This window comes from Pseudonocardia sp. P1, from assembly GCF_000178675.2.
In the GTDB taxonomy this organism is placed as follows: Bacteria; Actinomycetota; Actinomycetes; order Mycobacteriales; family Pseudonocardiaceae; genus Pseudonocardia.
The window spans coordinates 57,672-115,342 of the sequence record NZ_ADUJ02000002.1; the positions used below are offsets into that span (position 1 = coordinate 57,672).

Consider the following 57,671-nt stretch of genomic DNA (forward strand, 5'->3'; position numbering starts at 1 on the left):
GTCGGTCACCCGCATCGAGAGACCAAAGTCGATCAGTGCGGCGCTGCCGTCCTCACGCACGATGATGTTGTTCGGGCTGACATCGCGGTGGTAGAGCAGCTGCTCGTGGGCATCGGCGAGCCCGCGCAGCACGTCAACGGCAATGCGCCGTACGTGCTCCTCGTCGGTGAGACGCCCGTTCTGCGCGGCATCGTGCAGACTCTGTCCGGGTACGTACTCCTGCACCAGGACCCCGGGCTCGGGCCGCGACAGGACGTCGTAGACGCGGGCACAGTAGCGGCTGGCCAGCGCATCGGCGTTCATGTACTCGGCGCGGACGTGCTCGAACTGCGAACGGTGCGGGTGCAGGTGCTTGAGGGTGCGCTGAACCTCCAGTCGCTCGTCCCATGCGAGCCAGGTGATCGCCCAGGCGCCCTCCCCCAGCCGATGCAGCAGCCGGTAGCGCCCGGCGAGCAGCCCGTTCGGTTCCATTCGCTCGTCGTCGACCGAGACGGGCGGATCCAGCTCATTGTTCGGCTGCGGTTCGGGCTGGGGCGGAGCGGGGCTGGTCAGCGCCGCAGCCGAGGTCGCCGTCGGGCGGACGGTGATGTCCGGGTCGAGGCAACGGGTCAGAACGTCGCCGAACACCGGGTGAGCAGCAGCGCGGGAGCGGGCGAGATCGTGGTCGGGCTCGTCGCCGGCATCGCTGTGCAGCCACTGCACCAGACACAGCGCGAGGGCGTAGATGTCGTCACCGGGCTGGAAGAACTCCGGGGTTACTCCCGGGGCTTGGAACGTCGAGGACGGGTGGTCCTCACCCAGCACCGGAGCAATCGTGTGCGAGGACGGCAGGTGCGCCCGGCTGAAGTCACGGAAGCGGACGCGGCTCTGCGGCGGCGGGGTCACCTCGATGCTGCGCAGCTGCAGCGCGCGGTGGGTGATGTTCTGCGCGTGGACGTCGGCGAGGGCACGGAAGGCGTCATGGACGACAGCACCGCCGACCTCGACATCGACGGACCCGTTCGCGTCGTGCGCGAGCTTGCCGAGGCTGGTGCCGTCCATCGCGACGACGATCGGGGTGACCAGATAGCCCTCCCACTCGAACCACCCCTGGACCCGCCAGGTCCGCTCCTTGACCGCCAGGGCCTGAAGCGCGTCGTGCTCGCGGGTGGCCAGTAGCCGGGCCGCATCCGGGTCCTCAGCTCCGGTGAGCGGAACGCAGTACAAACCGACGTTCTCTCCCGCCGGGTTCTGAGTCGGAAAAACTCGCGCGTTGCCCTGCGTCATGGGGCGTCCGAGGACGCGGTACTGCATGATCTTTCGCGGTAGCTGGCCCTCGGCACGCTGCCCGAGTCCGAGCAGATAGCTCATCAGCTTCGGACGAAGCGCAGCGAGCGTGTCCGGGAAGGCGGCGTCGCGCTCCACGAGCTGCTCGGCGGCATCAGCGAGGCGCAGCACGACACCGGTGCCCAGCTCCTCGGCACCGCGCAGGACGAGGGCGTCGTGGGAGAGCACAACGTGTCCGGAAACCGGCCGCGCACCCCGCGGCAGCGCCCCGAGAGCAGTAGCCCATCCGCTGACTTTGGACTTGAGGCGGCCGGCCAGAACGCGGGAGGCGTGGGCAACCTGGTTGGCAGGGTTGTGTCTGCGGTCGCCGTCTACGAACCAGGCGACCTCGCCGACACGGACGTCGCGTCCCCAGGCCTTCTCCTCACACACGAAGATCGCGTGGTCCCCGACGACGACGAGATCGAGATCGACGGTGCTCATCGAGTCCGGGATCTGCCTGCCGGCGATCACGTCCCAACTCTGCGGGAGCTCGTCGGCGAGGCGGCGGGCGGTCTTTTCCTCTCCAGGGCCGTGCCAGTCGCCCAAGATGTGCAGACGGGCCATCAGCGGGGCCCGGAAACTAGGAAGAGTGCACAGAGCATGTGGCCGCCGTCCCCCTCATCGTGCCGCCGACTGATCGTCCAATCGACGCGATCGACATTAGTCGGGCGCTACGCAGGGTTTGCGCGTGGCTCCCGCACGTCACCTTGCAGGATGAAATCACTGTCGCTGATCTGCGATGACGCGCATCTGTGCGTGTCGACATGCCGGGTCGCTCATGGTTCAGATCACCCACCGAGGTGAGAGCCGCGGCCTCATGTGCTGACCGGGCTGCCAGCTCCCAGCTGAGCCGGGTGAGACCTCGCGAACGGCTCCGCGAAGCCCGCCGGAGTTCGAGAAGTAGACGACCGAGCCCCTTATGCGACCGGCTTCGCGAGCGAAGCTGTTCACCGTTCCTCCTGCAGAGCCATCAGGTCGACGTGCGAGTGACCTGTTGCTCGTAGCTGACCGGTCCCCTACGGATGGATCGATTACGCCGGGTGCGGCGCGACAGGATCCCAGTCGGTCTCATCAAAATTGATGACACATGCCGCCCGTGCGTCTTTGAGCTGGCGGCGAAACGTCAAGACACGACGCCGCCAGCACCGGCCGTAACCGACGCTCATCCCCTATGTGGCTCCACGCGGCAACGCCCTGGCTCGGTTGGTGGCCACCAACTCCGGCGGCTACTCAACCGCCGGCAGGGTGTCGTTCGGCCCAGCCGACGGCTGCCGCGACTACCATCACCGGAGGTCTGATAGCCGATCGAGGAGGCAGCGATGACCACCCAGCCGGGACCGACGCCCTCCCCCAGGCCTGCATCGACCGTCGACGAGATCTTCGCCAACGCAAAGGCGGTGAGCAACGTCGACGAGCTCGCCCAGGACGGCATCTTTGAAGACGACGCCGAGCTCGACGACTTCCTCGCCGACCTTCGCCGGATGCGACGCTCTAGTGTCGCCTGACGTGCGACGGATCATCCTCGCCACCGACGTCGCCCCATAGACCACAAAGCGGCGTCTACCTGCACCCTTCTCCAGTGGACTCGCCGCAGCCGAACACGGCATCACCTTCGTCACCTTCGTCACCTACGGTGAACTCACCCGGTGGTCGATCATGATCCAGTGGGGAGCCGTCCGCCGGATCAACCTCGATACCTGGCTCACCGCGCGACCCACGCTCCCCTACACCGACGACGTCGCCCGGATCTGGGGCGAGATCACCGCCTACGCCGCTCGCCGCGGCCGTCCTCGTCCTCACAACGGCAGCTGGATCGCCGCCGCCTGCCTGGCTTATGACCTCCCGCTCGCAACCTCGAACGTCAAGGACTTCAGCGACTTCGCCGAGCACGAAGGTCTTGTGCTCGTCGCCGGGTGATGTCGATGGGCACGTCCCGGGTGCACCCGGGCTGATTGCGCGCCGCTGAACGGCGTCGGGCTGTCTGCTGCTGTGGGCCGTGCGCCGCAGCGTCGGTGTTCTCCGTTGCGACCGTGCCTGTGATCACGTCGCTCATTTGCACGTGGCGACGACCGGTACCCGGTGGGAACACGCGAAGTCGCGGTACGTCGTGTCGTGTCGTGCCGTGTCAATGCAACTTCGCCCGACGTGTCTCGGCATCTGCATGCCGTAGCGGATCCGCGGTCGATCGTGCGTTCAGCTTCGGCGCGTCGGGAGACTCTGCCGGAAGGCTTCAGTGGTCTCGGACCCGATGTCATGCCGTCCATGACTGGGCAGGCGACGATGCGGATCGACGGCGGGCCCGGCGAGATGGACCTGGACATCCGGTCGGCAGGCGTGCCGTGGTGCGCAGGGATCTCCAGCACCGGCACCGAGCGGCCGGTCGCGTGGGATGCCGCAACTGGAGGCAGGCGACCACGTGACGATCACCGTGCACCTGACGACGCAGCAGCCTGGGAAGGCGGCAACGATCGTCCTGCGGTACTGCCGATCTCGGTGACCGCAGGAGTTCCGGACGGTCGCTACCGGGAGCGAAGAGTGTCGGTCCCGGTTGTGCCGGAACCACCGGCGCCGGTGGCCTGGGTGTTCGGGAACTAGGCCGGGCGCGTGGCGCTACCGGCCGTGCGCGGGACCGCTCTGCTCAGATCAGCACTGGTCGGCGGGGATGTAGCCCTGAGCGCAGCCGTACTCGTACTGCGTTTCCCCCGAGGTGGGCAGGCGCCCAGCGCTCTCGCCGGCGTTGGCTTCCCGCTCCTGACGGTTAATCTCGGCGTCCTGCTCTGGTGAGCAGCCGTAGCCGATGCACTCCTCGGCGGTGCCGGCCTGCTGGGCGTACTCCCGGTGTGCCTGTTCCTTGGCCGCGTTGATCTCCGGACAGCTCTTGTTGGTGATCACGTTCGGGTTGTTCGGGTCATCCGACCTGGCATCGGCGTACGGCTCGCAGGTGTAGGCGACCTCCTGCCTCGCAGCGGGCTGTGGCAACGGCAGCTCTGGGATGACTCTGTCAGGTAGCGGGGGCGCGGGCACCAGGACTCGTACCGGCCTGGGGGCGGCGGTGGTGATGTCGATCGGTGCAGCGGCCTGCGCGACCGGGGCGGCGGGCAGCTCGGTGAAGGTGAGCGCGGCGACGGTGCCGAGGGCGGCGACCAGGGTGGTCGGTACGAGCGCGCGGAGCGCGTTCCGGCCGAGACGTCGTGTTCCGTGCTGGTCGGTTGTGCGCATCCGTGCTGGTCTCCCCGGTGACCAGGGCCGCCCCGCGCGGCCCGTACGCCGTAGTCATCGTGGCACGCGGGGCAGCGTTAGCGGCCGAATGGGCTACTTTGCGAAGTAATCACGCATGGCGGAGACGCATCGCGGGCAGATCACCTCCCGGCCGAGCTCGCAGTGGCCGATGCGGCCGTCGACACGTTCGCCGCAGTCGGCGCCGTACTGCTCGCGAGCGACCCGGCTGGTCGGGTCGCCGCTGCGCTCGGTGGGGGATGTCGGCACGCGTGCAGCGGTCGCGGTGTCAGCGAGGCGACCGAAGACGTAGCCGCGCTGTCGTCGCGGACGCCATCGAGGTCGAGGTCGCGGTCGCGGTCGCGGTCGCGGCTATTCCAGGGCACTCGCTGGGGCACGACCACAACAGGGGCGAGCATGCCGACGTGCCGGGCCCACGTCAGGTCGAGCCTGGTCGGCGACTCGATCTCAGAGACGACGCAGTCGCTGCGGCTCACGGCCCGACCGTGGGGACCGAAGGCGAAGAGGGGGCACACCCGCATCCATTCCCTGTTGCGGGCCGAACCTGACCTCGATTCCCGGCACAGTCGGTGACACGCCATCCCGACCCCCGAAGGACACACCATGTACGCACCCGCCCAGCACGACGAGATCACCGGCCTCGTCCACTACATCGACGAGCAGCTCACCGCCCTCCGCTCCGCCGCGTTCGGACTTACCGAGCAGCAGGCGCGGGAGACGCCGTGTCGCAGCGCGCTGTCGATCGGGGGCCTGATCAAGCATGCGACGTATTGCATGCGCGGAGCGCTGAAGCGCCTGCAGACCGAGGTGACCGAGCAGCCATTGGACGCCGCCGCGGTCGCCGCGTTCACCGACAGCTTCGTCGTGCGCGACGACGAGACGACGGCCGAGACGCTCAAGGACTTCGACGACATGTGGGCCAGGCTGCGTGCCACGGTTCTCACGACCGATCCCGCGGCCGAGACGGTGGCGCCGCCTGCCCCGTGGCACGGGATCGTCGATGCCCGCCCAATCCACGCCCGCTACTACCTAGTGCACCTGATCGAGGAGTTCGGGCGGCACGCGGGCCACGCCGACATCATCCGCGAGCAGATCGACGGCGTCGCCGTGCCGACGCTCGTCCTGACCCTGGCCAGAGCGCCCGGCAACGCCTTCTTCCAGCCGTACCGACCGGCCCCGGGATCGCTACTGGCGTGATCGGGCAAGTGAAGAGTGCTACTGGCAGTTCCTCCGTGCTGCCACGGCGATCTCCGGGAATTCCGACAGGATGCGGTCCAGCTCGTCGAAGCTCGGAAGCTCGGCGTCCCGCACGGACTGCGCGGCCGCGGGCGAGAGGACGCCGGTGGACCGGATCTCACGCTGAGCGATCTGCGCCACCGCGACTAGGCTCTCGGACTCCCCGGCGAGGACGTCGAGGGCCGCCGCCGTCCGCGCCGAGTACTCGGTTCCGGACTCGATCGGCGGCGGCGGCGCGGCCCGCAGTTTCTCGGCCCGGTCCCGTGCCCCTGCCGACAACGGCTGCTCCACGGTGACGATCCGGTCGAGGAGTTGTGCGGTCGAGAGCCCGGTGCCGTATCGGTCGTACGGCAGGACGAAGAAGTCGCAGCCCATCGACCTCGCCCACTCGGTGGGGAGCGTCGCCGTCCGCACCGGCGGGCACACCGTGTCCGAGTCCCAGCACGCCAGCACGGCCTCCGCCACCTTCTCGTGGTACCCGAACTTCGGGTGGATGCTCTGGTTCTTGTCGCTCGGGATCGCCCGGTTGATCCACCGCTGCGCGCCGTCATCGACACACAGGTCGTGCCGGCCGAACGTGGTCGACAGATACCCCGACGTGTCGATCACCGAGATCCCCGCCTTGCGCGCCTCTTCGATGATGACGGTGTTGAGCGTCGTCGCGACGTTGTCGTTGACCCACCGCATCGTCGGCTCGTCGACGTCGTTGGCGAGCCCGAGCGAGCACGTCCCGTCCGGATCCTGCGGGAACGGGCGCGGGAACAGCGTCGCTGCGATCTTGCCGCCGTCCTTGAGCCGGGAGGGGTCCTTCAGATCCCAGAAGAGGTAGGAGAGCTGCGCGCGCAGACCGGGGATCCGCTGCTCGATCGTGGCGCTCCATTCGCGCCTGCACTGCGGCACGAGCCCGCGGTACGGGAGCGGGGTCGCGCGCCGTTGCAGGCCTTCGATCATGCAGCTCGTGACGAGATCGGAGAAGCCCAGGTCGTTGCCGCCGATCCCGACAGTGATCAAGTCCGCCGGGCCACCGGTCACGAAGGCGTCGAACTGGGCGGGCTCGCCCTTGAAGCCGGTCCCCATCGCGGCGGTGCGCGCCCCGGAGCACGCGCGGAACGAGACTCCCCAGTCGGAGTCCCGCTGGTCGAGAGCACCCCACACCCGCACCGGATAGGCGTGACTCGATCGGTGGCAGCCGTTGCCGAAGCCGCCGGAGTGGGTCCCCGTGTCGCCCAGCCAGCCGTACTGCTGTGCCGCCCGATCGGCCAGGTCCTCAGGGCTGATCGACGGCCGGTTCAGGTCCGGATTCTCGGCCGTGAACCTGCTCATGTCCTCGGGGCTGACGTAGGGCGCGCCCTCACCGGAGCTGAACGAGTCACCGAGCGCGACGTAGTGCAATGGCCCCGGGTTCGCGTCGGCCCCGAGCTCCGGGACCCCGGACGCCCCGGGGACCGGCGTCGCGCCGGCGGGACCGTCGCAGGCGCTCAGCGCACCGATCAGCAAGAGCGACGATACGACTCGGATGCAGCGTTGCAACGCGACTCCAGCTCCGGGGTGGGGCGATAGACGATCATCCTTTCGCGGTGAACAGCTGGCGTGTTACGCCCACAGATCAGGTCGCACAGCTGCTCCCGGCAGATGCTGGTCAGGCTGTGGAGACGAGGGGAATAGAACCCCTACCCTCCGTTGTGCAAACGCGGGCCCCTAGAACAGAACAGCGCCGTAGGCGGACTCGAACGCCTTCTGCGAGTGCAGCATCGGCAAGCGCTGCCGGTGCAGCCAGTCCTCGTGCCGCGCCGTCCACGCCAGGCCGTCCGAGAACACCGGACCGTGGCGCGGCAAGGGGTTCAGCAGCTGATGCGGCGCGGTCACCAGCTCGCGGCGCGCCGCCTCCCGGGACCGGGTCACATGCGCCGACGCGGCGCACCCCGAGCAGAGCCTCGATCTACAGAGCGCTCCGACTCAGTGGAGGCCACTGACACGGGGCCGGGCCGCCGCCTCAGGGGACCGTCCCCGTCCGGGCGGTCGAGAGGGCGCGGGTCGTCGGTGACGGCGATCCGGGCGGCCAGCACCATGCGAGCTACAGCGGAGGACGGGTCAGGTTCCGTTGTAGAGCTGCTGGGCCCGCGACCGCGATAGGCCCAGCTCGGTGGCGATCTGGCCGTAGCTCAACCCGTGCTCGTCCTTCATCGCCCGCACCGACTCCCGGATCAGCCCCGCTAGCTCGGCCACGAACCCGGAGTTTTCGGCCAGCACCTCGCCGATCAACCGGTGCCGCGCCGCTGGGTCCTCCACTGCGCGCACGGCGTCGATCACACGCTCGGCCATCTCGGCGTGCAGCTGGCTGACCTGCTCGGCTCGCGCACCCATACGCGTCTGTATATCCCCCCTTGACGCCGTACACCCCTCCCTATGCATCTGTTGGGGTGGAACCCACCTCTGAAGCGGAGTCGTTCTCGTGGTGCCTCGGACAGCCGGGTTGCGGCGCCTACCGCTTCGCGGGATTCCGGGGCCAGCCTCGCTCCTGCACCCGTCCAGCACGCTGGGCCGGTCTGGTCCTGGTCGAGTCCCGCCGTCCGGTCGAGCTGTGGGTCGAGTACGCCTGCGAGCTGCGCGTCGGCCATCTCCAGGCGCCACATGAGCTCCTCGAGCGCGACCGGGCCGACCTGCAGCGGCGGCGTGAACGGTCCGAGTCGGGTGCCACCGGCCGACAGAACTGTCGGCCGGGACCGCTGGCTACGGGTGCGGAGGGGCGTCGCCGTCTGCGACGCGCCCTGCGCCTCTGGGCTCCGTCGGCACCGGCGGATGCTCGGGCTCGGACGGTGATCGACTCGGCCTCGTGACGACCGCTGCTCGTGCGGCGTGTGTTCCGGGGCGGGGCGGAGGAGGACGGTCGTGTCTCGGTTGGTGGTGACGCCGGCGCCGTCGAGGTCGGCGCCGCCGGCGCCGCTGCCGCTGTAGGGGCTGGTCGGATCCGAGCACTCGACCTCGAGCCGTCGCTGCTGGACGCCTCTCAGTGCCGGTGCTGCTGTTGAGCTGCTCGAGGTAGTCGCGCGGGGCGTGCTCGTGGCCGCGGTGAGGTCCGGGCAGCTCTCTATTGGTGTCGTGCAGGTTCGCCTGGTCCTCGAACTTCGGGGCCGCGCACCGCTGACACAGCACACACCATCCGACCACCGGCCGCCTCGGACCTGGCGTCTGCGACGGGGTGACAGGGAGACTCCGGGCACACTCGAGCTGAAGGTGACGGCGCCGGGATCAGCTCCAGTCACCGCGATGCAGTGCTCGCGCGCCGCCAGCCAATCCCTCGGCGTGAACACGCTCAGCGGGACAGCGGCCCGTTCGGCGCAGCGAAACTCTGTAGCGCATTCGACGCATGTGCCGTCGTGATCCGCCTGCCTGACGAGGTCGATCACCGATCCGCAGGGTGGCGGTGGCCCACACCGGGCACCAGACTGTCGGTGGTAAGTGATGCACTCGCGCTGTTCACGTGAAGCTTCTGAGGAGGGCGGCATGAACGCGAGGCTGGTCAGGCACGAACGCAGTGACCTCGTGGAGCGTCGCCGCGAGATCGTCGAACGCATGGAGCCGGACGAGGCCACCGTCCGCAGCCGAGGCGACAACGGTTCGCTGACACCGGAGGAGCGAGATCTGCTCGTCGAGTTGGAGGGCATCGACTTCCTGCTGGGGGACGGTGCGTGACTTTCGACGTCGAGGCTGAAGCGCTGGCGTTCGCGCAGGAGATCCAGGATGTGCTCGATGGCGTCTTGCCCGTGCCTGCGACCGTGGATCTCGACGACCGCATCGTCACTGCGCACACGGTGGACGATGTGCGATTCCGGGTGGAGACCGCTGCGAAGAACGGCCAGGTCGTGCTGGCGAAGAACAGTCGGCCCATCGCACACATGCGGATCGTGTTCCTGTGCACCGCGGATGCCTACAACGCCTACCTCGCGGTCGAGCGCTGCGACATCGGCTTGTTCTCGGGTGTCGACAGCAGGTTGCCCATCGTGCGGCTCGACTTCCGCCGCGACATGCACACCGCGCCGTCGTGCCACTGGAACGTCCACGCCGAGAGCGGGCCGGCGACTCGCGTCCTGACTCTCGGCAACCCGGACCACTCCGGGGTGTTCTCCAAGCTGCACTTTCCTGTGGGTGGGCCCCGGATGCGTCCGTGTCTCGAAGACTTCCTGCAGTTCGTGCTGCAGGAGTTCGGGGTCGATCGCCATCCGGACGCGATGTCCGTGATCGCAGAGGGACGGGAGCGCTGGCGACGCCGACAGATCGGAACGTCGGTGCGGGACGCACCCGACGAGGCGGCCCGCGTACTCCGCGAGCTCGGCTACACCGTGACCGCAGACAGTCCGGCGCCGCCGAGACGCGACAGGCTCCGGGCGTACTAGTCGGGTGTCGCCCGAGCCCCCACCCGGCGCACTCACGTGCAAAGCCGTGGACTGCAGGACGTGTCACTTCGGGTCGGGTCTCTCACCTCTGCGGCTCGGTGTGCTTTCGGGCGCCGGTTACCGACTGGGGCCACGACCATTCGTCGTTCCCGAACGCGCGGGGAACGACCGATCGATGGCGTCGGCCTGCGAGATGCCGTTCCGCGCCTACACCTCGGGTTCGGCGGGGCGAAGGCGTCGAGGCATCTGCATGCCGTATCGGATACCGCGGTCGATGGTGCGTTCGGCTTCGGCGAGGGTGAATCCGTCGACGCCGAGGTGGGGCGCTGCGGCGTCGATCAGGGCGTCGCGGGCGGCGTCGGCGCCGAGTTCGTGCCCGGCGACGAGCCGGCCGAGGGTGCGGGCGGCACCGAGGAGGGTGAACTGGCGTTGTCCGGTCGGGGTGTGGCGGACGAGGTCGGTCTCGCCGTCGACGATCGCTCGCAGGTAGGCGCGGGCCTGTCGGGGACCGAGGTCGAGCGGCTGCTCGGGTTGGTCACGCAGGAGTGGCGGTGGCGGGGTGAGCATGATGGTCAGCCATTCGGGTAGGTCGGCGATCGGCCGGTGGCAGGTGACGGTGTATGTGCCCTCGGGGCGGGTGGTGCCGGCACCGACGATGTAGCCGCCGCCGGCGCGGGTGTCGACCAGGGGGCCGATGCTGTGTCCGGTGCCGCCTTGGGTGTTGCGTAGCTCCGGGCCCTGCGGTGCCCGGTAGTAGAGGTGATGCCCGCCCGAGGGGGTGGCGACGGTGTAGGTGTCGGTGATGGTGTGGCCGTGTGCGGTGGCGGCGCGGGTGAGGACTTCCCATCCGGTGGTGGCGCCGCCCCAGTCGGGTAAGGGCTCGGTTCCGGTGTCGAGGTCGATGACGACCAGCCGCGACGGGCCGCAGGCGATGGCGACTCCGAAGGGCGTGCGGCTCCACCAGCGTCGGATCTGGTCGGGGTCGGTCGTGGCGCGCGGTTCCCAGCCTTGATGTGACTCGGCGCAGACGCCGCGACCGCGGCAGCTCCGTTCGCCGTGCAAAGCGGGGATCTTGGCGTGGGGCCGGGTCGGGAAGACGTGGTGGCCGGCTCGTGCGGCGTCGAGGGCGACGTGGCGCATGCGCTGGGTCTCGGGGTCTCGTCGTTCTGGGGGCCGGTTGTGCGGCATGAGTGTCCTTCCCGAGCTCTCGGCGTGTGCCAGCGTCGCACTGTGTCGGGCGATGTGGTGTGGGGTTGCGGCGGTGTCGATGGCCGAGCTGGTCCGGAGCAGACGTGCCGGGGTCACGCCGCAGGGGTGTCGACCGTGTCGCCGGTGGCGGCCAACAGATCGGCCGCGGACTGCCACCCCTGGCGCAGGGCGGCATAGGACGCTGCGTCGCAGAGTTCCCAGGACACCGATCCCAGGTCCAGGCGCAGGATGGCCGGTCGTTCCTGTCCGGGTTCGGCAGGGATGAGTGCGGCGCGAAGATCAGGTGCGCCGCCGATGCGGATCAGCGCCGAGGTGGAGAAGGGTCCGGTGCTCATGATGCCGCGTCGGCGCCCGGTCAGATGCGGGGTCAGCGATCCGGCCAGGGGTGCGGCCTGGGACCAGGACCGGGCGATGAGGTGGGCGGTGTAGTGCGAGCGCAGGTAGATCAGGACCGCGCCAAGGGTGAGACCGAGCTGCTGTTCGGCGGTGGCGGCGTTGCGGAGATCGACCCGGGTCGGGACGTGTCCGGCGACGCGGACGACCATGCCGGTGACCGTGGCCGCTCCCCCGGCGATCGGGGTGGGGCGCTGATGTCCGCAGGTGGTGTGGGGGTGGTGGGTGGCGCTCATGTGTCGCTCCTTCGTGGTCGGTCGATGGGTCGTAGGCGGGCCGAGTACCGCGGTGCGTCGGTGGGATCCGCCGAGGCGCAGCAGACGATGGCGGGACCGGGCGGCCGATAATCGATCGTTTGTTCGACTGATCCAGGGAGACCGCGCCGTCTCGTTCATGAGCGGTGGCAGGTCGCGGGATGCTGCGGTGTTCGCGGGTCAGACACGGGCGCGTCGTCGGGTCGGCAATCTATGCGCAGGCGATCCCGGTTTTTCATCGGTACGCCGATTATCGTGCTGTCCCGGCGTTGCAGACGCCGAGCACCGGCAGATGCCGCCTCAAGCGCCGTTCACGGCGAAGGCGGGAAGCGCCGGTGGAGCTGTGGCGACGGTGGGGATGGAGCCGACGGGGAGCCGGGTCGGGCATCGACGGCTGTCGCGGCCGTGCCCGACCCGGGTCCTGGTCACCTGCAGGCGCATCCGCCGATGCACCCGAGGTCAGGGTGGCGGCGCCTCGGCGCCGGTCGACTCGATCGGGTCCTGGTCGCCGTCTGCTCGGTCGTCTCGAGGGTCGTGGTGGCTCCTTCCGCTCGGAGCTGGGCGGCGGTCGAACTCGGCGGCGTGGACACGGGCGTGTTGCTCGAGTCCGTCGGTGAGCACAAGCGCGGCGCACAGCGGGCACACGGTCACCGCGAGCGCACCGCGGGTGCAGAGCACCCGGCGGATGGTGGGTCGGCTGATGGAATGGTTCACGGGTCGTCTCCCACGGGTCGATCAAGGGTCCGTCCGGCGTGTGCCTCGTCGGCCGGGCCCGCGGCGGGACCGGTGTGGTCGGTCGTGCGCGAGGACTGGGCACGTGCATGGCGACTCAGCCCGGCTGGTCGCGTGCCGGCGGCCGCAGTGGTGCGGCGGCGCGGGCCTGCTCAGCCGTGGCGGCGGGTGAAGGCAGCGGCGGCGCTCATGGCGCGCAGCCCGGTGGCTTCGAGGTCGTGGGATTCGTCGGCGTCGTCGAGGTCCTGGGCGGCTGCGGTGACCGCGTGCAGGACACCGCCGGAGCTCAGGTCGGCTCCCTGGACGAACCGGGCCATGATCGCGGTCCGGGCGGCCTGGCTGAATCCCAGGGTGGCGCCGACGTGTTCGATGACCGGTGCTGGGTCGGTGATGGCGGTGGCCGCCTCGTTCTCGATCTCGGCCAGGCGCCGGGTGAGGAACTCCTCGGACAGGAAGGTGGCGACGGCGTCGCGGGCGCGCTTGTGGACCAGGCGCAGCGATGCCTGCTGGGTGTCGTCGGACCAGCGGATCTCGCCGTCGGGCAGCTTCCCCCCGAGGTGGATCTTGGCGTGGGCGTGGGCCGGGATGGTCATGCCGTTGTTGCAGACCTGCACGGTCAGCTGCGGGGTGATCGAGAACTTGCCGTGCCCGGTTTCGGAGTTCGAAACCACGAAACCGGCGAAGACGACGGGGTTGTCGGCGCCGCGGGCTCCGGTGAACGGTGAGACGTAGTTACCCAGCAGGGCTGGTGCCATGGCGGCGATCTCGCGGGAGCGGACCTTGACATACATGCGGGATTCGGTGAGGTCGGCCTGGGCGATGTCGACTGATGCGCCGGCTTCGGTGATGCCGGCCAGGACGCTGGTGAGGACGTCGAGGTTGTCGACCGGGGCGTAGGAATCCGACAACATCGCGCGCAGGGCGCCGTGGCCGTCGTGGTCGATGAGGCTGCGCAGCAGGAACCTGCGTCGGGGCTGGTGGGCGAGCCAGCCGTTGATGTTGGCGTCGTAGAGGTCGAGGTCGCGCTCGCGCAGGCGACGCAGATAGGCGACGGGGATGTCGAGCTTGGCGGCGACGCCGTTCTCGGCGAGGCGTGTCGGGGCAAGGACGGCGTCGGTGCGGGTGACCCCGGTCGGGCTGAGGCGGGTGTGGCCGTCGGCGAGGTGCAGCGCGCCGCGGTGGCAGCGCAGTGCGGCGGCCGGGACGACGACGTCGTGCTTGTGGGTCTGCTGGTCCTCCAGCATGGCGGCGAGCTCGCCGAGGGAGGTGTTGCGGGCGGTGGTGATCAGGTCGGTGCTCATCGCAGGTCTCCCGGGCTGGTCTTCTCGTCACCGGCCGGTCGGCCGCGACGGTGTCCGCTCCCGCCGCCGGGCGGGTGGGACGTGACTCGCCCGGCGGTGCGGCCCGGGGCGTGGCGGGGCCGCGCGCTCGCCCGACCGGTGTGACGCCACCGGTGTGTTCTTCCCGGACCGTGGTGGGTGTCGCGTGGTGTCACCCGGGTCGGGCGGGTGGCGTGGCATCGGCGATAGCCCTGGGTCGGACCGCAGAGTCACCGCGTCCCTCTCGTCCCGGCGGCGGAGCGGAGATCGGCGTGGCTGTCCCCACTCCCGCTGCTGTTCTGGGCTTCGGACTGCTCTGTCTCGGTCGAGGAGTCGGCGCGACGTGGGGCACCGCAGATACGGCACAGCCCGCAGTGGGCACCGTGGACTCCGGTGCGGTCCCCTCGTCGTCGGGTCGTGGGTCGGCGACATGGTCGGCGTTGGTGCTGTCCAGAGCACGTGCAGCGCCGTCTCGACCGGACAGCGGCGGATAGGAGCGGGACCGCCACCGAGGTGATCGCGACTGTCTCTCGCTGGAGCGGCGGCCGCCTGCGCGGTCGGATTCCGCTGGTCCGGGCCGTCGGCACCGACCGGGGCGGCCACGGCGCCGACGAGTTCTACTTGTCACCTTCGGCCGAGTTCACCGTGCCTGCGGCGCCGAAGAGTTCGGGCAGAGCGGTGGTGCGGCGTGAGTGTCGCGATGCCGCGTCGTCTGCAACGTGGTCGTGCGTGCGGTTCGTGACAGGCGGGGTCACGCTAGGTCGCGTTCATACGTCCGTTCGTCTGTCACGCGTGTCGTCTGTACTCCGGCGTTGTGACAGCTGCCGGTGCCCGGACGCGGCGACGACCCGTGGCGCGTGGTCTCGGGCGCTGCGTCGTCGCGGAGCCGGCGGTGTGTGCGTACGGGATCTGCGGCCCGGGGGCCTTGCGACCGGGACCCGTGCGCGGTTGCAGCCGGTGTGTCGTACGGATTGGGATCTCGCGCGATGCGGGGAGCGGTGCGGACGTGTGACGGCTTTTGGCCGATGATGTCCGGGTCCGAGTCGGGCATGTCCGGGTGTCACGCCGGTGTCGGCTCGGGTGGGTCCTCGTCGGTGGCCTGCATGAGCAGGTGTGGGCTGGTGAGGGCCGCGTTGATCCTCTGCTCGACGGCATCGGCGACCTGGACGGGGTGCTGCCCGAATGTATTCAGGACCGCGACCTGCCACACGTCGGCGGCATCCAGGCGCGGCACGTGCGTCGCAGCACGCGTCCTGCGCGGCCGTGGGTGAGCAGGTCCAGTCGCGGCAGCGGGTCGCCGGCGTGTTCACGCATCCAGCGGGCGAAGGCCCGTCCCAGGTCGAGCTGTGCGGGGTGCTCGCGGGGTGGCCTCGGCCGGGTGGTGTGGGTGTGTGTCGGCGGCGAGCAGGCAGATGGCGATACCGCCGGTCCGTGTCGAGGGGCCCGCGATCATCTCGGCGGGGGTGAGGGGTCGCCACTCAGCCACAGGTGACGGCCGTTCGTGCGTAGGCCGGATGCACAGGCTGCGGCGATCTGGGCGGTCTCATGGCGCCAGCGCATGCCGATCGCGTCGGTGGCGGCGAGGTCGTAGAGCTCGCTTGCCTAAGTCCACCACGCCGAAGTGGAGCCCCTGTCCCGGGATCCATACCGCACCCACGCCCGCCGCGAACTCCTCGCGAACACTGCAGCAGCGGGAGCCGAGCAGGCACCTCTAACGACTAAGCGCCGAGACCGCCGCCGCGCTCGACCAAGTACCGGCGGCCCTCGCCCTCGCGGGACGCCTCGACCGCCAGCAGCGACTCGGGCAACGGCTCAGTGTCGTGCTCCGCCACCCACGTCTCGGGTCTCACCGGCTCCGCCATAACCCGCCACCGAGCCCGCGGGTCGTCGCTTTCGAGACCGCTGGCGTCGCCACCGCCGGAGAGGGCGGTCTCCTGGACCGCGTCGCCCGCGTCGCTCGCGTCGCTGCCGTCGGATTCCATTGCTCAACCATCCCTGCGCACCGGACCGGAAGCAACCGGCGACGACCAGCGAGCCCGGGGGGGCGGGCAGCGTCACTGGTCCTGCAGGGGGTCCGGTTCAAGAGCTGTAGACAGTGCCCGCGGCGGCTGCTTGATCAGTGTCCGACCTGTCCGACTTGTCCGGCCGAGCCGTCGGGGCAGGCCATCGCGGAACCGGTCTTGTGACGCGAGACCGACGGTCCGTGGCGGGTAGACGCAGGGGCAGACAGAACTGCTGCGGCTGGGGCGGACGCCGCTCCGACCTGTGGCGAGTCGTGACCAACCACCGGAGGCGACCGTCGATCCTGTGCGGGGCGCCTCGCCGTGGATGGACCCGTCCCGGATCGACGGTGCGGGACGAGTATCACCGAGCTTGGCTTCACCGGTCCTCGCGATCGGAGCCGCGCCGACAGGACGTGGTGTGAACGCGATACGCCGGGAGACAGCGTCGCAGCCAGGCGAGTCGAGCGCACGACCCCCTGGTGGATCGCCTTGGCATCCCTCGCTGTGCCGTTTACGGGTAAGCCGACCAACGGCACACGGGGGTGCGGCTGTGCGCACTCCAGCAAGGATCCGTCGACTCCTATGCCGTGAACTGCGGCACCGTGGGAAACAGTGCAGTGGGCAGCGGTGCTGTGGCGGGAGACGATGCCGCTGATCATCGAGCGGTCGGGCCGATATCGGCACTTGGGCGGCCGGCGCCTCGGTGGAGTGGTGCACGGCCCGTTCACGGTAGGCGGGCCAGGAGGTGGGCAGCTGGTGCGGACTGTCCGTATCGAGACCGGGCGGGTCGTCGTCACGAGCCGGTTGGGTCGTCGCGCTGTTCGGGGTGGACCTCGCGGCGCCGGTCCACGTGGAGGCCGCGATGGCCGAGCATGCGAACCCATCGGCACCGTCGACGGGCTCGGGACCGGCGTGCCCTCCCGGGAGCGACAGCAGCTCTCGACGCGAGAAGATGACGAGGAGCGAGAGGTCTGGTCGCGGGACCGGTTCGACCATGCGATGGTCTGGTCCTGCGGTCGGACCGGGCTGGGCCGGCTCCGCCCGGTGGGAGCGTGGCCGAGTTCGTCGAGGCAGGGCACGGTGAGCGTGATCGGCGCGAGGGTAGGCGGGGCATGCGATATCGTCATTCCGCCGCTAATCGAACTTATGTTCGATCCTGGGTGGCTGTTCTGCCGAACGATGGGGTCGGATCGGCCGGCATCATCGGGCGTCGTCGGAGTCATGACCCGCCGGCAGCGCTTGCCCTGGTCAGCGGTTGTCGCCTCACAGGAACGACGGCCATGGGGCGGCGGGGCGGAGAAGTCCGTTTACCGGGTCGGAGCTTTCGCCGCAGCGAACGCTGCGCGTAGCTCGTCGATGGCGGCGAGAGCGTCGTGTAAGCGGTGGCGGCGATGGAGTTCGAGAGCCCGAGGGTGGCTGCGGATCTCGGCCCCGAGCAGGCCGGCCACGGCCAGCGTCGCCGGGGTCAGTTCGTCCTGCTCGTAGTCGACACGCAGTTCGACGAGCCAGTCCTCGATGTCGCTTGCGGATTCGTCGTCGAACTCGTCGACGGCCTCGACGCTGCGGGCGGTCTCGTGGTCCTCGGTGGGGGGCCGGAGATCGTCGTGTTCCTGGCCGGCGTCGGGATCGCCGATGCTGCGGTGGAAACGTTCAGCTTGGGCGATGAGCCCGGCGAGTGCGGCACGGATCGTGCTGCGGTGGCGGTCGATCCATACCTGCTGCGGGTCGCGGGTGCGGCGGGCCCGTCGGGCGTCTCGGGTGAGCTGTTCGTCCGGGCGGTCGTGGACGAGGAGTGCGTCGAGGCGATCGAGGCGGTCACGGAGGCCTTGGCGCGACCGGATGCCGAGGGGAGCCCCGAGTTCTCCGGCCGAGAGTCCGAGTTGGAGCCCTTGGCGCAGGAGTCGGCGTTCGCGGCGACGCTCCTCCCACCAGCACCAGGTGTTGAGCACGACCGCGTCGTGGTGGTCGGCGGCCGACACCGCGGTCGGTACTCCGGCGGTGCCGCGGTCGAGGACCCAGCTGATCACGTCGCGGGGATCGGTTCCCAGCTCTGACCTGCGGGGATCGTCGATGCGGGAGTGTCTGTCGGAGATCCGGGTGATCGCGGCGTCGCGTTCGACATCGGTGATGCGGGGAGGCGTGGCCACCTCGACAGTATTTCACTGACGGATAATCGGACATCACTGACGCGCCGCGGAGGGGCGGTCCGGGATCGTCGATGTGCCGGGGTGCAGGGCGACGGTGGCTCTTCGGCCGTCCCACGGATCTGCAGGCTCTCGTGGGTGGAGGGCGACGCGGGAGGCGCCCGGGTCTGCCAGCCGGGGTTGGGGATTGTGGCGCCTGGTCTTCGAGCGGCTGTGGTGTGGAGCTGCGTTGGTCGTGGACGGCAAGGCCGTCGCGCCGTGTGCTGTGTCGTGTTCTGCCTCGTGCATCGTCTCGATGCGTCGGCTGCTCCAACATCGGACTTCGGCCACGGGCCCCCTGCCGGTGACACCGACGCACTGACGTAAGGACTGCGGAGCGTTGGTGCTCCCCGGCTCCGCGCTCGCATCGGCCCGATCCGCACTCGGCGTCGGGCGGCGGCGTGCTCGTCGTCGGGAACGGCGGCGACGGCTATCTGGGACCCCTGCGAGGCATACGGCGCTCCCTGAGTAGGCAGGGCACAGAGTGCGCCGGTGGCCGGGCGGGGTGCCGGAGTGTTGCTGGGGGGCCGGGCTTGCTGCTCCTCGTGCGTCGCGTGTGTTGCGGCACCGGTGCGCTGCTGGGTCGGTGTTGCGGTCGTCGGAGAGCGTCGTCGTATCGGTGCTCACGGGCGCTTCGGTCGGGCTGTGGGGTTCGGGAGCGATCGCAGCCGCTGTTATTGCTGTGGTGCTGCTCGGATCGCCTCTCGCTTCGGTGCTCGGGCGAGGGCGGTGTAAACGGCGTTTACACCGCGTCCGTGGGGTGGAGTCCGGATCTCGGGGGCGGGCGACGACGACGTTGGCCGGGCTCGTCCCGCCGTGCGCAAAGCTCGCAGTGCGCCTCGTCTGAGTGCTGTGTGGGCTGCCGCCGGCATGGAGCGGACGGTCTCCATGGGGGTCCGAGACCCAGGGCCTTGGGGGCTTGGCCAGCGTGAGCCAGGTGGGGGTTCGGAAGTGAGGAGTGCGGCGCGCGAAGGAGAGCTCCCGAGCTCCAGGGCTCGTGCCCTTCTTCTCGAGGCGCAGGGATCCAGTGGAGGTCCACGGCTCTCCCGGGCTGGTCTGCCGACGTCATCGGCGCGAGCAGAGCGGTGGCCTGCGTGGACCGGTCGCGCGACGCGACGACGTGGCGCCCGTCTGGTGCACGGCCTCTCCGCTCCTGCAGGGAGCGCAGGTAGGTACTCGACCGCCACCCGCCGGTCAGTGGGATCCGAGGAGTCCGCGCGGTGTGCCGTGCCGGGTTCGAGGATCGTTGCCGCGGGATCGGGCATGGCCGCCTGAGCCACTCGACGTCAGGCCTCGGACCACCGGGGCGGGGAGGCTCGGGCGGGGCGCGGCTCGGTGATGTCCCTGCCATGGCTTGCGGCACGGTCGGCAGAGTCGGTCGCGCCAGGGACACACTCGCCTCACCCTCGGGGAGACGAGTTCATCTCGTGCGCGAGCGGGGCTGCGTAGGCCGGGCGCAGAGGGTGTAAACGCCGTTTACGGCGTGGGCTTCTTGCGGCTTCTGTGGTCGTGGTGCTGGACAAGGTCTGGTGCCGTGCGAGCGGCGCATTGCTGCCACAGCGGATCGTGGCGGGCTCGTTCTTGGCGACGAGGCCCCAGTTGGCTGCGCTCGCTCACGGCCCGGTGCCCGGTGCGCTCGATGCTGCCGTGAGTTCGCGGTCGCCCAAAGCACCGGTACGCGCGCCGCTGAGCGAGCCCGGATTGAGGCAGTGGCGCGGAGCCACGGCGGGCGCCGACGGTAACGGCGGACGACGGCCCCCGCTGGTTACGGCTGTCGGTCTACGGAGTCAGGGTGGACTGCACCGTCGGCCCGCCCCTGCTGTTCCCGGTCCTCCGCTGCGAGGCCGTTCATCAGCTGCCGCGGCGCGGCGAGGCGGGTGTCGTCGTCGGCGTCTGCAGGTCGTCCTCGCAGTCACTCGACCCTGGTGCCTGCCGCACGGTCTGCTGATCGTCCATGGAACGGCTCGTCTACGGGGCTCGGGTGTAAACGCCGTTTACACCGCTCCGCCACGCAGGGTCAGTGCGATCGATGACTCCGGCGAGGTGGCGCCAGGTGGGGGTAAACGGCGTTTACGTCGCGGTCGGCAAGCCGTGGCTCCCGAGCCGGTATCCCCGAATCGTTCCGGACAGAGGGCGCGGGTTTCGACCCGACCCCGCCGCGCCGTCGCGATCAGCGACGCCGAAGAGCCTGGTCGGATCACCGATCAGCGCGGGTCGTCGTCGTGGCGCAGGACGGCACATACCGGCACGGGACTAGCTCGGGACGACGCTGAGCAGGGCTGGAGAGCTCGTCGTTCCCGCCATCCGCGACGCCCGACGCCGACGAGCCGAGCACCGCCGTGGGCGGGAAGTCTGCGGTCGTCGACCGTTCATTGCAGGACCCCGGCGGCGCACACCACAACGGAGCACCGGCGCTCCCGGAGTCAGCATCGAACGGTCGGCGCCGGAAGGGGGCGCGGGATTCCGGGCATTGCCTACCGGGCTGATCGCCGCGAGCGGGACGTCCGGTCAAGGATAGCGACAGCGGCGTTCTCCCATTCGCCTCGCGGCCGCGGTGTTGCCCGTGACTGCACCATGCCGGAGCCGCATGTGACGCTGGGCTGTCCCGGAGAACGGACGACAAGTCGCCTCCCCGGCAGGAGCTCGCCTGCTCAGCTCGCCGGCACGGAGAGACCTGACAACGCTTCCAGCTGGGACTGGGAGCGCACCGTGGAGGCTGCTCGCGATTCGACCTCCCCTCGACTCGGGGGCCAGCCCATAGTCGCTGCCGGACACGACGAGGACAGGCCCCGAGGGTCGTAGCGTGTAAACGCCGTTTACGGCCAGAGCGGCCCCAAGCCGGGCGGGTATCTACCGAGCCGTCGGTGCCGAGTCACCAGGTAGCCATGAGCCGGTGCCCTTCACCGTCTCTTCGCTGCAGCACGTCGTTCTGGACGGGGAACTACTGCACCGGCGGCTGCCTGCCTGACTGGAGCGACTCGGTCTCGCACGAGCGCGCCGCCGCCGGTCTTCGCCGCGTCCGATCGACTGTGCTCGTTGCACCCGGGCGGCACAGTTGCCGTAGCCGTGGATCGCAGGAGCCGACTTCATCGGCCCGGGTCGGCTCCGGATCGGGTCGGGACGAGAGGGCGCGGGTCCCTCTCCGGCCGCGATCGGATCACTCGCCCTCGCGTTCGCAGCCAAAGAGTCGAGGGTGCTCTCACGGTTCCGCCCGTCGTCGTGTGGGGACCCTGTCCCTCTCCCGCCCCAGCCCGACGGTTGTCCCACGGCTGGGGCCGAGCTGCGAGGCAGCGCGGTAAGCCGGGCCCTGCCCTTGGGGCACCGGTGTAAACGCCGTTTACGGGGGTCAAGGGAAGCGAGACGAGGGCCCGGGCTGTAAACGCCGTTTACGGGATGTCCCTGAACTCGCTCGTGGCTCACGGGCGTCGCGCGCGATCCTGGTCCGCCAGGGCGGCTACAGGGCGGCGTTGTCGTGGAATGCCTGGTCGGAGCGCGCATGCATTGCCGACCGTGCCGGTACCGGGCCTCGGGCCAGGTGGAGGCGAGGCCCGGTCTGCCACTCGACGTAAACGGCGTTTACGCCTTGGCTGTGCCCGCACTTGAACGACGATGTTCCGTCGGTGACCGATGTTCCAAGGTCGGTATGGGAACGGCCCGTCGACGTAAACGGCGTTTACGTCGACGGGCCGTCAGGGCACCGGGTGCGATCAGCCGGTGTCGGTGGTGCCGTTGCTGTTCTCGGCGGCCGCCGCCGCGGGGATCGATGCCTCGGAGAGCAGGCGGATGAGCTCGAGACGCTCGGTCTCGGTGAAGACCTCCCGGATCGAGGCCGCGGCGCGGGCGGGGCTCGATACCGCGATGCTGCGTCGGGTCCGCCGAGGCATCTCGGCGGCCTGTTCCGGGTTGACGGTCGGCTGCTTACGGTAAGGCGGGCCGGCAGCCGCGATGGCCTCCTGCTCGTCTTCGGGCAGGCTTCCGAACTGCCGACCCTGCTCAACCTTGAGGCTGCCCTGCTCGAGGGCTTCGCGCAGCGACGGGATCAGTCCGAGCAGCGCCATGCGCTGGCTGACATACATCGGGGTGCGGCCGATGCGACCGGCCAAGGCTCGCTGGGAGATCTCGGCTTCCGCGAGGAGTCGCTGCATGGCTTCTGCTTCGTGCAGCGGTCCGAGCGCCTTGCGGTGGCTGTTCTCCACCAGCATGACCTCGTACATCGAGGACACGCGGTCGTCGTTGATCAGCGCCGGTAGCCGGGTGAGTCCGGCGACGGCGGCGGCGCGCAGGCGTCGGTTACCGATCAGCGCGACCCACTGCGCTTCGCCCAGGTCGTTCTCGTGTCCGGGGTAGCGGTTCCGGAACGCCTCGACGGAGCAGACCACGATCGGCTGCAGGAGGCCGTGGCCGCGGATAGTGCTGACCAGCTCGTAGAAGTCGGCGTCGTCCATGTCGTCGACGCCGCGCTGGTTGAGCGGGTTGGCCACGATCTCGGAGACCGTGAGCATGGACGTCTCGGGTCCTGGCTCCGGCGTCGGTGCAGCGGCGACCGGGCTCGGCGCAGGGGTGGGGACCGCGGTGGGACCGGTATCGCGGATGGGGGTGGGCTCGGGCGGCGGCGGTGGTGAGTAGTCCTCGACCTCTTCGCGGGCGAGCTCGGCGAGGTTGACGCGCTTACCCATGGCTCACTCCCCGGTCTCGGAGTAAACGCCGTTTACATCGGTGGCGTGTCGGGGGCCTTCTCCACTGCTGCCGAGGACTTCGAGGGCGAGTCGGAAGAAGTCCTGCCGGGCCTCGAGGGCCACGCGGTTCTTGGCGTACTGCACCACCGTCACGCCTTCGGCGGAGGCGCGCGTGTGAAGTTTGTAGTGGCGGATCACGGTGTTGAATGTCGGCCAGCCGCGCGCGGCCACGTACTCGCGGGTCTGGTCGAGGTCACCGGAGCCGTCGCGGGGGTCCCAGTTGTTGAGCAGTACGCGCCACGGGACGCCGGCCGGTTCGATGACCCTCTGGATGGAGCGGGTCGCCGGGGAGAACGACATGGGCTCGGGCTCCAGGGGGACGATCACGTCGTCGGCCTGAGTAAGAACGGTCTGCAGAATCGACTCGTCTTCGAGGCTGCCCGGGGTGTCGACGAAGATGTGGGAGTACTGCTGGATCTCGCGCAGCTTGCCCAGCAGCTTCGGGTTGTCGTGGCACTGCTCGAAGTCGAACGGCAGCTCGTCGCCCACTCGCTGGGCCCACTCCAGCATCGAGGCCTGAGGGTCGGTGGACACTCCCAGGACCGGCGACGAATCTGCGGTTCCACCGAGGGTGTCTGCGACGACTGCCGCAAGGTTCACGGTGACCGTGGTCTTGCCGACTCCGCCCTTCTGATTGGCGATGACATGCACGCGTGCCATAGAGAACTCCCGTCTGCTTCCCACCCGGCTGGTGGTACTTCGGATCGCGGGTATCCTCGCAGATCAGCGCAGTAGAGCCGTGTCCCCGGTGGTTGCTCGGCGTGCCGCGCACCTCGACGCGGTGACGGTGTAAACGGCGTTTACGGCTCCTGGGCGTTCAGAGGCCCGCCGCATCTCATCCGTTCGGACGCCGCACCGCTGCCTTGCGGTCCACCTAGAGCGGCGCGGCGCGGGGTCGTTGGCGTGTAGATTCGGGCCTGCGAATGCGCCCTCTACGCAGGGAGTTTCAGTGCGGGTCAGCCCGGACTGGCGTCGTGGAGCCATGCTGGACCTGAGACAGCGTGTGCCTGAGCGATGCGAGGTGCTCCTTGGTTGACCGCCTCACTTTCTCATATGAGGCATTCCATGCACTTGCGTACCCAAAACCGAGTTATAAAGAACGTTTGTTCGATATCTGATATATCAGGCTCCGGTTGGCCTCGGGGCTCGAGAACTCACACACAGGACGACAGAGCCGCCTGAGGCACGCCGGACGCCCCGCACCGACGAGCGAGGTGGTGCTCGGCCTCGCTTGATCGCCGTTCTCTAACCCGGAGTAGACGGGCGCTCTGCGGCGAACACCCGCGACGAGCCGCTGGGCTCGGCTGTTCCCGGCCGGACGCCGGAATCCGCAATACATCCTCGGTCGCGACCGTGCAGAGGCACATCCTCTGCATCGTGATGGACCCCGATGCATGAGACACGACGCCTCGAAGTGCTCCCTCCTGTGGGCGCAACACGTGCGCCGGCCGCGAGTGCATCGGCTTCGGGCAGGCGACGGGTCTCCGGTGGTCGCAGGTCAGCGGGCACCGATCGCACGTCATCGATCAGGTCGACGATGTGTCTGCTCCGCGCTCTGACCGTAGTGATCGGCGCCCCGGCTCGGGTGTCAGCACTGTGAACTCACCCGACAGCACTCCACAACGGTCCCGGAAGGTCTCCGACGCCGACCCGACAGCCGGGACCCGGCCTTCAGATCTGTCGTCCACGATAAGAACGGCCAACCGATACCGCAGGGGGAGCTCGAGCTGTGCGGGCCGCTCAGGAACGCTCTCGACGCCATTCAGCACGGTAGACCCTGCAACGGATACCTCGAGCATGTCATCGGCTCGTTTCAGCTGCAGGCTCCCCGCGCGCAGCGCGCAGGGTCGTAGTCCCTCTTGAGCCGCCGACCAACACTGTCTTGATCGGCTACGCCTGATGCGTGTGCCCGGACTCGGCCCGATCGCGCAGGGCGTCGACAGGCGGCCTGCCCGACTTCACGCCAGCCAGCACGCTAGGCCTGGGTACTCGACGTGGTACTCGGGCATCCCGTCCTGGAGCCGGTTTCGGGCGATGAACGCGACGGGCCTACTCGGATCGACCGCCGGGACACAGGACGCCGGGACGCACAGTCTGAGACCGCTGGAGTCGTTTTCACCGTCTGCTGGGACGGACACAGAGGTGAGGGGCCGGTGTTTCGTCCGGTTCTGAGCCGACGATCGTGTACCGACAGCGGAGAGGCCGCGACCATCCGGGCTTCCCCGGGGCTGCGGCGTGAGCTGTCGTCCTCCTGTCATCGGGCTTGATGCCAGGACGACGGGAGACGCATCGGTACGCGACTTGCCCGATGAGGGCGGCGCCGTCAGGTCCCTACACGACGAAGGTTGCGACACTGCGGCCACGATCGACCTCGCGATACCGACCGAGTGTCGTCCGTGCGGCAGCAGCTCGCGTGCGCCGACTGTGCGTCGAGGCAGAAGCTGCCTGACACGACCACACCGGCACCAAGCGATGGGTGGGCGAGCAAGGCTGCCTCGGATTGAGAGAACGCCTGAATCGCGGTGGTCGTGCGGCCTCGCCCTGGTCGGTGGGGTGAGCCGCTGATCACCGGGCATCGCGATCTGCGGGGTGATCCGTGTGGAGAGCTGCTCTGAGCTGTGCCGCCCGCATCCCACTGGCACGTCTGCGCCTGGACCGGCTGAGGACCGGGACGGACGTCGAGACCGCGTGTCGTCGAACCCCTGTCGAGCACGGGACGAGCGCGGATGAGACCGGTGCGAGGCGCCCGGGCGCTCGGACTACAGGAGAATTTCTACAGGAAGAACTACAGGGGTACGAAAAACTTCGATCTGACCTGCATGTTTACGCTGATCTGGTCGGCTAGATATGCGTAGGAGGTCGGCAATGTATGCGTAAAACGATGGTATCCGGTCGGCTTCTTATGCGCATCCATCTCGACTTCTACACCTCTGGTAGCGACGGCGCAATGGCTCTTGGGCGGCCGGTCGGCAAGTTATGCGTGGACATGGTGGATCTCACTGTTCGACGCGTCGGGGCACTGCCGGGCGACAGGGATCCGCATTGTCGTGGCGAGATAGGGCTTGCCCAGGTCACGACCCGATTCGGTGCACAGTGCCGACTCGGCGAGCGAGCCGCGCGAAAAGCACGCTGCCCACCCGGCGTGTGCTGATCTTCGGGTTCGGGTCGGCAATCTATGCGTACCGTGTCGTCGTCGGAGGTCGGCAAGATATGCGTGCCCTCCCGCCGTGAATGGCCCGGGTGATCGACGTGGCGTGATCGATACGGCGAACGCTGTCGTGCGCCTGCACGGCTGCGGACGGGCCTAGCTGCGTTGATGTCGGCGGGTCGGCAGCTTATGCGCATCCTGCGGGGTGGTCGTGTCGGACCAGGGTGCTTGCGGGTCCGACAGACGAGGTACGGGGCTGGAGGTCGTTCGAGTCGCCTCGGGTCGGCACGTTATGCGTGGATGGCGGCCATAACGCCCTGGTCCGGGGAGGGGGCTGGTCGGCAATCCATGCGTGGACAGGTGCGGCCGGTCGGCAGGTTATGCGTGGATGCCGTGGCGAGGGAGTGGGAACCGTCGTGCCTGATCGGACTGTGTCCGAGGCCGCCGACGAGCCGTGCCGCCGTCTCCGACGCTACGCCGTGGATCTCGTCTCGACGAGGCTCGTGAGGGTGATGTCGGCCCCTCGGCCCTTGGCGACCCTTGTCGGTTGCTGCCGTGCTGGCTGACCGCCGGTGGCGTCGAGTGCCGCGACGGCAGGTCGGCAGTCCGGGCAATGCAGCCGTGGCGATGTCCATCGACAGCCGGCCCGGTCACCGGGATCGCCGCTCATGCCGGGCTCTCTTCACGGAAGTTCCCGCAGGTGGGTGGTGCGTCGGGCCGCGACGTGAGGCATCGCTCGGGCCCCTGCCCTCGCCCGACGGCCGTCCGGTTCGTCGGGCGAGGTCGGCAAATTATGCGTGAGCGCGCTCGCGTGACCGTCTGGAGAGGCTGCAGCGGCTCGAGGGCGTGGGCCCATCGGTGGTCGGCCTTTTATGCGTAGTGCGGGTGGTCGGCAATTTATGCGTGCCGGCACGTGCTCGGCTCAGTGCATCGGTCGAGTTCACAGCCTCTGCGCGGCGTGGCGACACGTGTCGGGCGCCGTGTGCGGGCTGCTGTACGGGCCATGCGGTGGCTGGGCTGCGAGCCGGCGGTCTCGCCCCGGTCGAGCCGTACCTGCTGCTGCGGCCGATGACGGTGTGCGTACAGCCCCGGCGGTCGGTGTTCATCGGAGGTATCAGGTCGGCGAATTATGCGTGGCTCCCGGGCCTCGGCGGGCGCGGTCGGTAACTTATGCGCTCGATCGGGCGTCGCGGCTGGGTGCGGCAGTTGCGGCGGACCTCACCTGCATCGCGAGGGCGTCGACCGGCCCGGGATGTGGCGGGTGGGGCCGTCACCGGCGCGTGCGGGTCGGCATGTTATGCGTGCTGACCCGCGTCTGTCGGTCACGCCCGGTGCACCTGGCGCGACAGACCGTGCTCACGGCGGGGCCGTCGGGTCAGGTCGGTGAGTTATGCGTGGACAGCTGTCAGCGGTCGGCATGTTATGCGTGGACAACACTCCGAGAAAGACCTGGTCAGACACTGGTTGACAGCGTCGTGGCATGCTCTGCGCCATGGCGGGCACACCAAGTCGGGACCTGCGTCTGTTGCGGGCGGCGGCCGAGCTGTGGGACCAGGATGAGCAAGAGATCGGGTTCCTGGCGAGGTTGTTCACGCAGACGTCGCTGCCCTATCGCGACCCCGGCGACAAGCCGCGCTGGGAGCGCCGCAACGGTGATCTGACGTTGAGCGTGCGGCCCGGGTCGACCGGCTATCCCTACGGCGCGATGCCGCGGCTGTTGCTGAACTGGCTCTCGACCGAGGCGCTGCGCACGAAGAGCCGTGATCTGGTCCTGGGGCGCAACCTCAGCGACTTCATGCGCCAGCTCGGGCTCACGCCCACCGGTGGCAAGAACGGGACGATCACTCGCCTGATGAAGCAGAGTGACCGCCTGTTCCAGGCGTCGCTGGCCGTGCGGTGGGAAGGCGAGCACCGCGTCGCCGGTGGTCAGATGAACGTCGCCAGCGAGTACAACCTGTGGTCTCGGCCCAGCGACGACCCCGAGGCGCACACCCTGTTCCCGTCTGTCGTGCGTCTGTCGGGGGATTTCTTCGACGAGGTGACCAACCATCCGGTCCCCATAGACCTGGGGGCGTTGCGGGCCCTGCGCGGAAGCGCGCTGCGCCTGGACATCTACTGCTGGCTGACCTACCGGATGAGCTACCTGCGCCGCCCGTCGACGGTCTCGTGGGACACGCTGCGTGCGCAGTTCGGTTCCGAGCTCGCCGACACCAAGCAGGGCCGGGGGCAGTTCCGTCGCGACTTCGCGAAGCATCTGCGCGAGGTGCTGCTGGTCTACCGCGACGCGAATGTGGAGACGTCCGAGTCCGGGGTGACGTTGTCGCCGAGTCGTACCCACGTCCCGTTCAAGGGACTGCGTGACATCGCGCGTAGTCCTTATGAAATCGAGTCGTCGACCGGCTCGGTGTTCGGCAACGAAGGTGGGCTGGCCGCACTGTAGGTGGCGGTGGATCCGGTACGAACTCGCTGCGCACCGGTGCGATTTCTCCGCAAGTCGTCGGTAGCCCTGCTCATGCTCTCGTCTGCCCGTCTTCGGAGGCGTCCCCTGCGGCTGTGTGGTCCGAAATCTTCCGAGGAAGGGCTGGGGTCCACGCCCGCCAGCCTTGATGTCGCATGCACGCCTGTCCTCTCCTGATGCGTGCGTCGTGAGGCGATCGCCGTCGGAGCCGGTCAGAGGTCCGGACGTCTGCCGACGACGGCGTCTCCGGCTACTCACAGCGACCGTCTTTCGCCCGCAGCCGCCCGCAGTAGGCCGTGGTGGGCCGTGGCAGTCAGCGATGTGCAGGACAGGCCGGAGATACCGGGTTCGGGTCGACCGCCCCGCCGTGCGCCGGGTCGAGTGCTCGGCCGGGACTGCAGCATCGTGACCGGTCCGGGGCGGGACGAGTGCCGGGACGTGTCGTCTCGACACCGCAAGGATGATCGTCGTGGTAGGACGAACAGTGAGGCATCGCGTACAGGGCTACGGAGTGCGGCCTGTGTCGCCCGAGGGCGGAGTCGTGGCCGGCGTCGGAGGATCTCTGCCGCACGGTGCCGAGCAGTCCGGCTCGACCGGCGAGTCTGATCGATGGTGGGAGACCGTGGTGCGCGTATCGGACGCGATGATCGACCCTGAGCTTCGACGCCGGGGTAAGGTGCTACGTCGCGTTCTCAAGTCCTCCCGCTCGGTGGACGAGCTGGGCGGCTCCGGGCCGCTGCCCGAGGTCGTGTCCCGCTGGCTGCGATCGCGGGTACCGCGCGGTCTGACCCGCGATGAGGAGTACGTCACGCGGCCCGACGGCTCCAGGCTGCGGCTGCTGATCTTCCGTTCGGCCACCGCCGGGCTGGCCACCGCTGAGCCGGGGGCTCCCGGGTTGCTGTGGTTGCACGGGGGCGGCTACGTCTCGGGGGCTGCCGAGCACGAGACCTCGGCGTTCTCGTCGATGATTCTCGGCAGCGGCGCGGTCGTAGTCGCCCCCGACTACCGGCTCAGCACCGAAGCTCCGTTCCCGGCCGCTCTCGATGACTGTTACAGCGCTCTGTTGTGGCTCAAGGACAACGCGGCCCGTCTGGGCGTGCGCTCCGATCAGATCGCGGTCGGTGGTGGCAGCGCGGGAGGCGGCTTGACCGCGGCCACAACTTTGGTTGCTCGGGACAAGGCCGAGGTTCGGGTCGCTTTCCAGATGCCGATCTATCCGATGATCGATGACCGGGACCTCACCCCCACCGGTCAGGACAACGACGCGCCGGTCTGGGACGCGGTGACCAACCGCTCGGCGTGGAAGCTCTACCTGGGCGAGCTGTACGGGACCGCGGACGTACCCGCCTACGCCGCACCGTCTCGCGCGACCGACTACGCGAACCTTCCACCGACGATGACCTACGTCGGCGGTGTCGAGGCGTTCCGGGACGAGACCGTCCGCTATGTGGCCGACCTGAGTGAGGCAGGTGTTCCTGTCGAGTTCCGTGAGTACCCGGGTGCCTTCCACGGCTTCGACGTGCTGGTGCCCAAAGCCACCGTCAGCCGGGCTGCGACGGCCTTCCGCAACCAGTGGTTCGGGTACGCGGTGAGGACGTTCTTCGCGCCCCAGACCTGATCCGCTCATGCCTCTGTGTCGGGTGGAGGCCCGTCACAGCACGTCCGCGGCGCGGGGCGCTATCGCTATCGGTGTCGGGCGAGGGCGCCCAGGGAGTCCTCGGGGTGTTCCGCAACCAGCTCGCCGCCGATCGTGCTCGCAGCGTGCCGATGCCCGCGCCCAGCTCGCCCGTGCCGCAGCGGAGGAGTTCCTACAGCGGACGCAGGAATCCTCAGGCACGGTCGTCGATCGATCGGTCCACGAGGCCTTTCGCCGCGAGACGGGATGACGTTCACGCGCTGGTGACACGCCGCGCGAATGCGCACTGCCCACTAGCTGCTCACAGGCGGAACCACTGTGAACAGCGTGGCGCGCCAGGTCGGCTACCTGCAGGTGTCGGACTTCAGCCGCGCGTTCAGCACGTTCCACGGGGAGTCGTCCCGCGAGCACGTGGACCGCGAGCATCGTTGAACCGGCCGGTCCGGCACCGGTAGGTGTGGGCGGAGTCGGTGAGTGAGCTGATCCAACTTCCGAGAACATTTCGCGGTTGACCATGTTCCGGATGTCGTGGCGCGTCATCTTTGGTTCGGTGGTGCGGCACGGGCCTCTGCAGTCGTTGGACTGTTGATATTCGCACCGCCGTCCTCGCGATCGTTACGTGCTTGGAATCCTGGTCGGGGTGCTTCTCCCTGCGTCCATCACCGACCTCCGCGCTGTCGCCGCAGAAGTCTACACCGCGCTTGCGCGAAATACCGGCATCGGCATGGCCCTCGGGGTAGGGCGGGTGTCCGGAATCATCGCCCCGCTCGTGGCCGGAGTGCTTCTGGACGCGAACTGGTCGATCATCGGTCTCGGGATGGTGTCCGCGGCGGTCACGCTGATCGGCTGCGTGGCGGTGGGGGCATCCCGACTCGGTCGGTCGGGCGTGCTGAGTTGGCCGGCGATCGGGTGGACCGTACGAGCGAGCGTTGACCAGGTCCGCAGCCAGCGGGGTGAGTGCAGCACCGTCCTCCGTCGATGCGTGGTCCGAAGTGGATGAATCGACGGCACGACCTGCCCGTTCGCATCCTGTCGGCGGGTCCTGAGATGTCCCACGACGCCGGTTGATTCTTGACACGTCCCACCGATCATGCCAAGTTCGGAGCCAATCTCGGCTCCAGTTTCGCCGTAGCCTCAGCGAGGAGGACCTGTGACGGCGCTCGACTTGATTGTCTTCGGCGTGTCTCGACTCGCGGCAGCCCGACTCCGGGCCGATCCGGAACCGGTCTCAGCGGTCCCAGAGTGTCCTGAGCACGCAGTCCGGCCGTCGCGCGTATCCGCGCCGAGGATGGACATCGAAAGGTCCTCACCATGCAATCGTTGACAGTCTTCCGTGTCCTCGTGTCGATCCTGGTTCTCAGCCTGGGTACCGTCTCGTGCGCAGCCCCCCCGGTGGCTCGGGCCGGCGGTGACGTGCAGACCCTGACCTACACGACCTACCTGTCGCGCGACCATCCCTTCTCTCGCACGTTCGAGGACTGGATGGCGTCGGTGAGTGCTCGAACCGGCGGACAGATCCGGTTCGAATCGTTCTACGATGGATCGCTCTGTCCTTCCGACGAGACACTGAGTTGTGTCGAGGACGGCCGGGTCGACATCGGTTTCGATGCTCCGCCGTTCAATCCGGTTCTGTCGGTGGCCAACATCGGTTCGGTCGCCTTCCAGACGCCCGACTTCGACACCGTCACACGAGCGTTGAACAGGCTCGACGACGAGTCTGACGCGCTGGGGGAGGAGTACCGGAATCGGAACCAGCACCTGCTGTTCCTGGGTAGCGGGACACCCCCGGTTCTCGCGCTGTCGAACTCGGCCCAGGTGGATTCGCTCGATGATCTTGACGGGCTCAGTGTGCGCGCGACCGGTGGGATGGCCACTGGGCTGCAGCTGCTCGGGATGAACACCGCAGCGATCGAAGCGACGCAGATCTATGAGTCGATAGAGCGAGGTGTCGTGAGCGGCACAGGGTATGGATTCGACACATTCACCGACACGGGACTGCACGAGGTCGCGCCTCAGCTGTTCGACATCAGCGATATGGGTGTCTACAACTCCGTCAACTTCAGCCTCAATCTCGACGTATGGGAGGGGCTCTCGCCCGAGGTGCAGCAGGCCATGGATGCGGCCAGTGCCGAAGCCGTCGACGGGGGGATGACCGGACACCAGATCGACGCGATCGCCGAGAACTGCAAGGTGTTGCGCGACGCCGGAATCGAGATCATCGCCCTCGGTGACGACGAGGCCGGCAGGCGGTGGGGCAGTGACGGCACCGCCGCACAGGGCGCTTCATGGGTTCGCTCGAACTCGTCGACGCTCGCCGATCCGCAGGCGCTACTGGATCGATACCTGGAACTGATAGCTGAATCCAGGCCGGACGACGAGCAAACCCTTGCCGACTATTGCGCGTCGGTCTGATCCGGGCATCACAGGAGGTCTGTTGTGGACGTAATAGATCGCTTGCTCGACCGTCTCTCCCGGTCGCTGGCAGCGCTGAGCGCGATCAGTCTCATCGTCGTCGCTCTCATTCTCGTCGTCGACGTTCTTCATCGAAACATCAGTGGCCGCTCCATCGCCGGAGCGTTCGAACTGGTCGAGACGATCGTGGTGATGATCGCGTTCCTGGGGATCATGCATGCCGAACGGAGTCGGACCAATGTGAGGATCACTTTTGTGACCGCGAGGATGTCGGCGCGTCTGGCAGGTCCTGCCCGGCTCGTCGGTACCGTCGTGAACCTGATAGTCGCCGTGTGGTTCACCGTTGCTACCTGGTCCACCGCGGTGGCGTCGACAGCCCGCGGAGAGTTCACGCAGGGACTGGTCGCCTATCCGACGTGGCCCGCGAAACTGATCATCGCTGTTGGTTTCACGGCACTCACGTTGCAGGTCGCGGTCGATCTCATAGTCCGGAGTCTGGCGGTGTCGTCGGACCGAACCGTCGTGCCAGCTCCTGCAACCACACTGACGCCCACGCCCACGCCCCGCCATGTGTGACCAACGGAGAGCACAGTGACCCCTGAAATCGTCGTCGGCATCGTCGTCGTCGCGTTCCTCGCACTGCTCGCGCTCGAGACCCCGGTCGCCTTCGCGCTCGCAGGATCCGGGCTTCTCGGGATCGCGCTGCTCGACGGTGCGTCGCGAGGGACCTCGTGGCTCGGTTCGACGCCGTTCTCGGCGGTGTCGTCCTACAACCTCGCTGTGATTCCGCTATATATCCTTCTCGGGATGCTGGCCCTCTACGGCGGGCTGGCTGAGAAGACCTATGCGCTCGCCTCTCGCGCGCTCGGGTGGGTCCCGGGAGGTATGGGCATTGCCACAGTGGCGGCCTGCAGCGGGTTCGCGGCGGTGTCGGGCTCCAGCGTCGCCACGGCGGCGAGCATCGGAAAGATCTCCGTCACCGAGATGCGTCGACACGGTTACCGCACCAGTTTCGCCGCAGGGATCGTGGCAGTCGGCGGCACCCTGGGGATCCTCATTCCGCCCAGCGTCGCGCTGGTGATGTACGGCGTGGTGTCGGGAGAGTCGATCGGCCAGCTCTTGGCCGCCGGTGTCGTTCCCGGCGTCCTGTCCGCACTGGTCTACTGCCTGTTCATCGGCTTTGCCAGTCGGCGCTACGTTGTGGAGGCAGACGTCGATCTGCAGGCCGAGTTGGTTCGTGCAGGCGGAGCCTCCATCCCGGAGGCGGGCTCGGACAGGACGACTTCGGGTCCGAGTGGTCCGTCCCGAGGTGGACAGTCCGCTCCGGTGTCGGCCTTCGGACGAGTGCGTCCGTTGCTGTGGCTTGGCATGATCTTCCTGTCGATCTTCGTGGGAATTTTCACCGGTCTGCTCACAGTGATCGAGTCCGCCGCCGTAGGGGCTCTGGTCGCGATGGTCATGCTCCTGGTCGAGAATCGCCGCGGGAGTGGCCTGCGAGGTGTCTGGACCCGGTTCGTCGCTGCCGTGCAGGAGAGCGCGTCCGTCGCCTCGATGGCCTTCATGCTGCTCGTCGGGGCGACGATCTTCTCGACGTTCCTCGTGCTGTCGCGGGTCCCCGACCGTATGGCAGAGGCCATCGCCGGCCTGGCCGTTCCGCGGATCGTCGTGCTGTGCGTGATCCTCGTGGTCCTGCTGGTGCTCGGGACGGTCCTTGAGACACTGTCGCTCATCCTCGTGGCGGTCCCGCTCGTCTATCCGATCATCATCGAACTCGGGTACGACGGCGTGTGGTTCGGCATCCTGTTCGTGATGATGGTCGAGATCGGCCTGATCACGCCGCCGGTCGGTATGAACGTGTTCGTGGTGTCGTCCAGCGCCGGCGTGCCGGTCGAAACCGTCTTCCGCGGCATCCTTCCGTTCCTGGTGCCGGCGATCGCGCTTGTCGCGCTCGTCGTGATGTTCCCGCAGATCGCGTTGTGGCTGCCGTCACTCGCCGTCGAGTGATCGTCGTCTGCCGCGGCACGTTCGTCCGGCCGCATCCGGCAGGCGGGAGCCACCGGTGGAACCGACAGTGCTCGAGCTCGTCGTTGCGGTCTCGGGAGCGGCTCTGGGCCTGGGGAGCACGCCGTCGCGCGTTACGGCGGTGACGCGGTGATGGAGGTATCAGTCCGGAGCGACGTGGCGCCCGGGCCGAGGCGGTTCAGCGGAACGTTCGTCGCCACCGCCACCGCCACCGCCACGACTGCCGTCGAGAGAGCGAGAACGACCTCGGCACGGTCGGCGCTGCAGCTGCCGGCATCGGCATCTCGGTCCTGGTGCCGGAGACGGCTGGATCCGGGGGAGTGGTCGCAGGTGCTCGCGGTCGGAGCTGACAGGACGTTCCTGACCCTGCCTGAGGTCGGACGCAGGATGCTCGATTGCGATGACAACGGCGCGCTCGTCCCTCGGATCGGGCAGCCCCGTCGATGGGCAGGTGCACCGAGTGATCCACCCGTTGTCTCGGTCCGGGTTCGAAAGGCTGGTCAAGACGCGTGCGTTCGGGTGGGGGCAGTGTGGTGTCCGGGGCGACGGGATCGCGCCGGGGTCCGTGGACCTGCCCGTCCTGCGTGCGGTCCAGGGCCGGACAGATCGAGGGGCACAGTGGTCGCGAGGCTTATGGGCGGTCGGCTCCAGTTCCCGACAAACAGGCATGGGCGGTGATGCTCCTGGTCTCCGCCATGTCGTCCGACGCCGACGGGGTGATGCTTCCGGTGCACGGTGCCTCGGCCGGGACCTCACTCAGCTCACCGCGCAGCTGTGACCACGTCGCCGCGAGAAGGTGGCTCCCGAATCGTAGCCACTTCGGCGATACAATCGCCACTATGAGCGTCATCGGGGATCCCACGAGAGCCGCCGAGGGGACTGGCGCAGTCCAGCGCGCGGCCGCGTCGATTCGCGAGCTCGTCATGAAACGTCAACTGGTGCCGGGGCAGCAGGTTCGGCAGGAGGACCTGTCACAGCAGATCAGCATCAGTCGTGGTCCCATCCGGGAGGCGCTCCAGATCCTGCAGGCCGACGGTGTCGTCGCCTACGAGCGGAACCGGGGCTACTTCGTCTCCCAGTTCAGCGCGGACGAGATGCGACAGCTCTACCTGGCCCGGGACCTGCTGGAGACCGCAGTCCTGTCCGAGCTCGGTCGCCCGACCGACGAACAGCTGGCTGAACTCACTGCCGTCAACGAGGGGGTCAGGGCAGCGGGGCTGGACGTCGACCAGATAATGCGTGGTAACGATGCCTTCCACTCGTTGATCCTGAACCTGTCTGATCAAAGACTGCTGGTTGCCGAGATCGATCGTGTGTGGCGGATGTCGGTCGCGTATCGCGCCCTGTCTGTCAGCGTGCTCAACGACTCCCGGGTGGTCGCGGAGGAACACGACGAGATGCTCCACGCTCTGCGCAGCGGGGACGGGCCCGAGTTGGCCGAGCTGTGGCGCTCGCACCGGCAGGTCTCCCTGAACCGACTCCTTCCGATCCTGCGCTGACGAGCGACTCCATGGTGACTCCGGCGGAGGAGCACTCGGCTCCTCGGGAGCGAGCCGAGTGGACTTCGCCGAAGAGTTCGTGCTCGGCCGCCGACCGGGTCGCTCGTGACCTTCTTCCGCGGACCGCGCATCCGGTGTCTCATCTGGGTGGGGAACCGTCTCCTGCAGCGGGGCGCTGACGGCAGTCGGTGACCGGATCCGATCGGGTGTCGATGTGCGCGCCGTTCGTGTGACGATCCGGACTCTGAGCGACGTGTATCTCCGGGATCACAGCCGACCGGGCCAGAGCAGACCGGTCATCGGTCGGGAGGTAAAGCGCCGGGCGCTGCCTGCGCTCGTCAGGGGTCACGAGGTCAGGAACAGCAGGGCGCCGTCGAGCTCGTGTCGTTCACCCGTCGTGCGAGCGGGCTGCGGCACTCGACGAAACGGTGCAGGTCCTGCGGCGGAACCTGGTCGGTCATCTCTGTGGCGAAGTAGCCGGGAGCGATCGCGTTGACACGGATGCCCCGCCTCCCTGCTCACCGCTGCGAGAGATCACGGGTCAGCCCGATGAAGTTCTGCCTAGGACGCGGCGTAGGCGGCCTGCGGCGCGTAGGACGCGATGGAGCCGAGCGTGCTGGCGATATTGACGATGCTGGATCCGCGGTCCTTCGCGCGGGCGAACTCCTGGGCCTTCCAGTACGCCCCCTCGAGATTGACGTCGATGACCGCGCGGAACTCCGCCGGTGACTCGCGAAGGGCTGGGCGGGCGGTCCCGATTCCGGCGTTGTTGACCAGGATGTCGATGCGGCCCAGCTGTCTGATCGCCTCTGTGTGACCCGCTCGCAGTCGCCGGGATCGGACACGTCGGCAGTTGCCACGATCACCCGGCGGCCGAGCCTCTCGACGTGCGCCGCGGTCTCGTCGAGCCGTTCGATCCTCCGTGCCGCGGGACGACGTTTGCTCCTGCAGCGGCGAGAACGCCGACGAAGCGCGCGCCGAGCCCGGAGCTGGCACCGGTCACCACCACTACGCGGTCGTCGAGGCGGACCTCCTGCAGCACGTTCATGATCGTGTGGTCATTCCCTGTTCGGTTTCGGTGAGCCGGGTGTCGGCCTTGACGGGCACGCCGCACAGGTGAGTATTGTATCAAGAATTGGAGCCAATACAGGTCGAGTGTTCCCGACCTCGGAACGGAGTTGCCGGTGGCCGGTTACGAGGAGATCTTCCGATCCAGCGTCGAGGACCGTGAGGGCTTCTGGCTCCGCGCGGCGTCGGTGCTCGACTGGCACGTGGCCCCCACGACCGCGCTCGACGAGTCGGACCCGCCGTTCTACCGCTGGTTCCCCGACGGCGAGCTCAACGTCTGCCACAACGCCCTGGACCGGCACGTCGAGGCCGGCAACGGCGACCGGACCGCGCTGGTCCACGACTCGCCGGTCACCGGCACGAAGCGGTCCTACACCTACTCCGACCTGCGCGACGAGGTCGCCACGTTCGCCGGTGTGCTGCGCGACCAGGGCGTGGGGCGCGGTGACCGGGTCGTGATCTACATGCCGATGGTGCCCGAGGCCGCGGTCGCGATGCTGGCCTGCGCGCGGCTCGGTGCGATCCACTCGGTCGTCTTCGGCGGGTTCGCCGCGAAGGAGCTCGCGGTCCGGATCGACGACGCCGGGCCGAAGGTCGTCGTCTCGGCGTCCTGCGGCATCGAGGGCAGCCGTGTCATCGAGTACAAGCCGCTGCTCGACAAGGCCATCGAGCTCGCCGAGCGCAAGCCCGACGCGACGGTGATCCTGCAGCGCGAGCAGGCCGTGGCGGCGATGGGCCCGATCGACGTCGACTGGGCCGCGGCCGCGGCGACAGCCACCCCGGCGGACCCGGTACCGGTGCGCAGCACCGACCCGCTCTACGTCCTCTACACCTCCGGCACCACCGGCAAGCCGAAGGGCGTGGTGCGCGACTCCGGCGGCTACGCGACGGCCCTGGCCTGGTCGATGCCCAACATCTACGACGTCGGCGCCGGCGAGACGATCTTCACCGCGTCCGACGTGGGCTGGGTCGTCGGCCACTCCTACATCGTCTACGCGCCGCTGCTGGCCGGGGCCACGACCGTGCTCTACGAGGGCAAGCCGGTCGGCACCCCCGACGCCGGGCAGTTCTGGCGGGTCGTGCAGGAGAACAAGGTGAAGTCGGTGTTCACCGCACCGACCGCGTTCCGGGCGATCAAGAAGGAGGACCCCGAGGGTGCCTTCGTCGCGCAGTACGACGTCTCGTCGCTGCAGTACCTGTTCCTGGCCGGCGAGCGCCTCGACCCGGAGACCTACCGGTGGGCCGCCGACCTGCTCGGCATCCCGGTGATCGACCACTGGTGGCAGACCGAGACCGGCTGGCCGATCGCGGCGAACCCGGCCGGGATCGAGCTGCTCGACATCAAGCCCGGCTCCCCGACCCGCCCGATGCCGGGCTGGGACGTCCAGGTCCTCGACGAGACCGGCCGGCCGGCCGAGCCCGGTGTCGACGGCGCGATCGTCGCGAAGCTGCCCCTGCCGCCGGGCGCGTTCCCGACCCTGTGGAACGACGACGAGCGCTACGTGAACTCCTACATGGCCGCGTTCGAGGGCTACTACCTCACCGGCGACGGCGGCCACCTCGACTCCGACGGCTACGTGTTCGTCATGGGCCGCACCGACGACGTCATCAACGTCGCCGGGCACCGCCTGTCCACCGGCGGCATGGAGGAGGTCCTCGCCTCACACCCCGACGTCGCCGAGTGCGCGGTGATCGGCGTCGCCGACACCATGAAGGGCCAGATCCCGCGCGGGTTCGTGGTGCTCAAGTCCGGCGTCGACAGCACCGCCGAGGGCTACGACGAGAAGCTGCGCGCCGAGCTCGTCCAGATGGTGCGCGACCAGATCGGGGCGGTCGCCTCGCTCAAGGACGTCGCCGTCGTCCCCGCCCTGCCCAAGACCCGCTCCGGGAAGATCCTGCGCAAGACCATGCGCGGGATCGCCGACGGCGCCGACGAGCCGGTGCCCTCCACCATCGACGACGCGTCGGTCCTCGACACCCTCCGCCCGGTGCTCCGCAAGGAGTGACCGGCAGGTCGACGGCGCCGCTGCCGCTACTTGCAAGGCCAAGTCCAGGATGCTCACCGAGGAGAAGCCTGTGTTGCCTCATGCTCGTCCGCCGCTTCGCGGTCGCCGACTCCCGGCGCGCGTCGCCGCTGCAGTGCTCGCCGCCTTCGCCCTACTCCTCCCGGCTTGCTCTGTTCCCACGGAGGACTCACCTGGCGAGGTCCGTGTGCTGACATTCAGCACCTACCACTCGCGTGAGCACCCGAACTCCCGAACCTTCCAAGATTGGATGGACTCAGTCACTGCCCGGACCGGGGGGAAGATCAGGTTCGAGGCCTTCTACGACGGTTCCTTGTGCCCGGCCGACGAGACGTTGAGCTGTGTCGAGGACGGCCGGGTCGACCTAGCCTTCGACTCGCCGGCGTTCAACCCGGTCCTTGCGGTCGCCAACGTCGGTTCGATCGCGTTCCAGACCCCGGACTTCGACGCCGTGACGCGGGCGATGAACGCGTTGCTCGACGAGGCTCCCGAGTTGGGTGCGGAGTACCGCGATCGTAATCAGCACGTCCTGTTCCTCGGCGGGGGTACGCCACCGGTGCTGGCACTGAACGACTCGGTCACGGTGCGCAGCCTGGACGACCTGGGTGGTGTCTCGGTCCGGGCCACAGGTGGGATGGCGACCGGCCTGCGCCTGCTCGGGATGCAACCGGCTGCTGTGGAGCCCTCGCAGACCTACGAGGCGATCGAGCGTGGAGTGGTGTCCGGCATCGGGTACAGCCTGGACTCGTTGACCGACGGACGCCTGCACGAGGTCGCCGACCAGGTGTTCGACATCAGCGACATGGGTGTGTACGCCATCGTCACCTACGGCATCAACGTCGACGTCTGGGATAGCCTCGACGCCGACGTCCAGGAGGCGATGCGAGCCGCCAGCGACGACGCGGTCGCCGGCAGCATGACCGCCCATCAGGACCAGGCTGTCCGAGAAAGCTGCACCATCCTGGGTGAGGCCGGTATCGAGGTCGTCCCGCTGGGACGCGACGACAGGGGCGGCCAGTGGGCCGCTGAGGGGACGGCGGTGCAGCGAGCCCAGTGGGAAGAGGCCACGGCCGGGCTGCTCGCCGATCCCCGAGCCTTCTCGCAACGCTATGTCGATCTCGTGAAGGAGTTCGCGCCGGAGCGGCCGAGGGGGGTGGCCGAGGCGTGCGCGGAAGAATAGGTCTTCCGGGCTCGTCGACACCGTAACTGGCCGGCTCCGTGCGGCCTCCGACCAGCGTCGCGACTTCGTCGCCTGAATCGGCTGAGCCACTCGTCGGCCTCCATCCCGCCTCGTCCCGCTGTCGCTTGTCGACGGCCCGCCTATTGGAGAATCTCATGATCGAGACCGATCCACTGACCGGTGATGTCGATCAGCTTCGTCATGTGTTCGGCTGCTTCCCCTCGGGGGTTGCGGCGATCTGCGCAATGGTGGATGGCGAGCCGGTCGGAATGGCCGCGAGCTCGTTCACCTCCGTGTCGATGAAGCCCCCGCTGGTGTCTGTCTGCGTCCAGAACTCGTCGTCGACTTGGCCGAAGCTTCGTGAGGCCTCGCGCCTGGGTGTCAGCCTCCTCGCCCAGGACCAGGGCATGGAGTGCGCGAGCCTGGCACGGAAGAACGGCGATCGGTTCGCGGAGATCGCATGGCGACAGAACGGTTCAGGGGGAGTTTTGATCCTGGGAGCAACGGCATGGCTGGACTGTTCGATTCATCAGGAGGTGGCAGCGGGAGACCACGCCATCATCCTGCTGCGAATCCACGGGGTGTGGTCGGACTCCGTCGCGGAACCGCTGGTCTTCCACCGCAGCCGACTCCGTCGCCTAGTGGCGATGTGACCGGCTCGCCTGATCGCGGCCTCCAGCAGCAACTCAGGGCAGTGCCGGGACGGCGGCCGGATGGTGTGCGTTCGGCTCGCCACCGATCGGTGGAACTGCGTTGTCCGGGAGAGGATGCGGGTTCTTCACGGAGCCGCCCGCAGGTCCTCGGAGGAATCGCTCGTCGAGAGTCGCGACAGGATGGGGCGGCTGAAATCGCCCGCCGAGGACAGGGACCTCGTAGCCGGCGCGCGACGTCTCCGCCGAGTCGGCGGAAGGACGTGTATCGGGTGGGAGGAGAGTCTGAGGCCGGGCTCCACCTCACTGCGTTGCTGCGATCAGGGCGGACGCGCTGGAGCTGCACCTCGTCGCGGACGTGCCCACGGCAACCTCCCGCACGTCGGACTGTCGGTCCTGATCTTTTCGCACGTTGACGCACTGCCCCGGACCGTGGCCGACAGATCAATCTCAAGGTACCGACGGCCTGTCGTAGCGCGAGTCAGACCACCGCCCCGAGGCGGTACTGCCCCATCGTCACAGTCGTAGCGAGTCGCGAGCCCGCGCCACTGTTTGACTTGGCGACCACCGCGAGAGCCGCGCCGGGCACGGTGTCCTTGCTGGCCGGAGGGTCGGGGATCACTGCGACGATCCGCCGCTCGCGTAGATGGCGGTGGATCAGGCGCGAGGAATAGGCCTTGTCAGAACGCGAACGTTCGGGCCGGGTCCACGGCCGACCCGGACTCGGCCGGGCGATGCTGGGGTGCTTCATCAGGTGCGGGAACATCGGAGTCGCCATCCTGGCCCAGTCCGAGCAGGACCACCATCGGCTGGGGGTGACCGTCGACGAGCTGGTGGATCTTCGTCGACAGTCCGCCGCGGGACCGACCCATGGCGTGATCGCCGGGCTCGGCGCGCAGACTCGTATAGCTCGACCCTGCCCCTGCGTGCGGGCCAGGGTCGCCGCGTCTTGGTGAGCGCGGATGATTGTGGAGTCCAGGCTGCCCGCCCAGTCCACGATCTCGGCAGAGTCGGCGTCGACCAGCAGAGCAGCAAGAACGTGGTCCCAGGTGCCGTCACGGCAGTAGCGGCGGTGCCGCTTCCACAACGTCTGCCACGGCCCGAACTCGGACGGACATACCGCCAGGCCAGCCCGCACCGATACCGGTAGGTGACCCCCTCCGGAGCGCTTCGAGGTCGCCGGTCAGGTCGATCGGTCATTTCGGTTGATGGTTGACACCTGGTACACGTGCTGCAAAATTGGAGCCAATGTAGGCTGCAAAGGCGCCGGGTCTTTGCGTGAATCAAAGGAGAGATCATGGGCCGACTCGACGGCAAGGTCGCCGTCATCTCCGGTGCGGCTCGCGGGCAGGGCCGGGCTCACGCCGTGCGGTTGGCGGCCGAGGGCGCGGACATTGTGGCCTTCGACATCTGCGACGGCTTCGTCTACAACCGGGCGCCGGCGGCGACGTCCGAGGAGCTCGAGCAGACCCGTGACGAGGTCGAGGCGCTGGGCCGCCGATGTCTCATCGAGAAGGTCGACGCGCGGGACCTGGCGGGTCTCCAGGGCTTCGCGGGCCGGGCGTACTCCGAGTTCGGACGGGTCGACATCATCGTGGTGAACCACGGCATCTGGACGGTCGACCGCAACAGCTGGGAGCTCTCGGAGGAGTCGTGGCAGGAGAGCATCGACGTCCTGCTGACGGGTGCGTGGAAGGTGCAGAAGGCCTTCGTGCCGAAGATGATCGAGGGCGGTCGCGGCGGCTCGGTCGTGTTTACCTCGTCGGTCAACGCGATCGTGCCGCAGCCCGGCGCGGTGGCGTACTGCGCGGCCAAGAGCGGGATGCAGATGCTGATGAAGGTGCTCGCCCACGAGCTCGGTCCCCACGAGATCAGGGTGAACACGGTCAATCCCGGCTCGGTGGACACCGCGATCCGCGACGGGGGCAACATCGAAAAGTCGATCGAGTACTACCCCTACGTCTTCGGCGACGGACCGCGAACCGTGCTGGGCGGTACCACCGCCCGACCGCCGTCGATCATCTCCGATGCGGTGGCTTGGCTGGTCTCGGACGAGGCGCGGTTCGTGACCGGCGCGATGATCCCGGTCGACGCGGGGCGCCTGATCTGGTGACACGGCGTCGGGGCTCCGCACCCCGTCACGTCGGCTGAAGCGACGCGTGCCCGTGTTCGGGCGGCGGCGCGTCCTGGAGGGATGGGCGCAGCAGCTCGGACGCGGTGGCGGATCGAGGGCCGGTCGTCGGGGCGGCCGTGACGCGTTCGCCGGCGGCGCCGGGTGACTCGCCGAATTCGGCGCGAAACGATCGGGAGAAGCACCAGAACCACTGCGACCTCGGTTCGATGATCACCATGGGCACGCAGGACCACTGCATCTTCCGGCGGCGGGCGCGCGGCTAGGAGGTCGCGCCCCTGGCCTGCCTGGGGACCCTCGTCCAGTACGGCACGGTGGCCGCCGCGGCCTGGTCAAGATCGAGGAGCACGTCCCGCCGGAGAGGGTGCGCGGAACCGGACCGGGACCGAGGTCATCCCGCCCGTTTGGCCCATCGACCAGGAGGGCGCGGCATCCGCGTCCGGCTCGAACTCGGGGAGCCGTCGGAGGAACTCCTCCAGCGTGATCCGGAGCTCCAGCCGGGCGAGGTGTGACCCGATGCACCGGTGGATCCCAAAGCCGAACGCCGTGTGCCGGTTCAGCGAGCGCTCCGGGATGAACTCGTCCTGATTCTCGAACTGGCGGGGGTCGCGGTTGGTGATGGAGTGCGGCATGAACAGGAGCTGTCCCTCGCGGACGTCGACGCCACCGATCGTGGTGTCCTGCAGCGACCCGGACGGCGCCCGCGGCGGGTGTGCAGTAGCGCAACTCCTCGAGGGCCGACTGGATGCGCACGGTGGCGTCCGCCAGTCGCCTCCGCAACTCCCGCTCCCACGACATCGACCGGGGGTAATCCGGTGGGGGCTGTGGCGGCGTCCTCGACGATCACGTCAGTTCGAGCGCCTGTTCGGGGCAGGAGCCGCCCGCCAGCCGGCGGGCCAGGGCGGAGTATCCCGGGCCACTGCGGTTGGGTGGGGCGGGGGCGAGTTCGACGTGTCCGTCGTCGTCCCTCGGCGCGAACATCGCGGGGACCAGAGAGTAGTAGGGGCCCTGGCCCTGGCGCCGATCCTGTCACACGGTGAGTGCATGCAAGGACGACCTCGCCTCCGAGGGGGAGCGGTGTCGCCTCGTCGTCGAGGCGGGCCGGAGGAGTGCCGGTCGGCCGGACATCCGTTTGCATGGCCTTGCGCTCACGTCGCGGTACGGCGGGCGTCTCCGAGATTGGAACCAATCGTGGGTGACGGGTGTCACTTGTAGAGGACGACCTCACCCGTGTCCGGGTCACGCGAAGCAAGCGGGCGCATCGAGCGGCCCGACGTGTCGGGCGGCCCGTCTTCGAAGAACTGACGGTTGACGGGCGGGGTCGAGGGTGTCAATCTCGAAGCTATGGGCTCCAATATCGTAGCCAATCCGGCTCTCCGGATCGGGCAGTTCTCCGCCTACCACGGTGATCGACCGGATGGGATGGGTGAGCTGCTCGACAGCGGCGTCGACGTCCTGACCGGGGACTATCTCGCCGAACTGACGATGCTCGTCCTGCGCAAGAACCAGTCCCGGGGTGGGGTGGGCTACGCCGGGGCGTTCGTCGAGCAGCTCGAGCGCTACCTCCCGCGTATCGCGGAAGGGGGGGTCAAGGTCGTGACGAACGCGGGTGGGCTGGACCCGCGGGCGTGCGCCGAGGCCGTTCGGGAAGCGTGCCGCCGGGCCGGGGTTGACCTCACGGTGGCCGCGGTTGTCGGGGACGACCTGCGTCCCGACCTCGGCTCCGTGCTGGGGGCGGACGCCACCCTTACGAACGTCGACACCGGTCAGGAGCTCGTCCTCTCCGAGCACGAAATCCTGACCGCCAACGCCTACCTCGGCGCCTGGCCGATCGTGGTCGCGCTGGAGGCGGGGGCGGACATCGTGGTCTGCCCGCGCATGACGGACGCCTCCCTGGTGGTGGGACCCGCGGCGTGGCACCACGGGTGGGACCGTGATGCCTGGGACGAGCTGGCCGGCGCGGTCGTGGCCGGCCACCTCATCGAGTGCTGCGGGCAGGTCACGGGCGGCAACTACGCCCTCTTCCACGAACACCCCGACCTCGGCTTGCCCGGGATGCCGATCGCCGAGATCGCCGCGGACGCGAGCTGCGTGGTCACGAAGGCGACCGGCACCGGCGGTGTGGTGGACACCGGCACCGTCATCGCCCAGCTCCTCTACGAGGTGGGTGGGCGCGAGTACCTCAACCCCGACGTGACCGTGGACCTGACCTCGGTGCGCATCGCGCAGGAGGGACCGGACCGGGTCGCCGTCTCGGGCACCCGCGGGCGCGCCCCGAACGACCTGACCAAGCTCTCCCTGACCTATGAAGGCGGGTACCGGAACTCCGTGACCGTCGGGCTCACGGGCATGCACCTGCAGGACAAGATCGACTGGCTGCGCCGCGGCGTCGAGCGCGCCGTGGGTGCCCCGGAGACGTTCGACGCGTTCCGCTGGACCGTCGTCGGTCCCGTCGCGGAGACGGACGGGGACCAGGCACAGGCGTCGGCCTGGGTGGTCATCACCGCTCGCGACGTCGACCGGGCGAAGGTCGACCGGAAGGGCTTCACCGACCGCATCGTCCACCTCGGCACATCGAGCATCCCGGGCTTCTACCTGACGGCCCCGCCGCAGCGTGAACGGCTCTTCGGAGTGCAGTGGCCGTGCCTGATCGAGAAGAAGCACATCCCGACCCGGGTGCTGGTCGACGGCGCGGACCCGATCGAGGTCCACTGGCGCTCGTGGGGCGCGACGGAGGCACCGAGTCCGGCCCCGTGCGAGGTCCCCGAGGTCCCGTCCGGGCCGACGCGGCGGGTGCCGCTCGGCGATCTCGTCGGGACCCGGTCCGGTGACAAGGGAGGTATCGCCAACCTCGGGGTGTGGGCGCGGGACCCGCGCGCCTACGACTGGCTGCGCGCCACGCTCACGGCGGACCGACTCGCCGAGCTGATCCCGGAGGCGCGCGGCCTGCGTATCGACCGCCACGAGTTCCCCAACCTGTTGGCGCTCAACTTCCTCCTGGTCGGGTATCTGGAGGAGGGCGTGTCGTCGTGCACCCGGATCGACCCGCAGGCCAAGGGGCTCGGCGAGTACCTCGCGAGCCGCACGCTCGACATGCCGATCGCCCTGCTGGGCGACCCGGCCGTCCCGTAGCCGTGATCGACTTCGGCCTGGCTGGCGCCGTCGTCGCGATCACCGGCGGCGGCTCCGGCATCGGGCGGGCCATCGCCGAGGCGGCGGGCGCCCACGGGCTCACCGTGGCGGTGCTCGACCGCGACGAGCAGGCGGCCGCCGAAGTCGCGGCCGCCCTGCCCGCCGGCGCCGCGTTCGGGCTCGAGGTCCGCGACCCCGTCGCCACCGACGCCGTGTTCGACCGGGTGGAAGCGGAGCTGGGCCCGCTGCACGGTGCCGTCACGTGCGCGGGCGTGTCCCTCCCCGGTCCGGCCGAGGAGCTCTCCTACGACCGGTGGGCGACGGTCCTCGACGTCAACCTGACGGGCACGTTCCTCAGCCTGCAGGCCGCCGGCAGGCGGTTGCTCCCTCGACGTTCCGGAGCGCTGGTCGCGGTCGGGTCGGTGGACTCGTTCGGCGGCCACGCCCAGCGGGCGAACTACGCGTCGTCGAAGTTCGGCATCGCGGGCCTGGTCCGCAGCATGGCGATCGACTGGGGTCCGGCCGGCGTGCGAGTGAACGGGATAGCCCCGGGCGCGGTCGACACCCCCCTGCTGCGCCGCAACCTCCCGGACGCAGTCATCCGCGAGACCATGCTGGTCAGGACCCCGTTGGGCCGGTTGTCGACAGGTGCCGACCAGGCCGGCGCGGCGTTGTTCCTCCTGTCGCCGGCGGCCGCCTACGTGACCGGTGTGATGCTGCCGGTGGACGGAGGCGCCACGGCCGGCTACTACACCAATGTGGAGGTGGGGCCCTGAGTGCCACCGGTGCCTCGCGTCGCGGACCGGCCACCACGGCCAACTACGACACCGTGACCGGGGTGGACGAGGGTTTGCGCCGCGACAAGCAGTCCACCGACTGTGGCGTCCAGCGCGCCGCCGCGTCGGTCCACGAGATGGGCATGAAGCGGATCCTGCTGCCTGGCCAGCGCCTGCGGCAGAAGGAGCTCGCCCAGGAGATCGGGATCGGCCGCGGCTCCCATCCGCGCGGCCCTGCAGATCCTCGGCGTTGACGGCGTGGTCGAGTACGAACGCAACCGCGGCGACTTCGTCACGCAGTTCAGCTCGGACGAGCTGGGGCAGCTGTACCTGGCCCGCGACCTGCTCGAGACGGCGGTGCTGCCCAAGCTGTCCGTGCCCACCGATGACGAGCTGGTAATCCTGGTCGAGGTGACCGAGGCCCTGCGCAGCGCGGGTGTCGACGACGACATGATGATGCGCCAGAACGACCGGTTCCACGTCGAGCTTCTCGAGCTGTCCGCGCAGCTGCTTCTCGTCGCGGAGATCCAGCGGATCTGGGGGATGTCCGTCGCCTACCGGGGCCTGTCGCTGAGTGTCCTGTCCGACGCGGCGGCGGTCGGAGGAGGACGACGACATGATCGCCGCACTCCAGGCCGGGGCGGCTTGCGCCTCGCCGATCTGTGGCGCTCGCACCGTCAGGTCTCGCAGAACCGCCTGCTGCCCGTCCTGCGGTGACCGCACGGGTAGGCCGGTCGGGCCACCGTGCGCCGAAAGCTTGGCTCCGACATTATTGACTGTATTGGCTCCAATCTGGTGCACTAGGTGTGTCGCCGCTGCGGGAGAGCCTGGCTCGCTCTGGCCCCGGTATCCGCTCTCCTCGGCACCGGCTCGTCCAAAGGAGGACTTGAGGAATGACCGCAGAACCCCGTCGCATGCGTTTCGGTGTGTTTCAGGGCCCATACCACCGCCTGGGTGTCAACCCGAACCTGGCGATGCGGCGGGACCTGGAGCTGGCCGCTCACCTCGACAGGATCGGCTTCGACGAGATCTGGTTCGGCGAGCACCATTCCGGCGGTGTCGAGACCATCGCCTCTCCCGAGGTGATGATCGCCGCTGCCGCGCAGCACACGACCACCCTCAAGCTCGGCACCGGCGTCGCCTCACTGCCCTACCACCAGCCGTTCGTCCTGGCGGACCGGATCATCCAGCTCGACCACCTCACCCGCGGCAGGATGATGTTCGGCGTCGGCCCGGGCCAGCTGCTCGAGGACGCGACGATGCTCGGCATCGAGCCCTCGACCCAGCGTGCCCGGATGCAGGAGTCCCTCGAGGTCATCCTCCGGCTGTTCGCGGGCGAGACCGTGACCGCGAAGACCGAGTGGTTCACGCTGCAGGATGCGGTGCTCCAGCTGCCGAAGTACTCGAACTTCGAGATCGCAGTGACCGGCGCCGTCTCGGCGACCGGACCGGCCCTGGCAGGCAGGTACGGCACCAGCCTGCTCTCCCTCGCCGCGACCGACCCGACGGGCATCGAGCGCCTCGCCGGCCACTGGGACATCGTCGAGGAGGAGTCGATGGCTAACGGCCACAGTCCGAGCCGCGACAACTGGCGGCTTCTCGGCCCGATGTACATCGCCGAGACCGTCGAGCAGGCCAAGAAGGACGTGGCCTACGGCCTGAAGTGGCTGCAGGACTACCTGTCCCACATCACCCCGACCGCCCTGGGCACCTTCGACACGGTGGACGAGCTCGTCGACGCCCTCAACGAGTCCGGCCGCGGCGTCATCGGCACCCCGGAGATGGCCGTCGAGCAGCTGACGCGCCTGCAGGAGAAGTCCGGTGGCTTCGGCACTTATCTGTTCCAGGGCTCGGACTACGCCCGCTTCCCGAACACCCTGCGCAGTTACGAGCTGTTCGCTGAGGAGGTCATCCCACGGATGAACGGTCAGCTCGCTCCGGTCGAGGCGGCCGTCGACCGCGTCCTGAGCTCGGGCACCCTGGGTGCCGAGACCACCGCGCGGTCCCAGGCCGAGGCGACCGCCCGCTACCAGGCGTCGAGGGGCAAGCGCGGATGACCGCAGTCGACAAGGGGATCGGCACCCAGCAGGACGTGGTCCTGACCGAGCGCCGCGGCCACGTCCTCGTGGTCCGGATGAACCGGCCTCGACAGCGGAACGCGCTGAACTTCGCCCTCCGACAGGGACTGCGGGAGGCCTTCGACCTGTTCGACGCCGCTCCCGAGCTGCGCTGCGCGGTGCTGACCGGCGAGGGGCCCGCGTTCTGCGCCGGGGGAGACCTCAAGGAGATGGCCGAGAGCGCCCTGACCATTCCGCCCGAGGAGTGGGGCCTGCTCCTGGGGAGCAGGGGACGGACCGTCAAGCCGGTCATCGCGGCCGTCAACGGGTTCGCCCTCGCGGGCGGCTTCCGGCTGGCTCAGGACTGCGACCTGTGTGTGGCTGCCGAGGAGGCCACGTTCGGCATCACCGAGGTCAAGCGCGGCCGGGGAGCGCCCTGGGCCGCTCCGCTGATCTCGATGCTGCCGAAGCGGATCATGATGGAGCTGCTGCTGACCGGCGAGCCGGTCACTGCGCGGCGGGCCTACGAGGCCGGGCTCGTCAACGCCGTCGTGCCCGGGGAGGACCTGCTCGAGGCCGCCGTCGCGATGGCCTCGACGATCGCCGAGAACGCACCGCTCAGCGTGCAGGCCGCCAAGCGGACCGTCGAGCTGAGCACCGAGGTCGGGCAGAGCCAGGCCGTCCAGTCCGCCAACTGGCTCTACGAGCACGTCTACACCAGCGACGACGCGCTCGAGGGCCCACGCGCCTTCACCGAGAAGCGCGCACCCGTATGGACCGGTCGCTAGAGCCGACCACGGCCGGACCGATCATCACGAGGAGAAGAAGATGAGCGTCGTCCCGTTCCCCCACCAGGCGAAGAGGAAGGAGCTCCGCGCCGCCGTCTCCGCGCTGTGCTCGAAGTTCGATCTCGAGTACTGGGAGGCCTGCGACCGGGAGCACCGCTTCCCTGAAGAGTTCTTCCAAGCCTTTGCGGACGCCGGCTACCTCGGCGTGCTGGTCCCGGAGGAGTACGGCGGCGGCGGCGGCGAGATGCTCGACCAGGTCGCGGTGCTCGAGGAGCTCGCCGCCTCCGGCGGAGCGCTCAACGCCTGCAGCTCGGTGCACATTCCGATGCTGTGCATCCCGAGCCTTCTGGCCTTCGGGTCCCGCGAGCAGTGTGCCGAGATCCTGCCCAAGGTCGCCTCCGGTGAGCTCTTCGTGACGTTCGGGGTGACCGAGCCCGACGCCGGCACCGACACGACCCGCATCTCCACCCGGGCCACCCCCACCGACGACGGCTGGGTGATCAACGGAACGAAGGTCTGGAACTCGGGCTCGCTCCGCGGCGACAAGATCCTGCTGCTGGCGCGGACATCGGAGCCGGCCGAGGGGGAGCGGCGGGGCAACGGGCTGACCCTGTTCCTCACCGACCTGAACAGGGACACCGTCGACATCCGGGAGATCCCCAAGATCGGCCGCAACGCCGTGGCCACCGCCGAGGTGTTCTTCCACGACCACCAGGTGACCCCGGCCGAGGTCGTCGGCGAGGTGGGGCAGGGCTTCTACCACCTGCTGCACAGCCTCAACGGCGAGCGCCTGCTGATCTCTGCCGAGGCGATCGGGCTCGGCCGCTGGTCGATCGAGGCCGCGACCCGCTATGCCGAGGAACGGGTGGTCTTCGGTCGCCAGATCGGCAAGAACCAGGCCGTGCAGCACCCTCTCGCGGCGAGCTACCTGCGCCTGCTGGCCGCGGCCGAGGTCGTCTACAAGGCCGTCGACGAGTACCAGGAGAAGGGCGGCGGCGCGGTCGGCACGCTCGCCAACGCCGCGAAGTACCTCTCCAGCGAGGCCGGCTTCGGCGCCGCGGACGACGCCATGCAGGTCTTCGGCGGCTACTCCTACGCCCGCGAGTACCACATCGGGCGGTACTGGATCGAGTCCCGGCTGCAGCGGGTGGCGCCGATCAACAACCAGATGGTGCTGAACTACATCGCTGAGCGGAGCCTCGGGCTCCCGCGCAGCTACTGAGCGGAGCGTCGATGTTGACACGGGTCGACCCCGCGGCAGGGCCGCTGGCGGGGCTCGAGGTGCTCGAGATCAGCGGCAGGCCGAGCGGGGCGTACTGCGCCCGGCTGCTGCACCTGCTGGGAGCGTCGGTGGTGCGTGCCGCGGTACCGCTGGTGGCGGACGTCGCCGAGGCGCTCGGCGCAACTCTCGAGTCCGTCCTCCACGAGGGCAAGCGCGTGGTCCCGACGGAGGATCTGGAGGTGCTGCGCGCGGTCGCCGCGCGGTGCGACCTCGTGGTGGTCGACTCGCGCGAGGACGACGCCGCCGACGGTGCGGTCGTCGCGCTGACCCGCGAGGTCCTCGCCGCCTGCCCGGAGACCACCCCCGTCGTCGACATCGCCGGTCTGCGGACCGGCCTGGCCGACGGGACCGCGGTGCCGTGCGCGCCGATCGTGGCCACGGCCGCGTCGGGTATGTCCTGGGGGATCGGCTCCCCGGACGGGCCACCGCTGACCCTCCCCTACGACCTGCCGGACTTCCTGACCGGCACGGAGGCGGCCGCCGCCTCGGGGCTGGCCCTCATGCTGGCGGCCGTTGGGACGGGGGAGGCGGGCAGTCGCTGGGACGTGACGACCACGGACGTCCTCTCGTACTACGTCGGGCAGATCGGCGCGAACTTCCTGCCCTACGAGCGGCCCTGGCGCCGCGACGGCGCGCGGGCCACGGAGTCGGGCGGGTCGTACCCGGCCGCGATGTTCCCGTGCCGGGACGGGTGGGTCTCGATCATGTGCCGCACCCAGCGCGAGTACCGCGGGCTGATCGAGGCCCTCGGTGACCCGCAGTGGGCGCGCCAGCCCGGGTTCGAGGACTCGCGGGTCGTCGCCCGGTTCCACGCCGACGAGGCCGACCCCTACCTGATCGCCTGGACCACCGCCCGGACCCGCGCGGAGGTCTTCGCCGCGGGCAGCGAGCACGGGTTCCCGGTCGCTCCGGTCTCGACGATCGGCGAGGCCCTGGACCAGGAGCAGTTCGCGCACCGCGGCTTCTTCAGCCGCGACTCGTCCGGTCGCCGCCGCGCGGGCAGCCCCTTCCAGGTGTTCGAATCCCCGACGCCGGGCCCGGCCCGGACGTCGGGCTGGCCCGCCGCGGATACCGGCCGCAAGCAGCCCCTGGCCGGCCTGCGGGTGCTGGACCTGTCGTGGGTCTGGTCGGGCCCGATGGTCACGGCCGCCCTGCGCGACCTCGGTGCGGACGTGCTGAAGGTGGAGCACCGTGAGCGGGCGGACCCGGCCCGGCTGCGCGGTCGCGCACTGCGCGGCGGGATGCCGGTCGAGGGCCCCGAGCTCGAGGTCACCCCCTACTTCAACCAGATGAACCACGGCAAGCGCAGTCTGGCCATCGACATGGGCTCGCCCGAGGGCGCCGAGCTGATCGGCAGGCTGGCGGCCGAGGTCGACGTCCTGGTCGAGAACATGCGCCCCGGTGCGCTGAGCCGGAAGGGGTTCGACTACGAGTCGCTGGCCCAGCACAACCCCGGACTGGTGATGATCTCGATGTCGATGCTCGGGCAGAGCGGGCCGCTGAGCGGCATCCGCGGCTACGCCCCTGTGATGTCGGGGCTCGCCGGGCTCGACTCGGTGGTCGGGTACGACCCGGCCCACCTCATCGGCACCTACAACCCCGCCCTCGGCGACCCCAACGGCGCCGGGCACGCCCTGGCCGCACTGCTCGCGGCGCTCGTCGGACGACAGCGAACCGGGCGGGGGTCCTACGTCGACCTCTCGCAGGTCGAGGCGCTGCTCAGCGTCCTGCCGGGGCCGATCCTGGAGTGGGAGACAGCCGGTTCCGTCCCGGTGCCGGGCAACGGGCACCGGCGGTTCGCCCCGTACGGCACGTTCGCCTGCCGGGACGAGGACACGTGGGTGTCGCTCGCGGCGCGGACGCCGCGGGAACTGCGGGCGGTCGCCGATCTCGTCGGCGTCACGGACGACGATCCGGGCCTGACGGAGGCGGTAACGGCCTGGGCCGCCGGTCATGCCGATGTGGAAGCGGCCGACGAGCTGCAGCGCCGCGGCGTGCCCGCCGGTGCCGTCGTCGGCTACGAGACTGCGCTGTTCGGCGAACGGGCCATGGCGCGTGAGGTCGGCACGGTGACCGACCACCCGTGGCTCGGTGAGCAGACGGTGGTGACCGTGCCCTGGAAGGTGGACGGGCACGGATTCCGCGCCATGGGACCCGCACCGTCCCTCGGCCAGCACACCGACGTGGTCCTGACCGAGGTGCTGGGGCTCGGACCGGCCGAGATCGCCACGCTGCGCGCCCACCGGGCGATCGAATGAGGTCCCGGATGCAGACTGTGAGCCTGCCCGTGGGGCCGATCCTGGCCTTCGACGACGTCGGGGAGGGGGCGCCCGCGATCGTCTTCAGCCACGGCCTGTTCATGGACCGCGACATGTTCGCTCCCCAGGTGGAGCGGCTCGCCCACCGCCATCGCTGTGTCTCGTGGGACGCGCGCGGCCACGGCGACACCGTGTCCCGGGGCCCGTTCACCTACTGGCAGTCCGCGCGGGACCTGTTACAGCTGATGGACGCGCTGGATCTGGACCGGGTGGTCCACGTGGGCATGAGCCAGGGCGGGCTGATGGCCCAACGCGCTGCGCTGCTCGCCCCGGACCGATTCAGCGGGATCGTCCTGCTGGACACCCAGGCCGGCACGCTGGTCGGCGACGGCGCCCCGAGGTTCGAGGCGCTGGCCGACGAGTGGGCGGTCCACGGACCCGACGACGAAACGATCGACTGGCTGGCCGACCTGATCCTGGGCGACGGCGTCGACGCGGACCCGTGGAAGGCGAAGTGGCGCGCGCTCGAACGCACCCGGCCGCGGGATTTCGTCCGAGCGCTGATCGAGCGCGAGGACATGCACGAGCGGCTGCCCGAGATCCGGACCCCCGTGCTCGTCGTGCACGGCACCGCGGACGCCTCGACCCCGGTCGAACGAGCCCGGGCGCTGGCCGACGGGGTGGCCGACTGCCGCGGGCTCGTCCTCGTCGACGGGGCGCCGCACGCGGCCAACCTCAGCCATCCCGACGACGTGACGAAGGCGATCGGAGCCTTCGCGGACGAGGTGACCCGATGATCACCGCCGACCCGCTGCCCCCGAGCACGCTGGGGATCGTTCTGCCCTCGCGCGAGTTCGCCGAGACCGGGGACGCGCGGGGCGTCGTGGCCGCCGCGGTGGCCGCCGAGCGGCTCGGGGCGTCGTCGGTCTGGGTGGGGGACTCGCTCTTCGCCCGGCCGCGCTTCGACCCGTTGACCATGCTCGCCGCGCTCGCCGTGTCGACCGAGACCGTCGTGCTCGGCACTGGGGTGCTGGTCGCCCCGATGTGGAACCCGCTGCTGCTCGCGCGCGGGGTGGCGACGGTCGACGCGCTCTCCGGTGGCCGCGTCGTCCTCGGCGTCGGCCCAGGCCCGTCCTACGGTCCCGCGCGCAAGGAGTTCGCCGCCCTCGGCCTGCCGTTCGAGGACCGGCTCGGACGCCTGCACGAGGTCATGCGGGTCTGCCGGGCGCTGTGGACCGACGACGGTCCCGTGGAGGTGGCGGGCGGGCGCTGGGCCTTCCGCAACGTCGACATGAGGCCCAAGCCCGCCCGTCCGGGGGGCCCACCCGTCTGGTGGGGGACACGCGGGCCCCGCGCGCTCGCCCTGACGGGCGAGGAGGGCGACGGCTGGATCCCGACGGGTCGGTCGCCGGAGATCTACGCCGAGGGCCTGGCCGCGGTGACGAGCGCGGCGCCCGGGCGGCCGGTGTACCCGGCGGTGTACCTGACCGTCGCCGTCGACGAGGACCCCGCCGTGGCCCGGGAGCGCATGCAGTTGGCCCAGGAGGCCTACTACCGCGCGCCGTGGGACGCGATCCGCGTGCTGGAGGACCACTGCGCCGGGACCGCGGACACCGTCGCCGAGCACGTCGAGCGCTATGCGGCGGCCGGGGCTCGGCACGTCGTCCTTCGATTCGCGGGCGGAGACCCCGTCGCCCAGCTCGGCGACGTGCTCTCGGCGCGGGGTGTCCGACCTGTCGACGGGGCGGACACCGCCCGGCTCCGCCGGGTAGGGCACCTGGGGTCTTGACAGTCCCGTGCCCCCCTGACACATTTGGCTCCAATTTCGGCTGTAATATTCTCGCCCGCACGTTCGGGGCGCCTCAATGCGGAGGTCCAGTTGAGTGGTGTGAGTGGGCTCGTCGCCGTGGTGACGGGAGCCGGTGGTGGGATCGGCTCGCGTACCGCCGAGCTGTTGGCGGCGCGCGGGGCCATGGTCGTGGTGGCCGACATCGTGCCCGCCGCCGGGGAGGCGGTCGTCGATCGCATTCGGGCCGCGGGCGGGGAGGCAGTCTTCACAGAGCTCGACGCGCGGGTGCCCGAGTCCTTCGTCGCCGCGTTCGACGCGGCGGTGGCACGCTACGGGCGGCTCGACATCGTGCACAACAACGCCGCGGGCACACACCTCTACCCGGGTGACGGTGCCGCGGTCGAGATCGACCCGGACCACTGGGACCGCATCCTCGAGCTGAACCTGCGCGGCGTCATGCTGGGATGCAAGTACGCGGTCCCGCACCTTGTGGCGGCGGGTGGCGGCTCCATCGTGAACATGTCCTCCACCCGCGCCATCGCGGGTGCGCACGACCTCGCCGCCTACGGCGCGTCGAAGGCCGGAGTCGAGGCGCTCACCAAGTACGTCGCCACCGCCTACGGCAAGCAGGGCGTGCGCTGCAACGCCATCCGCCCGGGCCTGATCCAGACCGCGCAGTCCGCCGCCCTGCACGCGGACGGCGACGGACCCTCGAAGCTGCTGCGGCACGTGCTGCTGCCGTACGCGGGCGGCCCGGACGACATCGCCGAGCTCGTCTGCTTCCTCGGGTCCTCCGCTTCGCGCTACATCACGGCGCAGACCATCACGGTGGACGGCGGCATGCTCTCCCACCAGCCCTTCTTCGCCGAGGCCATGGACGCCACCGCGGCGAGTCTCTGACCGCGGACCACGTTGGTCGTCGCAATCCCCGCTACCCCGCTGATCTGGCGGGCGGCTCCACGCACGAGTCTCCGAGAGGATCTCTGATGATCGAGAACATCCGCCGCGCCATCGCCGGCTACACCTCCACGGGCAAGTCCACCTTCGTCGACTCCGGGATCGTCCCGCCCGTGACCGCCGACCTCTACCCCGGTGCCACCTACTGGCTCGTCTGGGGCACCGAGGACGGCGAGATGACCGTCGGCGCCAACGACGAGCCGGTGCAGAAGCCGTTCTTCCCCGGCCCCGGCGGTTCCCGCCTCATCGCCGTCCGCTTCGCGCCGAACAAGGCGGCCGGGCAGGGCGCGGGGGCCGGCGGCGAGACCAGCCCGGAGGCGCTGGAGGCGATGCGCGCCGACGCCGAGGAGAAGTTCCCGGGGCTGTTCGAGAAGCATGCCGCCGACCCCGCGGACGCGGCTTTCCACACCACCGACACCATCGACTACGGCTTCGTGGTCGAGGGACAGATCAGTCTGGTGCTCGACGACGGCGACGAGCAGGTTCTCCCGGCAGGGAGCTTCGTCATGCAACGCGGCACCCGGCACGCCTGGATCAACCGGTCCGACGAGCCCGCTCTCGTTGTCTACGTCCTGCTCGGCGCGAAGCGCGTCGGCCCCCAGATCTGACCCACCCCCTCGGTGACCCGCGGCCGCGGCCCCTCGACAAGAGAACATCCGAGGACCACCCTCCGCTCACGACGCCGTGGGCGCCTGCTGGCCCGGCCGCAGTCGGCGCCACAGCCTTGCTCCTTACCGCCTGCGGCGGGTCGGGGCCTGCAGCACGGCGATCTCCTCGCGTTCGGCGAACAACAGAGTGCGACCGTCGGGCTCGGCCAGGCTCACGGCGGCATCCTGCCAGCGTGGCGAAATAAGCGAGTCACGACCGGTGTCGACACGCCGATCTCCGGCGCAGCCTGCTCGGTCCGCCTGCCCTGGGCGAACAACCGCCAGAACGCGCGCTCCACGTACCGCGTCGGCATCGGCCGGCCTGGCGACCTCATCGCCGGTCGCGAGCGCGATCGGGAGTCGCTCGGTGGTCGAGCGGTGTTCCCTTGATCCGTCAGGGAACATCGAGTTCTGTGAGCCAGTTGGACTTCGTCGTCCGCGCGTGTCGGTTGGCCGTCGGCAGCGGTCCTTCCGGTGACAGAGCAAGTGTGCGGGCTCCCGTCGGCGGCAACAGGCAGCGGAGGTGGGAGGTCATCCGCGGTGCATGGTGGTGGCCGCGCGACGTATGGCCGGCGCTCATCACGCGCTCGGGACGGCCACGACTGCTTCGCCTCTCAGCGTTACGGTGCCGTCATCCAGAGTGACGGTGAGTTCGAGAGTGGCTCGCCGCTCTCCCTCGACGAGGTCGATCAAGGTGACACGGCCCGAACAGGTCGGCCGGGCGTGAACCGGTGTGATGGCGACGAATCGCAC

Annotated in this window: 46 protein-coding genes and 1 pseudogene (2 of these 47 cut by a window edge); 28 read left to right on the plus strand and 19 right to left on the minus strand. The window is 69.3% G+C overall.

Translation table 11 applies throughout. The features are described 5' to 3' along the window. Positions 1 to 1,872, minus strand: partial view of a protein kinase domain-containing protein gene (locus PP1_RS29750; RefSeq protein WP_075315332.1) — the 5' portion only. Its footprint begins 1,959 nt before the window's first position; the window shows 1,872 of its 3,831 coding nt (coding positions 1-1,872); the start codon lies at positions 1,870 to 1,872; its stop codon lies off the left edge, out of view. A 755-nt stretch (positions 1,873 to 2,627) separates the two neighbouring features. Between PP1_RS29750 and PP1_RS29755 the strand changes: the two genes are divergently transcribed. Next, the gene (locus PP1_RS29755) at positions 2,628 to 2,813 is read left to right on the plus strand and encodes a hypothetical protein (protein WP_010243702.1); all 186 of its coding nucleotides are present in this window, start codon (positions 2,628 to 2,630) and stop codon (positions 2,811 to 2,813) included. A gap of 151 nt (positions 2,814 to 2,964) precedes the next feature. After that, entirely contained in the window at positions 2,965 to 3,225 is a 261-nt protein-coding gene (locus PP1_RS29760; protein WP_010243700.1) for a type II toxin-antitoxin system VapC family toxin, read from the plus strand. 726 nt (positions 3,226 to 3,951) lie between these two features. On the opposite strand, the gene PP1_RS29765 is transcribed toward PP1_RS29760, so the two are convergent. After that, positions 3,952 to 4,527, minus strand: coding sequence for a hypothetical protein (locus tag PP1_RS29765; protein ID WP_010243698.1), 576 nt, complete (start codon positions 4,525 to 4,527; stop codon positions 3,952 to 3,954). Between the two features lie 621 nt (positions 4,528 to 5,148). Here PP1_RS29765 and PP1_RS29770 point away from each other — a divergent pair. After that, positions 5,149 to 5,742, plus strand: coding sequence for a mycothiol transferase (locus PP1_RS29770; RefSeq protein WP_010243696.1), 594 nt, complete (start codon positions 5,149 to 5,151; stop codon positions 5,740 to 5,742). Positions 5,743 to 5,760: 18 nt separating this feature from the next. Here the strand turns inward: PP1_RS29770 and PP1_RS29775 are convergent, their stop codons facing one another. The 3 genes from PP1_RS29775 to PP1_RS29785 form a co-directional block, all read right to left on the minus strand. Continuing rightward, positions 5,761 to 7,278 (minus strand): GDSL-type esterase/lipase family protein, encoded by a 1,518-nt coding sequence (locus tag PP1_RS29775; RefSeq protein WP_010243694.1) that lies wholly within the window; start codon positions 7,276 to 7,278, stop codon positions 5,761 to 5,763. 201 nt (positions 7,279 to 7,479) lie between these two features. After that, positions 7,480 to 7,683, minus strand: a complete 204-nt coding sequence (locus tag PP1_RS29780) for a hypothetical protein (protein WP_010243692.1) — start codon at positions 7,681 to 7,683, stop codon at positions 7,480 to 7,482. 189 nt (positions 7,684 to 7,872) lie between these two features. Further along, entirely contained in the window at positions 7,873 to 8,145 is a 273-nt protein-coding gene (locus PP1_RS29785) for a hypothetical protein (RefSeq protein WP_139324214.1), read from the minus strand. 1,140 nt (positions 8,146 to 9,285) lie between these two features. Here PP1_RS29785 and PP1_RS29790 point away from each other — a divergent pair. Then, complete coding sequence (locus PP1_RS29790; protein ID WP_010243688.1) at positions 9,286 to 9,474, plus strand: hypothetical protein; 189 nt, start codon at positions 9,286 to 9,288, stop codon at positions 9,472 to 9,474. Then, positions 9,471 to 10,175: a hypothetical protein gene (locus PP1_RS29795; protein ID WP_010243686.1), complete on the plus strand. Its 705-nt coding sequence runs from the start codon at positions 9,471 to 9,473 to the stop codon at positions 10,173 to 10,175. The genes PP1_RS29790 and PP1_RS29795 overlap by 4 nt, the downstream gene beginning before the upstream one ends. A 207-nt stretch (positions 10,176 to 10,382) precedes the next feature. On the opposite strand, the gene PP1_RS29800 is transcribed toward PP1_RS29795, so the two are convergent. The 5 genes from PP1_RS29800 to PP1_RS29820 all read right to left on the minus strand — a co-directional run bounded on the left by PP1_RS29800 (position 10,383) and on the right by PP1_RS29820 (position 15,932). After that, positions 10,383 to 11,315: a bifunctional DNA primase/polymerase gene (locus PP1_RS29800; RefSeq protein WP_010243684.1), complete on the minus strand. Its 933-nt coding sequence runs from the start codon at positions 11,313 to 11,315 to the stop codon at positions 10,383 to 10,385. Between the two features lie 161 nt (positions 11,316 to 11,476). After that, positions 11,477 to 12,013: a hypothetical protein gene (locus PP1_RS29805; protein ID WP_010243682.1), complete on the minus strand. Its 537-nt coding sequence runs from the start codon at positions 12,011 to 12,013 to the stop codon at positions 11,477 to 11,479. Positions 12,014 to 12,915: 902 nt separating this feature from the next. Further along, on the minus strand, positions 12,916 to 14,064 hold the full coding sequence (locus PP1_RS29810; RefSeq protein ID WP_010243680.1) for a hypothetical protein: 1,149 nt from the start codon (positions 14,062 to 14,064) through the stop codon (positions 12,916 to 12,918). A gap of 1,078 nt (positions 14,065 to 15,142) precedes the next feature. Continuing rightward, entirely contained in the window at positions 15,143 to 15,316 is a 174-nt protein-coding gene (locus tag PP1_RS29815; protein WP_010243678.1) for a hypothetical protein, read from the minus strand. A 484-nt stretch (positions 15,317 to 15,800) separates the two neighbouring features. Beyond that, positions 15,801 to 15,932 (minus strand): hypothetical protein, encoded by a 132-nt coding sequence (locus tag PP1_RS29820; RefSeq protein ID WP_283161947.1) that lies wholly within the window; start codon positions 15,930 to 15,932, stop codon positions 15,801 to 15,803. 1,544 nt (positions 15,933 to 17,476) lie between these two features. Between PP1_RS29820 and PP1_RS29825 the strand changes: the two genes are divergently transcribed. Further along, positions 17,477 to 18,139, plus strand: coding sequence for a hypothetical protein (locus tag PP1_RS29825; protein WP_010243674.1), 663 nt, complete (start codon positions 17,477 to 17,479; stop codon positions 18,137 to 18,139). 3,836 nt (positions 18,140 to 21,975) lie between these two features. Here the strand turns inward: PP1_RS29825 and PP1_RS29830 are convergent. Next, entirely contained in the window at positions 21,976 to 22,944 is a 969-nt protein-coding gene (locus PP1_RS29830) for a ParB/RepB/Spo0J family partition protein (RefSeq protein WP_086000735.1), read from the minus strand. 3 nt (positions 22,945 to 22,947) lie between these two features. Next, positions 22,948 to 23,664: a ParA family protein gene (locus PP1_RS29835; protein WP_029240128.1), complete on the minus strand. Its 717-nt coding sequence runs from the start codon at positions 23,662 to 23,664 to the stop codon at positions 22,948 to 22,950. A 3,980-nt stretch (positions 23,665 to 27,644) separates the two neighbouring features. On the opposite strand from PP1_RS29835, the gene PP1_RS29840 reads away from it, so the two are divergent. The 6 genes from PP1_RS29840 (at position 27,645) to PP1_RS29865 (ending at position 36,179) form a co-directional block, all read left to right on the plus strand. Next, positions 27,645 to 28,592 carry a replication protein RepA gene (locus tag PP1_RS29840; protein ID WP_157179044.1) on the plus strand — a complete coding sequence of 316 codons (948 nt, stop codon included), beginning with the start codon at positions 27,645 to 27,647 and terminating at the stop codon, positions 28,590 to 28,592. 559 nt (positions 28,593 to 29,151) lie between these two features. Further along, positions 29,152 to 30,228 carry an alpha/beta hydrolase gene (locus tag PP1_RS29845; RefSeq protein ID WP_202796474.1) on the plus strand — a complete coding sequence of 359 codons (1,077 nt, stop codon included), beginning with the start codon at positions 29,152 to 29,154 and terminating at the stop codon, positions 30,226 to 30,228. Positions 30,229 to 31,659: 1,431 nt separating this feature from the next. After that, the gene (gene dctP / locus PP1_RS29850) at positions 31,660 to 32,658 is read left to right on the plus strand and encodes a TRAP transporter substrate-binding protein DctP (RefSeq protein ID WP_249266133.1); all 999 of its coding nucleotides are present in this window, start codon (positions 31,660 to 31,662) and stop codon (positions 32,656 to 32,658) included. Between the two features lie 42 nt (positions 32,659 to 32,700). Continuing rightward, on the plus strand, positions 32,701 to 33,234 hold the full coding sequence (locus PP1_RS29855; RefSeq protein ID WP_157179043.1) for a TRAP transporter small permease subunit: 534 nt from the start codon (positions 32,701 to 32,703) through the stop codon (positions 33,232 to 33,234). 15 nt (positions 33,235 to 33,249) lie between these two features. Next, positions 33,250 to 34,662, plus strand: a complete 1,413-nt coding sequence (locus PP1_RS29860; protein ID WP_010243653.1) for a TRAP transporter large permease — start codon at positions 33,250 to 33,252, stop codon at positions 34,660 to 34,662. An 857-nt stretch (positions 34,663 to 35,519) separates the two neighbouring features. Then, positions 35,520 to 36,179 (plus strand): GntR family transcriptional regulator, encoded by a 660-nt coding sequence (locus PP1_RS29865; RefSeq protein WP_075315398.1) that lies wholly within the window; start codon positions 35,520 to 35,522, stop codon positions 36,177 to 36,179. A 353-nt stretch (positions 36,180 to 36,532) separates the two neighbouring features. On the opposite strand, the gene PP1_RS31645 is transcribed toward PP1_RS29865, so the two are convergent. Both PP1_RS31645 and PP1_RS29870 read right to left on the minus strand, forming a co-directional pair. Next, entirely contained in the window at positions 36,533 to 36,640 is a 108-nt protein-coding gene (locus PP1_RS31645) for a hypothetical protein (protein ID WP_443217609.1), read from the minus strand. 100 nt (positions 36,641 to 36,740) lie between these two features. Beyond that, entirely contained in the window at positions 36,741 to 37,175 is a 435-nt protein-coding gene (locus PP1_RS29870) for an SDR family NAD(P)-dependent oxidoreductase (RefSeq protein WP_075315328.1), read from the minus strand. Between the two features lie 188 nt (positions 37,176 to 37,363). Between PP1_RS29870 and PP1_RS29875 the strand changes: the two genes are divergently transcribed. From PP1_RS29875 to PP1_RS29885, 3 genes are all read left to right on the plus strand, one after another. Further along, the gene (locus tag PP1_RS29875) at positions 37,364 to 39,253 is read left to right on the plus strand and encodes a propionyl-CoA synthetase (protein ID WP_075315326.1); all 1,890 of its coding nucleotides are present in this window, start codon (positions 37,364 to 37,366) and stop codon (positions 39,251 to 39,253) included. Positions 39,254 to 39,458: 205 nt separating this feature from the next. After that, positions 39,459 to 40,451 carry a TRAP transporter substrate-binding protein DctP gene (dctP, locus tag PP1_RS29880; protein WP_010230697.1) on the plus strand — a complete coding sequence of 331 codons (993 nt, stop codon included), beginning with the start codon at positions 39,459 to 39,461 and terminating at the stop codon, positions 40,449 to 40,451. 155 nt (positions 40,452 to 40,606) lie between these two features. Further along, a complete protein-coding gene (locus PP1_RS29885; RefSeq protein WP_010230700.1) occupies positions 40,607 to 41,104 on the plus strand; it encodes a flavin reductase family protein in 498 nt (165 codons plus the stop codon). Between the two features lie 478 nt (positions 41,105 to 41,582). Here the strand turns inward: PP1_RS29885 and PP1_RS29890 are convergent, their stop codons facing one another. Continuing rightward, positions 41,583 to 41,867, minus strand: coding sequence for a hypothetical protein (locus tag PP1_RS29890; protein ID WP_162097281.1), 285 nt, complete (start codon positions 41,865 to 41,867; stop codon positions 41,583 to 41,585). Between the two features lie 531 nt (positions 41,868 to 42,398). Here PP1_RS29890 and PP1_RS29895 point away from each other — a divergent pair. Further along, complete coding sequence (locus PP1_RS29895; RefSeq protein ID WP_010230707.1) at positions 42,399 to 43,214, plus strand: mycofactocin-coupled SDR family oxidoreductase; 816 nt, start codon at positions 42,399 to 42,401, stop codon at positions 43,212 to 43,214. A gap of 25 nt (positions 43,215 to 43,239) precedes the next feature. Here PP1_RS29895 and PP1_RS29900 read toward each other — a convergent pair whose 3' ends face one another. Both PP1_RS29900 and PP1_RS29905 read right to left on the minus strand, forming a co-directional pair. Continuing rightward, a complete protein-coding gene (locus PP1_RS29900; protein ID WP_010230710.1) occupies positions 43,240 to 43,458 on the minus strand; it encodes a hypothetical protein in 219 nt (72 codons plus the stop codon). 106 nt (positions 43,459 to 43,564) lie between these two features. Beyond that, on the minus strand, positions 43,565 to 44,044 hold the full coding sequence (locus PP1_RS29905) for a cytochrome P450 (RefSeq protein ID WP_083697411.1): 480 nt from the start codon (positions 44,042 to 44,044) through the stop codon (positions 43,565 to 43,567). 532 nt (positions 44,045 to 44,576) lie between these two features. On the opposite strand from PP1_RS29905, the gene PP1_RS29910 reads away from it, so the two are divergent. From PP1_RS29910 to PP1_RS29965, 12 genes are all read left to right on the plus strand, one after another. After that, positions 44,577 to 46,364, plus strand: coding sequence for an acyclic terpene utilization AtuA family protein (locus PP1_RS29910; RefSeq protein WP_029239562.1), 1,788 nt, complete (start codon positions 44,577 to 44,579; stop codon positions 46,362 to 46,364). Between the two features lie 2 nt (positions 46,365 to 46,366). Beyond that, positions 46,367 to 47,140 (plus strand): SDR family NAD(P)-dependent oxidoreductase, encoded by a 774-nt coding sequence (locus PP1_RS29915; RefSeq protein WP_010230716.1) that lies wholly within the window; start codon positions 46,367 to 46,369, stop codon positions 47,138 to 47,140. Positions 47,141 to 47,202: 62 nt separating this feature from the next. Continuing rightward, positions 47,203 to 47,394 carry a hypothetical protein gene (locus PP1_RS29920; RefSeq protein ID WP_139324212.1) on the plus strand — a complete coding sequence of 64 codons (192 nt, stop codon included), beginning with the start codon at positions 47,203 to 47,205 and terminating at the stop codon, positions 47,392 to 47,394. A 4-nt stretch (positions 47,395 to 47,398) separates the two neighbouring features. Further along, the gene (locus tag PP1_RS29925) at positions 47,399 to 47,857 is read left to right on the plus strand and encodes an FCD domain-containing protein (protein ID WP_010230720.1); all 459 of its coding nucleotides are present in this window, start codon (positions 47,399 to 47,401) and stop codon (positions 47,855 to 47,857) included. 176 nt (positions 47,858 to 48,033) lie between these two features. Further along, complete coding sequence (locus PP1_RS29930; RefSeq protein ID WP_029239563.1) at positions 48,034 to 49,197, plus strand: LLM class flavin-dependent oxidoreductase; 1,164 nt, start codon at positions 48,034 to 48,036, stop codon at positions 49,195 to 49,197. Then, positions 49,194 to 49,985 (plus strand): enoyl-CoA hydratase-related protein, encoded by a 792-nt coding sequence (locus PP1_RS29935; protein WP_010230724.1) that lies wholly within the window; start codon positions 49,194 to 49,196, stop codon positions 49,983 to 49,985. The genes PP1_RS29930 and PP1_RS29935 overlap by 4 nt, the downstream gene beginning before the upstream one ends. Positions 49,986 to 50,025: 40 nt before the next feature. Further along, positions 50,026 to 51,207, plus strand: a complete 1,182-nt coding sequence (locus tag PP1_RS29940; RefSeq protein ID WP_010230726.1) for an acyl-CoA dehydrogenase family protein — start codon at positions 50,026 to 50,028, stop codon at positions 51,205 to 51,207. An 11-nt stretch (positions 51,208 to 51,218) separates the two neighbouring features. After that, a complete protein-coding gene (locus PP1_RS29945; RefSeq protein ID WP_010230729.1) occupies positions 51,219 to 53,525 on the plus strand; it encodes a CaiB/BaiF CoA-transferase family protein in 2,307 nt (768 codons plus the stop codon). An 8-nt stretch (positions 53,526 to 53,533) separates the two neighbouring features. Continuing rightward, entirely contained in the window at positions 53,534 to 54,322 is a 789-nt protein-coding gene (locus tag PP1_RS29950; protein WP_086000692.1) for an alpha/beta fold hydrolase, read from the plus strand. Beyond that, positions 54,319 to 55,314 (plus strand): LLM class flavin-dependent oxidoreductase, encoded by a 996-nt coding sequence (locus PP1_RS29955; RefSeq protein ID WP_075315322.1) that lies wholly within the window; start codon positions 54,319 to 54,321, stop codon positions 55,312 to 55,314. The genes PP1_RS29950 and PP1_RS29955 overlap by 4 nt, the downstream gene beginning before the upstream one ends. Before the next feature lie 99 nt (positions 55,315 to 55,413). Then, a complete protein-coding gene (locus PP1_RS29960) occupies positions 55,414 to 56,214 on the plus strand; it encodes an SDR family NAD(P)-dependent oxidoreductase (protein ID WP_010230736.1) in 801 nt (266 codons plus the stop codon). Positions 56,215 to 56,300: 86 nt separating this feature from the next. Continuing rightward, complete coding sequence (locus PP1_RS29965) at positions 56,301 to 56,879, plus strand: cupin domain-containing protein (protein ID WP_010230738.1); 579 nt, start codon at positions 56,301 to 56,303, stop codon at positions 56,877 to 56,879. A 144-nt stretch (positions 56,880 to 57,023) separates the two neighbouring features. Here PP1_RS29965 and PP1_RS29970 read toward each other — a convergent pair. Next, positions 57,024 to 57,253: pseudogene (locus tag PP1_RS29970) on the minus strand (IS30 family transposase); the annotation flags it as partial. A gap of 244 nt (positions 57,254 to 57,497) precedes the next feature. Next, positions 57,498 to 57,671, minus strand: the end of a protein-coding gene (locus tag PP1_RS29975; protein ID WP_010230744.1) for a MaoC/PaaZ C-terminal domain-containing protein. It continues 249 nt past the right edge of the window; 174 of the gene's 423 nt are visible here — the last part of the coding sequence; its start codon lies beyond the right edge, outside the window; the stop codon is at positions 57,498 to 57,500.

Coding starts and splice junctions, on each gene's coding strand:
- PP1_RS29755 (WP_010243702.1), top strand. CDS start 2,628: ATGACCACCCAGCCGGGACCGACGCCCTCCCCCAGGCCTGCATCGACC.
- PP1_RS29760 (WP_010243700.1), top strand. CDS start 2,965: ATGATCCAGTGGGGAGCCGTCCGCCGGATCAACCTCGATACCTGGCTC.
- PP1_RS29765 (WP_010243698.1), bottom strand. CDS start 4,527: ATGCGCACAACCGACCAGCACGGAACACGACGTCTCGGCCGGAACGCG.
- PP1_RS29770 (WP_010243696.1), top strand. CDS start 5,149: ATGTACGCACCCGCCCAGCACGACGAGATCACCGGCCTCGTCCACTAC.
- PP1_RS29785 (WP_139324214.1), bottom strand. CDS start 8,145: ATGGGTGCGCGAGCCGAGCAGGTCAGCCAGCTGCACGCCGAGATGGCC.
- PP1_RS29790 (WP_010243688.1), top strand. CDS start 9,286: ATGAACGCGAGGCTGGTCAGGCACGAACGCAGTGACCTCGTGGAGCGT.
- PP1_RS29800 (WP_010243684.1), bottom strand. CDS start 11,315: ATGCGCCACGTCGCCCTCGACGCCGCACGAGCCGGCCACCACGTCTTC.
- PP1_RS29805 (WP_010243682.1), bottom strand. CDS start 12,013: ATGAGCGCCACCCACCACCCCCACACCACCTGCGGACATCAGCGCCCC.
- PP1_RS29810 (WP_010243680.1), bottom strand. CDS start 14,064: ATGAGCACCGACCTGATCACCACCGCCCGCAACACCTCCCTCGGCGAG.
- PP1_RS29825 (WP_010243674.1), top strand. CDS start 17,477: ATGGAGTTCGAGAGCCCGAGGGTGGCTGCGGATCTCGGCCCCGAGCAG.
- PP1_RS29830 (WP_086000735.1), bottom strand. CDS start 22,944: ATGGGTAAGCGCGTCAACCTCGCCGAGCTCGCCCGCGAAGAGGTCGAG.
- PP1_RS29835 (WP_029240128.1), bottom strand. CDS start 23,664: ATGGCACGCGTGCATGTCATCGCCAATCAGAAGGGCGGAGTCGGCAAG.
- PP1_RS29840 (WP_157179044.1), top strand. CDS start 27,645: ATGGCGGGCACACCAAGTCGGGACCTGCGTCTGTTGCGGGCGGCGGCC.
- PP1_RS29865 (WP_075315398.1), top strand. CDS start 35,520: ATGAGCGTCATCGGGGATCCCACGAGAGCCGCCGAGGGGACTGGCGCA.
- PP1_RS31645 (WP_443217609.1), bottom strand. CDS start 36,640: ATGACCGACCAGGTTCCGCCGCAGGACCTGCACCGTTTCGTCGAGTGC.
- PP1_RS29885 (WP_010230700.1), top strand. CDS start 40,607: ATGATCGAGACCGATCCACTGACCGGTGATGTCGATCAGCTTCGTCAT.
- PP1_RS29890 (WP_162097281.1), bottom strand. CDS start 41,867: ATGTTCCCGCACCTGATGAAGCACCCCAGCATCGCCCGGCCGAGTCCG.
- PP1_RS29895 (WP_010230707.1), top strand. CDS start 42,399: ATGGGCCGACTCGACGGCAAGGTCGCCGTCATCTCCGGTGCGGCTCGC.
- PP1_RS29910 (WP_029239562.1), top strand. CDS start 44,577: ATGGGCTCCAATATCGTAGCCAATCCGGCTCTCCGGATCGGGCAGTTC.
- PP1_RS29930 (WP_029239563.1), top strand. CDS start 48,034: ATGACCGCAGAACCCCGTCGCATGCGTTTCGGTGTGTTTCAGGGCCCA.
- PP1_RS29935 (WP_010230724.1), top strand. CDS start 49,194: ATGACCGCAGTCGACAAGGGGATCGGCACCCAGCAGGACGTGGTCCTG.
- PP1_RS29940 (WP_010230726.1), top strand. CDS start 50,026: ATGAGCGTCGTCCCGTTCCCCCACCAGGCGAAGAGGAAGGAGCTCCGC.
- PP1_RS29945 (WP_010230729.1), top strand. CDS start 51,219: ATGTTGACACGGGTCGACCCCGCGGCAGGGCCGCTGGCGGGGCTCGAG.
- PP1_RS29950 (WP_086000692.1), top strand. CDS start 53,534: ATGCAGACTGTGAGCCTGCCCGTGGGGCCGATCCTGGCCTTCGACGAC.
- PP1_RS29955 (WP_075315322.1), top strand. CDS start 54,319: ATGATCACCGCCGACCCGCTGCCCCCGAGCACGCTGGGGATCGTTCTG.
- PP1_RS29965 (WP_010230738.1), top strand. CDS start 56,301: ATGATCGAGAACATCCGCCGCGCCATCGCCGGCTACACCTCCACGGGC.